Here is a 57671-nt window from a genome sequence, read left to right on the forward strand (position 1 = left end):
GGATTGGTCATGCGAAAGGTCCAGGGAACTAAACCGCCCTTAAAAGTGGAATACGCACTGACGGAATTTGGCAAGACCCTTATTCCCGTATTGGATGCCATTGCCAACTGGGGTTGGGAATTAGGGTGCGCTAAAGGTAAATTGGTTGACTTGGAATAGGCGGGAAAAGTCCGATCAAAATTTGTCCCCATATTGTTAAGCTATCATTAAATTTTCAACCTGTCAATTTTGACAGGTATTTCCCTTCAGGGATATTTTATTTAGGTTTACATCTATATAAAAGATCGTATTAAATCTAAGAAAATGAAACCAAAAATAGTTATGCAATCAGTTTATGTCATTGCAGCAATGCTATTCTTCCTTTCTCAAAAAGGCTTCTCACAATTAAAATCAGAAAATATGAACACAAATCACTCTTTAGAAGTTATTCGTTATACAATTCCAAAAAGCCAGCACAAAAATTTTGAACAAGCATATTCCGAAGCCGGGAAACACCTTCAATCGTCAGCCTATTGCCTCGGTTACAACATAGTGCACGGTGATGAAGATCCGGATAATTATATCGTGTTTATTCAGTGGACCTCTGCCGATGAGCACTTGAATGGATTTAGAAAAAGCCCTGAATTTACCCCCTTTCTTAATTTGGTAAGGCCCTTTTACAATAACATTCAAGAAATGAAGCATTACAACCCTACTACCATACAGTGGACAAAAGAATAGTACAATATGAAATGAGCCATAACAGCTAAGTTGATACCAACCAAGATGTTCAATATCACAAGCAATGGAATTATATTTGAAAATGAAGAAATTAGAGTAGATGGAATATATGGCCCTTGGGGAGCAACAACTAAGATTGACGCGACAAATTTTGAAGAGTTATTAATTAATTTAAAGTCACAAAATGTTGATTTTACCTTCAAGAATAAATTTTTAGAAATACTTACAAAAAGGCAAAAAGAACTGAATTGGGTAGATATTGAAGTTGAATATTATGAATTACTTAAAAAATCCTTTAATGACAAAGAGAAAGGAACATTAGATTATACTATTCGTAGCCTTTCCTAAATGCTCTCAACTTGGATGATTACCCTTAGGAGTTTAAAATTACGTTTTTTGCGTGTAGTCAATATTAAAATGTTAATTTGTTTTACACCTGAAATCAATCTATTTTTAATCTTTAATCGGTAGTTTAAAGACTGCCGTTATAGCCAATATAACAAAACGATAAATGAAACAAACCATTTTACTTTTATGTATTTTATTTTTCAGCTGTAAGACAGCAAATAAATCTCACGAATTAAAAAAGGAAAGCTTATCTGAACAAAAAAATAATAAAATAAAAGTTCTAAATTTTGGAACATTCCACTTTGGACATACGCCTGATGCCAACAAAACAGAATTTGATGAGCATAGCGAGGAAGCACAGAAAGAAATTAGAGAAATTTCTAAAATGCTAGCTGAATTTAAGCCAACGATAATATGTATTGAAAACTTACCGAAATTTAATGATGAGATTAATAGAGCCTATCAACAATTTTTGGATAACCCCTCTAAATTAAATACTAATTATGGCGAAAGTAGTATGATTGGGTTTGATGTAGGTAGGTTGAGCAATGTGAAAAAAATATATGGAATAGATAATCATATGGGATATAATTATAGTGTTGGGGATTATATTGAAAGAAGTCCAGAACTTGAAAACTCCATTGATCCAAAAACATATTTACAACTTACAAACGAGCCATTTAAAGATTATCCCGAAATTGCTAAACGTGAAGCGAACTATGAAAAATTGTCATTACTTGAAAAATTAAAATTAAGTAATGAACCCGTGCATCTTGATTATTCAATAAACACCAATGCAGATAAATTACTTTATGTAGGTATAGGTGACGGGTTTGAAGGAGCTGATAATGCAGCTATCTTTTACCATAGAAATATGAAAATATATTCTAATCTAAACAGAATTCCAATGACAAAAAACGACAGGGTATTTATAATTATGGGAACAGCCCATACTGCTTTTTTTGAGGGAGTTCATGAAAAGAAGTCCAAAGTTTGAAATGGTAAATACATTAGGTTACTTAAAATAAATATTGTCTACAATGGGTAGACAGCTCCGCTCCTGATTAAGAATGGAGTGCACCTCTGATACTTTTAGCTTTGGTTTTAGTATAATCTATATCCTCAATGGCCAAATAAAGTTGGAACTTGTGCTGTTCTTTTGACCCACTGTATTTAGTTTCTGTATAGCCTTACCCAATTCTCTTGACAAATGAATATAAAAAAATTAAAAATACAGCCGAATAATGGTCTTGACAGTTTTAAGATTGATATTTTAAAATCCCTTAACTTATATGATCGCAAAAAAAACTGTTTGCTAGATTTTGATTTAAGGCTTGAAAATTATTTTAATAGACATCAAAATTTAAAAGTGGTAATTGATATTGATGAAAAAAAATTATCCAAGAATATTTTTAAAAAGAAGTTTTGGAATCTAAGTGAATACAAACGGGAAATCCCAAAGGGGTACCCCTTTGGATCTTCGAATATGGAAACACAAGCACACTATGATCCAATTGTTTGTAATGAGAAATATTATAAAGATGTCGAAAGAATTAAATCCGAAACTAAAGAAGAATTAAACTTTCTGATTATAAATTTTGAAAAATTAAATATGACAGATCATTTGGAAATTAAAATACATGAATAACTATCACCAATAATGTTGTAGCCTAACCCTTTTTGATAAACTGAATTTGAATACCTTGTATACCCAATATAAAACAGATCAATGATATGAGCTTTTGGAAGAACATATTTGGATATAAAACCGGGAAAAATAACACGAAAACGGGTTCCCATTTTGATACCTACAGAAATGAACTCCATAAACTCAACTTAAAATCAATTTCAGATTTAGAAGCATTAGTAAAGCCCTTAATCCGGGAAACCACAAAAATTGAAGTTTTACCGGCTTCAAGGCCTCCTGAGAACTCTCAATTGAATTCTCATTTTGGAGGGCAGCCGTATTTTGAAAAAGGTGAACACTGGCCAACTACCAAAGACGGAAAAGCACTAGATTTCATATTTCAAGTATTCAATGCTCCAGATCTAGATTTACCAAAGCATATCGCGCTGATCCAATTCTATTACGACTGGGAGGTATCTCCCTGGGATTCTATAGATGATGGGTGGAAAGTAAAAATATACCCTAAAGTGAATCCGGAACATCTAAAATTCATTGAAAAACCTGAAACGTCATATACATCGAGCTATTGCGGGATTGCTTTTAAACCAACAAGGACGTTACCCGATTGGGAAGGGATTGATCTGCACTGTCCTGATGCCTCAAAATTATCTTGTGTGCTAAACGAAAATGAGCCCTGGGAACCTTATGACCAGGTAGTTACCAAACTCATTGGGGAACAGGATTATCAGAGCCAACTCGGGGGCTATCCCAAATGGGTTCAAGGAGAGGCTACCCCAAAAGATAACGAAGGTAAATCCATGAAACTTTTATTTCAAATAGATTCAGAGGACCATGCCGGATTGATGTGGGGAGATACCGGATTGATTTATGTTTTTTATGATCCAAAATCGGAACGCATCGAATTTACCCTGCAATGTTATTAATCAAAAAAACGCTACACAACGCCGGACCCTGGTGTGTAAAATTGTAATACAAATGAAATTCAGAACTGTCCTATTAGCACTAATTTCCGGTTTGATTTTTTCCTGCAAAAATGCAAACAACCCAACAAATCCTGTTCCTACCGATCAAGTTAATGATTCAACCCAGATCAAACTGTTCTTGAATGAAAAACCCAAAAGTTTCAAAGCAAAAACCATAAAGGGAAACGAGTTCAATTCTAAAAATAACGCCGGTAACTATTGGGTGATCTTTATTTATGACAAGGGATATTTAAAACCTAGCGAAAGTTATGATATGGCTTCGGAACTGAACTATACCTATAAAAAATTCAAGGGTAAAATTTCCTTTATCGGGATTATTGAAGGGTTGATTGAAAGTGAAAACGAACTGGATGCTTTACTCCATCAAAGTGACATTCAATTCAATCAAATTGACAACACAAGGTCCTGGTCTTTTGAAAAGGAAGAACAATTGAATTATAACATGTACTGTAGCCCGGCAAAAATAATCATAGATCCGGAAGGAAAAGTTATTTTCAGTATGTGCGGTGGACATACTGAAACCATAAATTACAAATTGGACAGTATCGTTCAAAAACTATGAATCTACGCCCCTGAATTTATTATATCCTGAATTCGGTCCACAGGGGATAGCGGTCTGAAATCATGCAGGACAAACTCCATTTTTACGGGAAACCATACTAAAACAAAAAAACAGGAGTTACATTAATATGATGATCACCAGGGTACAGAAATTAATTGTAAGGCAGATGGCCAAGGGGTATACCCAGCCGGAAGTATCGGCCTATTTAAAACGGCGGGGGATCACCCCCAATAGCCTAAGCACCATTGAAAAGGAACTTTTAAAGTTAAAAAAGGAGTTCAAGGCACAATCCATGGTGCACTTGTTTGTTATTTTGATCCGTAAGGGGCATTTAAAGGTATAACATGGGTTAAGCATCGGGAATTTCGGGCTCGACCAGTTTCTTTAGTTTTTCCAGTGATTCCTGCCAGCCCAGGTAGCACATCTCTAGGGGAATAGCATCAGGGATGCCCTCCTGTACGATATGTAGATCCGTTCCGCAGGAAATTTTTGCAAACCGGATCGTGGTTGTCATTTCCCCCGGCAGGTTCGCATCATCAAACCGATCGGTATGCCTGATCATTTCATTGGGTTTTATGTCGAGGAACTTACCTCCGAAGGAATGGCCGTTACCGGTGGAGAAATTGGTAAAGGACATTTTATAGGCACCTCCTGTTTTAAAATCCAGTTGGTGCACTTTTGCGGTAAAGCCATAGGGCGGCAGCCAGGCGGCATAGGCCTCTGCGGTTGAAAAGGCTTTAAATACTTTCTCAGGGGTAGCAGTCAGTACCCGGTGTAAGGTTACGGTGTTGTTTGCCATGATCTTTATTTTTTAGTTCAACTTGTTTTATACTTCAAAGTTAGGCCAGGTAAATGGGAATTAAAAGTCGTGATTACGACGGATCAAAGGGGTGATCACGCCATAGCGGACTTTGCGGCATTCTTTTTGGCCTGCAACAGCAAAAGAAACCAAATCTCTTTAAAAACCTGTCTATCTTTATAAAGGTATACATTTATCCTTAAGGCAATCCACGTACTAGGTTAATTTATATTACCCCCTCCTGACAATAAAAAAAGTTCATAAAAAAAAGGAAGAGGCCGGTTTCCCGGCCTCTTCCATAACTCCAATTACCCTAAGCTATCCTTTTAGGGCTTTAGCCTGTTTTTGGAGTACCTCGATGCGCTCCTTCACCCTTTTTTCCCGTTTGTCCCCGGCTTCGGCATACCGGGCTTCAATGGCTTCAATTTCCTTCTTATAGTATGCCTTCATGGCCGCATAGAAACTGATGTTGGTCCAGTCATTGGTATGGTTGCTTTCCCCGAAGTGCACCTGCCTGGTGAGCAGGTACCGGATGAGCTTGTTGAGGGTGGCCTCCTTAAAATCCTCTTTAAACCGGGCTACAATCTCTTCCCGGGTTCCTTCGATGACATTTCCGTAAAAATCCCTGAACTGGTCGGTCTGCCCATAATACCCGATATTGTTTTCGTACAGGGAGATCGCAAAGGCGGCCATTTCTCCCGTGGACAAGGGTTTATCCATATTGATGTATTCCGTATCACGGATCATGTATGCCACTTCCTCGAATAACCTGTTATTTTCAATCTGTTTTTTCCGGAATTCGCGTCCTTCGATCTTAACGATCTGTTCTTCGGGGGTACATTCCGCCATCTTGCGCTTATCCAGCGGAAGTGCCTGTGCTGTTTCTACCCGTTCGGGTATTTCCCTTAACTTTACCAGGATCGCTTCGGACTTATAGGAATCCGTATGGAGCAGGATACCTTTTGAGAAGCCATCACCGGTAGCGTTATCGTATTCCTTCCGCGCTTCGGCATAGGTTTCCAGGGCATGGTCCAGCCCCTCCTGTAGTTCCTCATCGCTGTAGTCGATATGCTGGTTTCGTTCCCTGATAATTTCCAGGGTGGGTTTCACCGGTTCTTTGAGGATGTCAAGCTCATCGGTAAGGTGCACGGCCAGTCCGTGTTCTTCCATCCGGGCCATGATGTATTGATTGCCTTCTTCTTCCGCCCAATAGCTGCTGATCTTGGGCACCAGCATCAATTTATCCTTTTTGGCCTTCCTGATCAGGTTCAGCAAGGTCTGCACCTTTTTGTTCTCAAAACAGGCAGTCCGGGTACAGATCATTTTACCTTCACCGAACAGGTTGCCCTGGTTGGCGGCGTTAAAGGGACACAGGGTACAGGCACCGGCTTTCGGAAGTAGTTTTTTATCCGAGAGATCAAAAGGGGCATTTTCGAGGTTAAAGGTTTCGTTCTCTATCAGCCTTTTGAGCTTGTTGGCATGAAATTCCCCGTTCAGGCTTTCCAGCATCATCTGTTGTTCTTCGGGGTCGAAGAGCGCCACAGCTATCCCGAGGGAAAGGGTCATCTCCCCGCTTCGTACATAGTGTTTGAACCCTTCGATCAGCCCAGCCAGTTTGAGGCGTTGCCTGACGAAGTTTTCAGTGCGGCCCAAACGTTTTGCTATCTCTGCCGGGCTATACCTGTAGACCAGGTAGGCCATGGCTTCAGCTTCTTCGGTGGGTTCCACATCCCGGCGTTGCAGGTTTTCGATGATCTGTACTTCCAGGACTTGATCATCGTCATAGTCCCTGACGATGGCGGGAATGGTTTTTTGCCCGGCCAGTTTACCAGCCCGGTACCGGCGTTCTCCCATCACAATGATGTAACCGGTCTTAGCTTTCCGGACCGTGATGGGTTGCAGGACCCCATGCTCGGCAATGCTTTGGGCCAGTAATTGGAGGCTCTCCTGGTCGAAGGTCTTTCGGGGTTGTTTCGGATCAGGCTTTATAACGGCCAGATCCAGCTCCCGGACCTGAAGGCTGGTTCCGTTCTTGTCGGCAACGGTCTTAACATTCTCTCTGGCGGGTTTCTTCCTGCCGGTTGTTTTCTGTGCTCTTTTTTGTTTTGTTTGTGTTTCCATGATTCCTGGATTTTAGTTAAACAATATTTGAGCACTTACCAAGCGGAAGACAAACTTTTGGAGTGGCCAGGAAACGGAATAAAAAGTGAGCCCTGAACGGCTTTATGCCGTCCCTGGTCCGACAAATAGTTTGCGAGCTTACCTTTCGGAAATATTGTAGGAACGTATACTTAAATTAATACAAGGGCTTTCGGAGCTACTACAAAAGTGGGCAGCCTTGATCTATTTCATTACAAAACAAAAAAGCCATCCCGGGGCGGGATGGCTTGCGTATGGGGTTATTTTTTAGAGGCTTCCACGGACGCCTTACGAAACTCTTTAAGGAGTTTTTCCAGGTTCAAGGATGCTTTCCTGGCCCGGGTCCCGGCAGCTTTGTTACCGCTTTCTACTTGTGCTGTTGCATCTGTGTTAAAGGTTTCGATTTCCGTTCGGATCTTGTTTAATAGGTCTTTCATTATTTTCTATTTTGAGATAATAACGTTTACTAACCAAATCTTATTGCCGACCGGTGTTTATTTAAACCACCTCTTTTTTTTTGCTTTCAATGTTGTATCAAAATATGATGGGTCACATCCATCTGGTCATATTGTACATTCATTAAGTACCTGCCACTGGGTAAATCCGAAACATTAAATCTAAACACCCTTTTTTCAGGACTATAATTTAATGTCCGTAATGGGTTTCCGGTATGGTCATATGAGGTAATGTTACCTTGGGCATTGGAGGTGTTGTAATTTTCAATAATGATTGGTTTTGGATTTAGGTGTTTGTTAGAATCTGATAGTACACTTTTCCGCACACACAGATATCACGCTTCCTATGAAAGGATCGTGGAGAGCACAATAAATATTTAACTGTTTTATTTTCGGGCTATGTCCGAAATTATTATTCTATCCGAAGCGGAACAATCCGAATCAGCCTGTTTTAATTCCCAATTGAGTTCTACTTCCATCGGCATATTATCTGCGGAAAGGTCTAAATTATTATCAGGAAGTTCATCTGGGTCAAATCGATAGGTTTCTTCTCCTATCTCAATAAAATAGCCTCCGCACTGGCAGACACAGTCCCTGAGATCCGCCCCGGTTATTTTACCCTCGGACTCAAATGTAGTGTTCCCGTCATCATCATCATCCGAACATGAAATTTGAAACCCAACCAATAGGGCAAGTATAATATATGGCAACCATCTATGCCTAATTAATTCTTTAACCATAACCACTAATTTGCAATAAAGAAATCATTATCATGAAAGCAACCAGCTATTTTTAATCAGCACATCAAAACACTAATTATAAGCGGATTACCTTTTAAAGGTACACAAAAAAATGAAATCCATAATGACTTATATCCCCTAAGATGAATAACTATAAGAAACTCTTTAACGTCCTTTCCGGATTACCAGGTGCGCCGTAGCCGGATTATGCAGTAAACGGTCGATTTCCGTTTCGATAATATCCTGGATATCCTCTTTAATCTCCCGGTAATTGCGTTGTATCATTTCAGAATCCAGTTGCCGTACCGGGGCTATAGGCTTATAGCCCTCCTCTTCCCTTTTGAGGGCTTCATGGTCGTTGATGATCTCTCCGTGGAAGGCTTTCAGGTCAATTTTATCGACAGGGTTATCGGCCACCATCCCCACAAACTTCCCGGAACTCAGGGAAGCGATAGTGGATGCCGGAACGGCCAGTTCCAGTTGTTTGTTCTTGCTTACCGAGGTATCCCCCGAATTGATCGAAATGCTCTGCCGGTCCTGCATGATCTTCCCAAAACGTTCACTTATGCTTCTGGCAGTATCTCCGGTAACCTGGCCACTGATCATATTCCCGATAATATTGATCAGTACATCGGCCTGTTCCCTGCCGTAATCTTTACGGAGCTGGCTGAAATCCTGTACTCCCAGGCAGGTCGCTACCTTATTGCTTCTCGCTGTTGCGATCAGGCTATCCATATTGTTCAGGTAAATGGTCGGGAACTCATCAAAAATAAGGGAGGATTTAAGTTTTCCTTTCTGGTTGACCTGTTTGACCAAACGGGTAATGTACAGGGACAGTACGGCTCCATAGGTCTGTATCTTTTGCGGGTTGTTCCCCATACAGACAATTTTGGGATCGTCCGGGTTATTGACATCCAGGGTAAAGTCGTTCCCGGACATCACATAGTACAGTGAGGGTGACGACAAGCGGGCCATGGCGATCTTAGCCGCGGCGATCTGTCCTTCGAGCTGTTCCATCACATCATTGATATAGGCATTGACAAAAGGGTTTATCAGTACTTCTATCTCCGGTTCCATCCGGAGCAGGGTAAAGAGGTCTTCATAGTCTACCTGCATCAGTTCGATCACATGGGGCAGGGTACAGAACTCGCCGTCCTGGTATTTGCGCAGATACCAGATAATGGCCGTAAGAAAATTGATGGGCGATTCCACAAAAAAGTCCCCTTGTTTTTTGATCCATTCCCGGTTGAGCCCCATCAGGATAGTGCGTGCCGATTCCGCCGCATCGGTAATGTCGATCATCGTAGAGGGTTCCAGCGGGTTGCAGCGGTGCATGATCTTATCAAAATCGATCACATAGAATTTGGGCACTTTTGTGTAACGGTGCTTATATTTTAAAAAGGCATTATACGCTATTATGGAAAGGTCATCGAACTTAAAATCATAGACGAACATGGAAAATCCTTTTTGGATATGCTGGGTAATCACATGCCGAATAACAAAATAGGATTTCCCGGAACCGGGTGTTCCCAGTACCATAAGCCCGCGAAAAGGGTTAATGATGTTGATCCAGCTATCCCGCATCTTATCCTTCAAGCGGTAGCGTGCCGGAAGGTTTACCGAATACTCGTTTTCGAGCAGGCGTTCTTCCTGTGGGAAGGTTTCATTTTCGCGGTTAAAGATATCCTGGTTGGATAATTTGGTTTTTATGATCCGCGAGAGCAGGGTCCCCCCGGAGAGTACCAGCAAAAACCCTGTACAGGTCAGGGCCATATACACCAGGGCCACTGTGGTCGCCTCCAGCGCTAAATACAGGGAAAAAGCACTTAAAAAGTAAATACCCAAGCCGGGAAGGATATAGGTAAAGGCTGTTTTATACCGTAGTTTGTCGTCTTTCCGTCCCTTGGCTCCCAGCAGGGAAATGGCCAGCACCCCTAATGCAAAGAGTTTGGAGGTACTGAAACCGGCAAAGAAACCGGTAGCTGCAATATTTGACAACAACCGGTCGCTAAAACTACTGACCAGCCCCCATTGCCGAAAGGCCGTATAACAGTAATAGTAAAAGTGCAGGCATAAAACGGTAACGGCTATCAGCCTGGTCATGTCCACAATCTTTCGTAGCGCCTGTTCATTTTCTCCTGTCTGCATAGCTACTTCTTTTAGGTTATCCTTTCTTCTTTTTCTTTCGTTTGCGGTATTTTTTAAGGTGGTATGGCAGGTAGTCGGAAACCTGTTCCGGTTGTACCAGGGTCTCTAAAAGGGATTCGGAAGATTTAGCAGTAATGGTTTGCTCGGTGTCCTGAATGACATCTTTGGTTTCGGCCACAGCAGGTGCTGACTGTGGCGGTAACCCCAATCCCGGCCTCGGAGCGGAATGACGAAGGAAATTCGGCTCCGGGGCCATCCCTTCCCCTAGCCTGTTTTGTATGGCTTTGGCTCCGTAGGCCTTGCCCAGTTCACTACCGTTAAACACGGTTTGTGTGCGATGGTCAATATAAGTCAGCCCATATAACCGTCCTTCCGCATTTTTTCGGATCACGGTATGGATGCCCTGTCCTTCCAGGTTTTTTACCAGGGCTTCCAAGGTGGTGCCCTTTTGCCGTTGCAGTACTTTGGTTATGGTGTTTTTAAGCCGGAGTTTATGCCTGTCCTTCTGTTTTTTCGCTTTGGAAAATCGTTTTTCCAGGTTTTTTAAGGTGGGCTTTTGATAAAACAGGCTGGCTTTAATAGGGGTGCCAACAGGGGTTCCATCGAGGTTCAATACCCGGAACTGCAATCCGCCATAGCGGTACATCCGGGAAGTTTCCTGTCCCCGGTCGGCACGCACGTTGTAGAGCTCCAGGATCGCATTAAGCTGAGGGAGGCTGGAATACCGGTAACGGTCCAACACATTGACCAAAACATTTTGAATGGCTTTTTTGGTCGCCAATTTCCCGTATTGCACCTTTCGGGCGTCTACGGCGTCTAAGGTATATTCCTGTTTTTTTTGCTGCCCGGCCACTACCAGCCCAAAGGCCATTTCGATAGCTTTGCGTGCGGGTTCGGACTTGCGTATGCCCAAATGGTGCAGGTCTATACGATTGCCGTCCGCTTCAATATTGGTGGTTACAATATGCAGGTGGGGGTGCCCGCTATCGTGGTGCTGGTAGACCAGATAGGGCTGTTTCCCAAAGCCAATCTTATCCATATAGGCAGTCGCAATACGCTTTAATTTTTCTTCCGACAGGCGTTCGGAAGGATCAAAATTCAGGGATATATGAACACTGTTCCGCTTCACATTAGGGTTTAACCCGGTACGTTTCAGCAGACGGTTGAGCTTCATATTAAGGCTCATCTTATCGGCATTTACGGGGTAGTTCCCCTGCCCTATGCATACGGCCACACCTTCTTTCACCTTATTCTCGTTGTAGTTAAAGCTGCGGTGTATGGAGCGCCCTGTATTGATCACTGCAACCATGATTCCGCGGCTTTTTGCAGGTGGTTCTCTATAGCTGCTATGGCTTCCAGCAGTGTTATTTTATCCGTCTGGTAGGCAGACAACCACGGTTTAAAATCCTCGATGCGTTTTAGGGCATGGAGTTTTTTCACCACCTGGTTGTAGTTGGTCCCGATACGGTTAAGTTCGCTGCGGAGCAGGCTAAACTCTTCTATAAAATCATCAAGGGAGGTATTGCGGTAGGTGGTTACCACGGGCCGCTCCAAGAGGCAATGCCTCAGGTAATGGCTTAGTTTCCGACAGGTAGTTTTCTGAAATTCCCGTTGTAATTTTTGGTATTCCCCCGGGGTTAAGCGGACATGGACCACCCGGGTACGGCTTGTTTTTTCCTTTTTCATCATCTTTTTCATTTTCGTGTATCCCAGGCTTAAAAACCTAAACAGCAACAGGGCGTCCGAGTTCCGAGGCCCAAGCCCAAAACCCGGTTGTGATACAACCGTTCATCTTGCCGTTTGCAAAAAGACCGGCAAACTCCACTAAAAATTCAAAAAGGAGATATTTAGATATGGAAGCGATCCATACCGGCGAAGGATACTACAAAGATAAAAAAGCTATCCCTCCTGTTTCTACCCTGCATACATATTGAACAGGCTCACAGTACCTATAATGCAACATTCTGTTAAAAAAAATAGCGCAAATTACATTTGTAACAGCACTTTTTCAAAAAACCCGAATTCTGGATAGTCAATCCCGGATTTTGGTTATGCTTTTTTAAATACAACCCTATAATTTAGCTCTTGTAATTACAGACAACCGACCCTCTTCAAGGAACCACCGGTTCCCGATGCCTTGTTTTATACCCGCACTTTACCATTAAAAGATACCCCATGAAATGGCTGAACAAATACCGTACCTCGGTCTTATATACGATTGCCCTATTGCTTTCCATGTTGTTTATGTACACGGGCCTTACCAAAATCTGGGAAGGTGACCTCTTTTACCATAATATCATCGATTCGCCCATATTCGGAGGGGAGACCAACGCGCTTGTGGCTTCCTGGGCATTCCCTTTCCTGGAGATCCTGACCGCAATGGCGCTGCTTTGGCCCAAAACCAGACGACTGGGCCTATTCATGGCCCTGGGCCTTTTTTTGGCCATTACCACTTATTTGACGGCCAATATATATTTCAGTGAATCCATACCCTGTACCTGTCGCACATTTTTCTCCATGTTGGATTGGCATGGACATTTATACCTGACCCTCGGGTGCCTGGTGATCACTGTTCTGGGCATAATATCGTACCCGACAAAAACCAAGAGAACTTCTACATATAAAACCCGTTTTGTTGCGCAGCAAAGCCAGGAATAAGCTGAAAACCTGTAATAGAGTAGGCACTTAATTATTAACTTAAAACAATTTGATATGAAAACTAAATTTTTATTGCCTGTACTGGCACTGATATTTGCCACAGGTATGTCGTTTGCGACCGCGAATCTGAATGCCGATCCGAATTTTGATTATATTCAAAGGAACGGTTGGGAAATGATTCCTGAAGTTACCACATGTACCCCCGATGCTCAACCTTGTTTAGGAGAATCACAATCGGATGGATTAATTTATCAGGTGTTTGATTCACCAAATGAATTAGATCCAAAAAGTGGAAATGGAGAAGTGGAGGCTGAATTACCTTGAAAATTCACTTCTTATAGGAGGTGCCCTAATCGAGGCACCTCCTTATCATCTTATCACTTACCCATTATGAATTCATAACGGTGGTTCTTGTTCAGATATTTTTTTGCCGTCTCCATTACATCTTCAATATCTAGTGATCTAAGGTAATTTTCCACTTCTGTTTTGTCTAACCACGTAGCATCATACTTATAATATTCATATAATCTCTCGTCAATTCTTGAATTATTAAAGAAGCCAGTGGAATATTTACCATCGATTTCTTTAAAGACCCGTTCAACCTCATTCTTATTAATTGTGCCATTCTTTATTTCTTCCAACAATTGGTGAATCGTCTCCTGCAACAATCGGAATTTTTTGTCTTTTTCCTTTTCAGTTCCCATGGCATTGAAATCTATCCTTAAACTAATTTCGTACCTGGCACACTCAAAATTATATCCCCCTGAAGCCGCAGGAGTGTACACTGAAAGATCATGATTTCGCAATACAGTAAGAAGACGATTTCTGATCATTGTAATTAAGGCATCCACTTTTATTCTCTCTTTCCAGCCAAAATTTGCAGTGACAATATATTTTTCTGCATATACCATACCTTCGTTCCCCTCGGCATAATCCGGTACAGGAATCCTATATAATATTGGTCCATTGTCCAGTTTTATCCTCTTTTGATAATCTGATTTACTTTCTTTTTTAGATGCTCTGTCTGGTAAATTGCCCAAATATTGCTGGACCATATTTATAACGACATCCTTATCATAGTCTCCGGTTATTGTAAAGGTAAAATCCCTGGTCCTACCGAAGAGATCTTTGTAGTGCTCGTAGCTTTTGTCTATAGTAACCTCGGGTAGTCCATCCACCATCGCTGTCGTATTGTTATAATTAATGTTATAATCCCCGGTCAATGATTTCATTGCGTTGGCCATATCATTGCGAGGCATATGCCATTTTACATAATTCTCAATGCTACTTTTCTTCCAATCAGAAAATGCATCAGGATCCTTCCGAGGTTCACGGATATATAAATATATTAGCTGAAACATTGCTTCCATATTTTCGGCCATAGCCTCACCATTTATACCCGTTTCAGCTACATCGATGTATGGACGTACTTTTACCTTGTTTTTTATTGATGATAAATACCGGTTGATCTCAAACTTGTTCTTGTCACTAATTCCTGCGTTAAGTACAATGTCTGCGGCGTGTATTGCTGAAAAATAATCTCTTCCTTCAAAACATTGGGCCCCATGTGGATTGAAACCGTGTATTTTGACTTTTCTAGAGTCTTCATTTAGTGGCAGTAGGACAACCTTAATTCCATTATCCAGAACCAATTCATGAGCACCGGTATCCTGGTTTATTCCTTTATCAGTAAAATTTCGTTTGGTCAACGACAATACTTTATTTTCCTGCATGATATTTTCAGGTATTTCCGGTGGTCGATATGCTTGTACCGGAGCATTCCAGGCATTTTTTATCCAGGAACGTATATCGTTTTCATTCAAGGATAAAACGCTGTTGCCCTCGTAGGCTGCAATACCTATGTCATCGGGCATAGCAGGGATCAAGGCTTTTATTTCCTCGTTTACCTGAGCTAAGGACAACCCTTGGAACCAGTCTTTTAAATATGTACTCTTATCTTCTGGCAGTGCTTCGCCATAAATAAAATGAGAGCTCATTTCTTTAATCCAAGAGGACCCACTTTTACTTTTGCCATTATCCATTTGCTGAAGCTCTTCTTTCTTCAGCATCTTCCATTCCTCTTCCAACAATCCGTATTGATAGAGCTGACGTAAAAGCCTGGTGGCATTTTCAGTTCCTTTTTTTGCACTATTGTTCTTGTTATCTATAAAAATAGTGAACATATTTCGTGCTTGGAATATGCCAAAAGCCTTGTTATAAGTCAGATACTTGTTGAATGTACTGAAATCCATATTATATTGTTCTTCTTCAAGGCGGGTACGAATCAGAAGGGCTTCGGATAAGATGTTCCAGAGCAATTCTCGTTTCAACCCTACTTCGGTATGGAGCTTAGCCTTGGTATAGGGATCCCTATACCCTAAATGAAGTATTACTTGTTGCTTGTCAATGTTATCCTGATTCTCCGGGGTGCAAGCTACCTTTGCAAACTGAGGTTCTTGATTAAAGTATATCGAATCCGTATTCTTCCATCTCCTTGGATTTCTTGGCGTGGGGATTTTTGAGAATCTTTTTTTCACCATAGCTTCCAAACCATCCACATCCTTTATATTACCCACTATCATTAGTGCACCCAGGTCCGGACGGTACCAGTCGTTATAGTAACGTCTTAAAATGTCTGGCTCAAAAGTTCTGTAATATTCCAAGTGATAATTCAAATCATTTTGCCAGTTTCTTGCCCCGGGATCTATTTTTGATTGCAGTTCAATTCTTGATATCTCCCTAAGGTCGGCGCCGTTGGAGTTCTTTCCAATTCGTTCCTGTATCAAGACTCCTCTTTCCGCATCAATCTCTTTGGTGGTAAGTTTAAGGCCTCCACCAACAATGTCTTTGAACCATAATATCCCTTTTTTAAGGGCATATAGATTCTTTTCAGAAATTTCAAAAACATATTGTGTATAATATTTTGAGGTAAAAGCAGTAATATCGCGAAACTCCATTTCTAGACTGTCCAATTGGTTTGGAGCCTTAATTCCCAATGGGAAATTCTCACTGGACTTGAAAGCCATATGTTCCATAAAATGGGCTATGTCAATCTGATCCATGTCCTGTATACTTGAGCCTCCTTTTAGAATCAAGCTCATGTTTATCTTATCGGACGGGGAGGAAGTAGGTTTAATATAATAGGTAAAACCATTAGGAAGTTTCCCATAACGGATGCTTTGATCTAGTGGTACGGTGTCATTATTTGGTTGTTTTTGGCATTGCATTGAAAATGCTGTACCTATCAATATTAGAATAAAATAAATATGATTGAATTTCATGAGTTGTTTGAATTTTTGAAACATTAAGTCATGGAAAAACTTCCCCAATCCAGAAAATGTTGGGGAAATTGATTGAATAATTTAATTAAAGGGCTTTCTCTTATTCCTAAGTTGTGTCAGTTAGTAGCCGTTGTTTTGCCCGAGATTGGTATTTTTCATGCGTTCCTGTTCCGGAATCGGATAGAGCACATCTGTATCTTGCCATAACGGATTGCCAGTTCCCAATATTTCAGAAGCCTTTTCAGTTCGTTTCAGGTCAAACCATCGGTGTCCCCATTCGGTAAACAATTCCTTTTTGCGTTCACCAAAGATTTCTTCAATCAAACTAGCCTGATCGATTTCCGGATTCGTCTCCGACAACAAATCCAAACCAGCTCTTTCTTTGATTTTATCTATATCTGAGATTCCACCTGATAGATTACCTTGTCGGGCACGTGCTTCTGCCCGGATCAGATACTGTTCGGCCAACCGGAGCACCATGGAGTATTCGGTGATATTGTTAAAACTTTGGCCATCTTTATATTTAAAGGGATAGTAGGCTTCTCTATCCTGGCTATATCCAATCCAGTAATTTTTCCTTTTGTCGATGTCTTCAAAAGAATTTGCATACTCATTAGTTAGAGCTAGTCTCGGAACTGGAGAAACAAATAGCCAACCATCATACGTATTAGTAAAAATATTGCCCCTTCCCGCTGGGGAAATTTGCCAGATGGACTCTCTACTATTCATCAGAAATACCTGGTCCAATTGCATTAATAGTTCATAATGTGCTGATTGATTAATCACATTTGAACTATGTATCTCCGCTAAAGACCATTCCTGCTGGAATAAATATACCCTTGCCAAAAGTGCCTCTGCCACAAATCGGTTTACATTCGTACGTTCGCTATCAAAATATTCATCGGTTAACAAACCAACAGCCTTTTCAAGATCGGATACTATCTGGGTATAAACCTCTTCAATAGCTGTCCTGCTCATCTGCGCATTGATCCTGTAATCTGTACTTAAAATTAAAGGGACTTCCCCATACAGATTGACCAATTGGAAATAGGTAAAGGCCCGAATAAACTTGGCTTCTCCTTCCAGTTGATCCCCGACCTCTTCTGATATTTGTTCCGATGCCAATACCCCTTCCAATAAAGAATTGCACATATAGATAACATTATAAGCACTGCTCCATAGAGAGAGGTTGGCCGTATTATTGGGCTGAATTTCATTTTCCTGATATTCCAGAGAAACCTGGTCTGAAGCTTCATTCAAAGTAAAAATTTCTTTGGCACTTAAGCCCGCTAAAGCGGTTACACTATTGTTTCCTCCGCAAAATGTAGCCGTTCGGAACAGTTCGTTATAGATGCCCTGCATGGCGCTTCGTGCTGTTTCATCATTGCCAAAAACACTTGTCACAGTCAGTTTATCGACTGGAGCATCCACTTCCACAAAGTCTTCACATGAGATAATTAGGAGCGTTATGAGGCTTAGTACAATTGTTGTTTTATGAATACTTTTTTTCATTATTAAATTTTTAGAAATTAAGTTGAAGCCCTGCGGTAATGGTGCGCAAGTTGCCAAAGCTCATTCCACTTAAAGCAAACTCCGGGTCTAGTCCTTCATAACCGGTAAGAGTAAATAGGTTTTGTCCATTGACAAATATTTTACATCCATTAATACCTATAGTTCGCAGGGTGCTTGGTGGCAAAGAGTAGCTTAGAGAGAGGGTTTTTAGTCGTATAAATGAGGCATCTGTATAAGCCAGGTCTGTGTTCTGAGCGTTCAAATATGCCTGAAAGGAACTTGAGGATTGAGAAATATTCTGAAAAGGACTTTCCTCTTCCAAGGCAGAAACCACAGCTGCCCTTTTAGCACCATATCGACCAGCATCAAATAAGGATAATTTACCCTCTTGCTTGACAAACTGCAAAAGAAATTGAAGAGAAAAATTTTTATAGGTTAAGGTATTGTTGATTCCTCCGAATAGTTGTCTGGTCTGGTCCTTGATAAGTACTCGATCTTGGTAATCATATCTACCATCATCATTGATGTCCGTAAAAGTATATAAACCAGATTCTGGGTCAACGCCTTCGTATTGATATAATAGGTTAATATTCAAGGGATGGCCCACCCGATATGTATTGGCATAGGATGAATCCTCCAATCCAGGGTAGCTTACCAATTTATTACTAGGAAGGCTCACATTGAAAGTGGTTTGCCAACTAAAATGTTTTCTCCGTAAATTGAATGAAGAAAACTCCACTTCCCATCCGGTATTCTGTACCGTAGCCGGAAGATTTGCTTGAACGGTATTAAATCCGGTTAACCCTGGCAAGGGATAACCTACCAATTGGTCAGATGAACGATTACGGTACCAACTTACCCCAATGTTAACCATATCTTTTAAAAAACCTAATTGAATCCCTGTTTCCAGTTTTTTATTCACTTCCCAGGAGTAATCCGGATTGGCCAAGCTAGTCGGGAATAGTCCACCAGGAGCCACTGTGGCCTCATAGGCATTCAAGTAACCATAATCCCCAATCTGGTCATTCCCAGTGGTACCATAACTACCGCGCAATTTTCCAAAACTTAAAAATTCCAGATGTTTTCGTACCCATTTTTCCTCGGAGAAAATCCAGGCTGCCCCGATGGCCCCAAAATTGGCCCATCGTTTTCCCGGGCCAAAACGGGAGGAACCATCCCTTCTTCCTGTAAGGTTCAGATAATACTTCTGGTTCCAGTTAAGCCCCAAACGCCCAAAAACAGCATGATACCGATAATCAGTAGTTTGATTGATTCCCTGGGTCAATGTCTCTGCCGCAGCCAAATTACCAATAATTGATTCCGAAACGTATCCGGATCCTGTAACCTGCATTTGGTTATTTTGGCTTTGTTGAAATGTGGTACCAACCAAAACATCGAAGTGAACACTTCCAATATTAGGGCTATATACCAATTGGGGTTCAATGATCCAAGAATCCCGCTTTCCTTCTAAATGCGTTGATCTGTGATCTCTGGTTTGCCAGGTTGCGGGATTGTAAGATCTTTTGGGAATTTTTACGATTTCTGTACTCTGGAAGCTAGTATAGCCAATGCTTGTCTTAAACGTTAGGTCGTTTATGATTCTATAATTGAAGTTTATATTAGATATGAGATTATTGGATTTTGTTTTGCTGGTATTGAAATATCCCTGAATAGGGTTATTTAAACTAGCTTCTGTCCATTCCTCCCAATGTAGGCTTCCATCTTCGTTAAATATTGGGGGTGCATTTGGGGAAAGGCCAGAAATTAGGTTGCCAGATACTCCCATCAAAAAATTAATGTCCACACCATAATTTAATCTTAACCCCAGAGAAAATTTTTGATCCTTGGAACTATGATCAAGGGAAAGACCAACCGTGGCTTTCTGATATTTGGAATCTCCGGGATAGACAGTGCCCTGTTCCTGATATCCACCGTTCATTTGGAACTGGGTATTAGCATTACCACCGGAAACTGATAGATTGGCGTTGGTCACCCAGGCATTGCCACCCCAAAATACGTCCTGCCAATCCGTTTCACGGTTTTGGTCCCATAAGAGTAAATCATATGCATTTCTTGTTGTTGGTTCTACGCCATCATTTTCAAATGCCCTATTGCGGATTTGTAAGTATTGCTTTGTATTGAGCAGATCCAGTCGGTTGGGAACCGTGGATACGCCACTGTAAATTCGTGCCTGAAATGCTGTTTTGCCCTCAAACCCTTTCTTAGTCGTAATCAAAATCACGCCATTTGCTCCCCTGGAACCATAAATAGCGGTGGCATCAGCATCCTTTAACACTTCGATGCTTTCAATATTAGAAAGGTTAAGGGTACTTAAAGGATCAATACCTTTTAATGTCAAATTACTATTGTTACTTTCTACGGGAGTGGCATTGATGGGCATGCCATCAATGATGTATAAAGGGTAGTTTCCCTCATCGCGTAAGCTGTTCTGCCCACGGATCCGGATCGTAGGTGCAGTTCCGGGCAAGTCACCGCCAGGAGTGACTTCCATTCCTGCTACACGTCCCTGAAGTGCCTGAAGTGGGCTGACCAAGGGTTGTAACTCGACCTCCTTTGATGTCACCTTGGATATATTCCCCGTGCGGACTTTTTCGGTAGTGGTGTAATACCCGGCATTCAATACCACCTCTCCCAAATCGGTCACCGCTTCTTTAAGGGTTATTGCAATCTCAGTACGTCCCCGTACGGAAACCTCTTTTGTTTCGTAACTCACATTGGTAACAACAAGCACATCGGTCGGGGTACATGCCAGTTCGAACACTCCATCCTCGTTGGTGTAGACACCGGTTTTTGAATTTTTAATGAGAACATTTACAAATGGAACGGGGACACCCTGGGTATCTATAACTTTACCCCGAACGCGATGTTGCTGTGCATTATGGTTTATCTTTTCTTTAGGTTGGGGTGAAGATGCTCTTTTGGTAAGGACAATATGTTTGTCCATGATCTTATAAGTGATGTCGGTATCCTTAAATACCATATCCAACACCTGTGAGATCTTTTCTTTTTTTACACGAACATCGAGCTTGCGGGTATTATCGAGTTCTTTATGACTGAATAGAAACTTAAAATCGGTCTTTGCCTCTATAGCCGCTATAATTTGCGGTACGGTTACCGATTTTAGTTGTAGTGTGATCTTTTCGTTTTGGGCATACCCCGGCTCTGCATTGATCTGAAATAGGGCGATAAAAAAGAGAGCCAGTGTGAGTTTCATTTTAAGATCAAAATTTAAAATAAGAGCATGCCAATGCCATACAGCATTAATGTATTTTTTCATACTTTTGAATTGATTTTAGTTAATTCGGTTTGACTTTAATCTAATCTTGGAAGGGTGTTACCGCACCCTTCTTTTTTCTTCGATCTGTTATTTCTCCATAAGCCGTTGGTGTTAAAGGTTTAAGTTAGTTATTAGGTGGTTTATTTATGGTTATGATATTGCCGTTTCTTTTATAGGTAAAAGGGGTATGTGCCTGGAACAATTTTAAAACCTTGTCTAAAGATTCATCGTTGGTAAAGGTGGCGGTAAAAGGTATTTCGTTCAATTCGTAATACCTGTTATCTATGCTTACATTATAGTGCCGTTCCAGTTCTTTCAGTACCAACTCAAAACGGTCTTTCATAAAAAACAGTTCGCCAGTGGTCCAGGCGGTGTATTTATGCACATTGACCTGTTCTACATCTATTTTCCCATTTTCAAATACGGCCCGTTGTCCGGGTTCTATTTTTACTACAAACCCTCTTTCCGTACTGTTGGGCTGGTAAACCCCTATACTACCCTCCAACAATACGGAGAAGGTATTTTTTTCGTTTTTATAGCTCGATACGTTAAAGGTTGTTCCGTATACCTCCGTATTCATATGGTCGGTTACTACCGTAAAGGTGCGGGTGGTATCTTTAGCTACCTGAAAGTAGGCTTCGCCATCGAGGAATACGTTTCTTGGACTTCCCTTTAAAAAGTTGACCGGGTACCGCAGTTTGGAACCTGAATTCAACATCACTTTGGAACCATCGGCCAACACTAACTCAAAGGTTTTTCCGTAAGGCACGGTTAGCTGATTATAAACCAATTCGCCATCTTCAGCAGTTGCGTTGTCCTGCCTATAAATTAAAGTTGTTTTTTCCTGTTTTACCACCTGCTTACCATTTACAGTGGTCACCATTCCGGACCCTTGTTCACTAAGTGTTTTAATGGTTCCATCTTGTAATTCCAAGGTTACACGCGGCTCCGTATTTAATTTCGCCTTTTTGTTAAATACCCCCGTTACGTATACCCCGTAAGACGACCCTATGATAACAACGATCATAGCTGCCGCACGCAACCATGGAAAAATTCGTTTTGGTGCTTCCTGTTTCTTATCGTCCTCTTCAAAAGGAAATAGATTTTCAGTATCCGGTTCTCTTCCTAAATCCTTTTGCCTTTCATAAGCAGCCCTGTCCTTATCTATCTTATCCCATATATCTTGTATATCTTGAATGGTAAATTTAGATTTTCGCTTATGCAGCGATTGCACCATACTAACAGCTTCCAATACTACTTCTTCCTTTTCGGGATGGCTCATTAACCACTTGGCCCAAAATGCATCGGTTTCTTTGTCTGAATGTAACACCCATTTCTGAAAGTGTTCATCGAGTACAAAGTCGTTTACATCGTATTTCTTGTATTTCATCTGTTACTATTTATCCTTTTCACCGGATTGCTCATGGGCAATTCTTAACCTATAATGAATTAACCTCCATTGAGAGCCTGTTTCACTTATATAAAGAGAAGTACTTAAAATTTACTTGGTGTAGTTTTGTTAATTTTTTGTTAAAACCTTAATTACATAAAGAATTCCAAAAGCCTGTCTTTAGATAAGAAATAGGTAAGCCAAAGTAAAGTTCCCCCGATCAGGATAAGGTCATCTACGTGTTTTCGGAGTTGGTTAATGGCCTGAAACATCAGGTTGTATACCGATTTGATATTCATGCCCATGATCTCCCCTATCTCATTATAGGACAAACCGCTGTAGTATTTAAGGTGAATGATTTCCTGTTGCTTTTCACTGAGCTTTGGCAGGGCCTTTTGTACGGCCAACTCTTTTTCGTTACGAAATTCAGCTTCTTCCTGAGTATCATCCGTTTCATGGTCTTTACCGGTTACTACCATAGTATCGGACAGGTTGATATTGCGACGTTGCTTTTTTGCCCTGGCAAACAGGTACCGCTTAAACGATTTTATAAGGTATGGATAAATTGGGCTTACTACGCTTAGCCGTTCTTTGGCTTTCCAGAGTTCCAGGTAAAAGTTATGTAGTGCATCCTCTACAAAACTTTTGTTGTGATATTGACATATTCCATACTCAAACAAAAGCTCTACATACCGAATATACAAGGTTTCGTAGGCTTGCTCATCCCCAGCTTGAAAGGCCAACCATAACTCTTTATCCGAGTTATATTTATCTGTATACTGCCTGTCCGAAGGAGAATTTTTACTCCCTTCCGAATCAGGATTATTCAGATGTAAGAACTTTTTAGTCAAACCTTTAAGTTTAGGGGATCTTTGTAAAATAGTGGTTATAAAAGTATTAAAATTATGACAAAAATCACAATTTGTGAATAAATAAACGTAACTATGACGTTTATAATTTACTGTTATACAAAGAATAAACCCTACAGCCTGCGGCACAATAATCCGCATATTCATACTATTTTCGGAGGCTCCACCGGTGCAAGGTTTGGTTTAAAAAATGTAGCTTTTTGATGAATTTTAAAAAGTCTTTTCCCTCTTATTTAAAAAAAGGGGAATTTTCCCTTTAGGCTACTTTACTTTTTTGTTCACTCGTTTCTGCAATAAGCCATAACCCCCTGTTTTACCATGTCTGTGCCGCTATAAACCAATAACCTCAATAATGACTTTACAGAGAAATTCTTCAAAACCCACCGTTCTATAGGGATTCGCTATACCATACATTATTACCTTAAACATATTTAACGTATTTTTAAATAGTATAACTACATGTTAAGTGAGAAACACTTCATGTTAAAAATATACAAGGCCCCAGCCACCCATTGAATACTAGCTTTTACTTATCCATTCCTTCTTTGAACTCATAAACTCAAAGTAAAGGGATGTTTAAGGCTATTTAAACCTGCTATAATGTGCCGTATAGAAAAAGAGCAATTCGACAATATATGTCGGGTTCTCCAGGAAATTTCCTTGGGGAACCTGGGTTATAGGTTGCGACATTCTAATGTACATGACTATTACGACATCCTGGTTACGCATATTAACCTCATTGGAGAAATACGTAAAAGTAATCACCTGGAATTTGCTCCACAGCACAAAAGAGTTAGTGCCAGGGAGGTATTGGAGTTTTATCTTACCCCAAACTATCGTATAAAAAAGGTTAATGATGCTACGGCTAAGATCCTGGAAAAAGATGCTGCTAAATTAATTGGCTTTCCATTTGACCAACTTCTTAATAAAGAAAGCCGGAAAAACTGGAAGCATTTAAAACGGGATTATCGCCATTACCAACCTTTTAGCTTTGGCACTCAGCTCTATTTTAAAATTAATAAATGGCTCCGTTTTACATGTTTTTGGTATGTAACACAATTACCGGATAAGACCATCCATATTTCTACCCTTGAAAACAAACCTGAGCCCCGTACTACCAAGGGCTATAACCTCCCTCTTTCCATAAATAGCGTTGTTTACCCTGAAGATAAACACCTAGGTACGGAAGAAAAACTCATTAACGATATTGCCACATTTATAGAAGAACACATGGATGAGCCCTTGATAAGTTCCAAGGCACTGACAAGATTTTTTGGCATTAGCGAGAAAAAGTTAATACATGGTTTTAAGCGTGTATATGGCAAAACACCTTATACCTATGCATTGGCTAAAAGATTACAAAGAGCTAGACAATTACTTCAAACCACCAATAAAAGTGTGGAAGAAGTAGCCCATAGTATCGGATATTTTGGCAAATCGGGTTTTTATACTGCTTTCAAAAAACAATTTGGAATAACTCCCGGGCAGGTAAAAAAGCAAAATTAAGAAAACCGAATTTCCCTAAAATTCCGAAAAAAAGTCGGTTTTGCGGTTATTTCGGAATAAAAGTATCCAAAATCCGATATTTCATCCAAAATTAGACCTAAAATTCGGAATAAATATTCCAGATAGAGGAACGAATCCAAAAAATAAATCCGCAACTTTATTCTATCGATTAAGCACAAAAGATTTCCCCGAACCTCAAACCTATCCACGCTTAATAATTTTAAAAACAATTTGTTATGGAAACAACATACCCTACCCCCACGAGTTTTTGGCATAAGAACAAGGATATTTTTATAGAGATTATTGCCTTCTTTTTTATTCTGCTTTTTGTGTATGCCGCATTTAACAAACTCCTGGATGGCCATAAGTTCTATGATAATATCAGGAATTCCCCAATAATGGGAGGAAGAACGGTAGCCTCACTGGCTTCCTGGTTTGTTCCCATGGCAGAGATCATTATCGCATTTTTTATAAGTTGGCGAAGAACCAGGATAAAAGGGTTTTACGCAGCCCTGGGGCTCCTGCTTTTATTTACCACTTATGTAGTTGGGATACTGTTTTTCAGTCCATACCTTCCTTGTTCTTGCGGAGGTGTAATTTCACAACTCACCTGGAACCAGCATTTGATCTTTAATATAGTATGTATTCTACTGGCCGTATGGGGCATTGTACTTTCTTACAGGCCCCGGAAACCAAATACCATACCCGAAGACACCGCTCCTTATGAGTATCAGTAAAACATAAAAATATTTTGTTGCAGCAGAAGCAGGTAAATTCAGCCGAAAACCTGAACCAAGGGAGGCACAAGTTATTAATTCTTAAAATATTAAAGTTATGAAACATTTAAAATTAGTATTACCGATGTTGGCCTTTGTATTGGCCATTGGACTGTCGTTTGCGTTTGTAAGCGAAGATGAAGCACTTGTAACAGGCTATTATGGGCCTTCAGGAAGTCGTTTGCCTATTCAGGTAGATTGTGATAGTGGAATTAATGAATGTGAGATACAGTTCGTAGATGAAAATGATCAACCAATTGGCTCACCACTATTAGTTTATCCTGATCAAACTAGTATGACTCCTTTACCATCGCCAAGTGAAGTACCATACAAAGTTCACTAAAAATCATTTTGATGACAAAGACAAAGCACCGGAAACAATATTTCACGGTGCTTTGTTTATATTTTGGAAATATATCAATATAAAAACAACTCCTCTTGAAAAAAGGATAGAACCAGACATCATTACATAAAAGATGTTACAGTTAATGTTAATGCCTATTGAGGAACCCCGTCTTTCATTACAAACTCCATCATATATTCATTTTTCAAATATTTTTTTGCGATTTCCTGAATGTCTTCCGATGTTAGGGATTTTATAAATCGTGCTTGTTCTTTTTTATCTACAAACAATTCATTATGCCTATAGTACATAAACACATCTTTAGGTTTTACTTGTTCGGAATTAGTTCTATAACGTAACATATCATTACGCCCTAGTGTAAAATCTTGAAGGTTTACACGGTTTTCCTTAATGTCTTCTATCAATCCTTTACTTTCTTTCCGTAACCATTCCAACTCCTGTTCTGTGCAATTTAAATAAATTATAAGATTATAGGTTTTTAAATATTTATTAAAATTTGAGTATCCATAAAAATTATACAATGCTGCTCCTTTTTCATAACGAAAGCTATTTAATTTACGTCCTATTAACCTCCCTAAAAATGATAGCTTGATGCGTTCTTTCCAGTCTTTAATATCCTTCGCTTTACTAACAAACCTAAGCATATAATAAACCCCACTATGCATACCGCTATAAGAAGTTTTCATTTGATTTACATGAAATTCTCTATATAATGGTGTTTTTGGTAAACTAACCTGTTCTTTATTTATAGTAATACAAGTTGTTCCTGTGGTATTTTCAGGAAGATTGCCAAGGTATTTTTGAATAAGCGGTAATACGGTTTCTTTTGAAAAATCTCCACTAATAATAAAAGTAAAGTCCGATGCATTGCCATAAAGATCACGATATATATTATAAGCTCTATCCCTATCAGCTTGCATAGCCCCTTTAAATCTTTTGGCTCCTCCAATATCTAAAACTGTTGATTTATCATTTAAAACTTCGGCTATAGCTTCATGAAAATCTATAGATCTCGGCTCTTTATACGGATGTAAATAGTATTTATGTTCTATCCCTTTCCAATCTTCAAAATCTTTCTTATCAGGATATTGTGGTTTAGTACAATGCAAATACACTAATTGCAACATACTTTCCATACGATCTAAAACACCGCGTATCTTAATACCGGTTTCAAAGGGATTTATATAAGTGTTTACATAAAAATTGTTTTTAGAAATAAAATTTTGAAGTTCCTTACCACTCATATTCCCTACTCCGGCAGTCTTTACTATTAAAGGAGCATTGATAGCAGAAAAATAATCAGTCTCAGGAAAACATAAAGCTCCTTTGGTACTAAAACCCGATATCCAAATCTTATTCTGATCAAGCCCGGAGAATTTATAATTATGTAATATTACCCGAACTCCATTATTCAATATAATTTCTTCAACCCCAATTTTATTAACCCCTTTAGATGTATATTCCACTTTTTTTAAGGCCGAAACTTCTTCGGAAGATAATAGAGGCTTATCCTCCGTTGTTGTAACATATGGAGCTACCGGAATTTCCCTTGACTCTTTTATCCATCCTCGTATTTCCGATTCAGTGTAAGACAAAGCCTTGTTCCCTGTTGGAGCTATAATACCAATATCATTGGTATCGTCTAATAAATATTGCCGAGCATACGTATTGATATCTTTTAACGAAAGATTTTTTAGCCAGTGCCTTAAATCCTTATATTTATTCTCAGGCAAGGCTTCCTGATACACAAAATGGCTTTGTATTTGCCCCTTCCAATATGCTGCGTTTATTTGTTGAGGCCGTAAAACTTCAGCCTGAGCGTGTTCCCATTCCTCCTGATTAAATCCATATTGTTTAATTTGCTGAATTAACTGTATCATTTTTTGAAGTTTCTGTTGCTCCATCTGATTATCATCAGAAACTAATATTTGATAAAATGGGAACCACGGTTTCGGAGCTACCAAAAAGGTGTCAAATAATTGCTTTTCCTGTAATCTCCTATCAATCATTGTTTTAATTACAGACCACATCAATTTTCTATAAAGTCCCTTTTTAGTGTTTCGAAAAGTCAATGTTTCTTTATCTCTATACAACAAGAATAAGTTTACTGATTGATCTTCTATACTTTTCCTTGCTTGTTTGCGTTCCAGAGCTACAAACCGGTCCGGGCTTCGCAGGTAACCCCACTGACAATCAGTATCAATGGGCGAATCCGATTTTGGTATTGGGATATCCGAAAAACGTTCTTTTATACGCTTTTCTATAGCCTCCATATTATTAATATCACCTGCTATTACCAAACCCATACGTTCCGGACGGTACCATGTTTTATAAAACTGAATAAGCGATTGAGGAGAAATATCCCTAAGGTGTTTTATATGACCGGAATAGGGATAAGGTTTACAAGGAAACAATCTGGCTAACAATTCCGTTCGCAGGGAAAACTCTTCTAAATTATCCCCATTTTTGAATAAAGCCTCTTGTTCAACAACTCCTTTCTCTATATTTACGGCATCTTTAGTTAACTCTAAATTGGCAATATCCCTAAACCACAAAAGTCCAACATCTAAGGTATCTGTATCCATAAGACTTGAAGGTATACTAAAGCTATAATAGGTACCTTTGTCGCCTGTACGCCCACCAATCCTAATCCCCAAAGGATTTAATCTTTTTCTTAAATTAACCGGAAAATGTTTGGCCGTAGTAAAAGCAAGGTGTTCAATAGTATGCGAAAATTCAAATTGATTATTCGCTTCATTATTGTATCCTACTTTTACAAGTAAATCTATAAGTACGTCTTGAGAATCAGGAATATGCTTAATGTAATAGGTAAAACCATTAGGTAAATGTCCATAGCGAATGCTTGGATCTAAAGGTACCGAATCCTGTAATGACATCATTGGATATGAAAATAGAACAGGTATGCATAACAGGTTGATGAGGGCTACCAGGATAGTCCGCTTTATAATGTAATTCATTTTACAAATTTTAAATGATTGCAATAATTTAAGAGCTATGGATTAATAGCCTTCGTTTTGAGTCAGGTTTGGGTTTTTGATACGTTCTTCTTCAGGTATGGGAAACCAGGTATCTGTACGCTGCCATAAAGGTTTTATAGAGGATAGCACTTCAGAGGCTTTTTCGGTACGCTTTAGGTCCAGCCAACGATGCCCCCATTCGGCAAACAATTCCTTTTTTCTTTCTTCCATAATCACTTTCAGCAATGCTTCCTGGCCTATCCCCGGATCTATATCAGATAATAAGGCAATCCCGGCCCTTTGGCGCAATTTATCTATATCGGCAATCGCTTCAGAAAATTTGTTCTGGCGGGCACGGGCTTCTGCCCGTATCAGGTATTGTTCAGCCAATCGTAACACCATAGAATATTCGGGAATGTCCAGGCCAGAAGGAACACGATATTTATACTTATTGGCATAATAATTAGCAACTTCTCCATTCCGATCTAATTCCTGGCCTATCCAATCCGTAAATCGTTTGTCTTCTGCATCTATCGTATTGATAAAACTATCTGCTAATTTTATGTCACCCAATATTATAATACCGGGTATAAAAGGAAACCGAATAAAAGCCATCGCTTCATTGGTTACTCGTTGCGCCTTTTCTCCTTCAGGAGATATTTGCCATATAGCTTCTTTATTATTGGCAAAAAAAACCCGGTTCAGATCTTCTAAAATCTCATAAGTACCTGTTTGCGCTATGACCCGGCTACTTAATTCTTCCGCTTTGGACCAATTGCCGCGATAAAGGTATACTCGTGCACGAAGGGCCAAAACAACATACAGGTTAATATGAGTACGTTCCCCTTCTTCATAATCTTTTACATTATCTAAAAGGACGATTGCTTCATCCAGATCAGTTGCTATTTGTTCCCATATTTCTTCTGAGGAATTTCGTGAAGCCAGGGCATTATTACTGTAATCCGTTGTTAACAATAAAGGGGCATCTTTATACAAGTTTGTTAAGTAGAAGTAACAAAATGCACGTATAAACAAAGCCTGTCCCATTAACTGATTTTTTATACTATCCGTAACACCTGTTGAACCAGACAATCCTTCTAATACACTATTTGCCAAATAAATGATATTATATGCACTACTCCATAATGACAAATTTGCACCGGCATCAGGAGAATCTATCGTGGAAATTTCATTTTGCCAAAAAGGGCCTAATGTTGTATGTGTGGAACGTATCGGTTCAATGATATCTGCGGACATCCCTCCTAACACCGTGACCGAATTTTGCCACCCATTTGAAAATTGAGCCTTCATTAGTTGATTATAAATTCCAGTTACAGCAGCGATTGCGGTTTCATCGTTCGCAAAAACATTTTCACTGACAATCTGAAAATTGGGCGTATTTATATCCACAAAATCCTCGCAGGATATCGTTGTTAAAAAAACAGTGATACTCACCATCCTTATAAAATATCTTTTCCAATACATAGTTAAAAATTTATAATTGAAGTTGTAGTCCTGCGGTTACAGTTTGTAATGCAGGTAATGACGAACCTCCGCTGATTAATTCTAAATTTAGCCCGGAGTAGGAAGTGATTGTAAAAAGATTTTGGGCAGCACAAAAGATTCTAAGTTTTTTTATACCAATTGTATTTAATACCTCCGAAGGAAGATCATATCCAAATGAAACGGTTTTTAATCGAAGGAAAGAGGCATCAACTATACCTCTTTCACTTAGTAAAGCAAGAGTATATGCCGTTTTGGTCGCAGGAGAATTTTCAATATATAAATCCCCACTTTTCCATGCTTTATAGTCCTCCAAAGGACGGTTATAGGGATTTCCAGGTGGTTGTGAAAAAATAAAAGGTTTTACGGCTGTTTGTTTGGCAAAATCCCATAGAAAACTTAATCGTACTCCTTTATAAGAAAAATTATTGGTGATCCCGCCATAATATTGCCTTCCTATATCTTTGATAACCACACGATCTTGGTAATCATAGCTGCCGTCCTCGTTAACATCCAATACCTGGTATAGTCCTGTTTCAGGGTCAATGCCATTATATTGATACCTTAACAGGATATTTAACGGATGCCCTACCCTATATCTATTAGCATAAGAAGTTTGGTCGATATTAGGGAAATTCACCAGTTTATTCTTTGGAAAACTGATGTTAAAAAATGTTTGCCATTTAAAATTTTTGGATTTGATATTCAGGGTAGACAATTCCAATTCCCAACCTGTGTTCTCCACCGTTGCAGGTAAATTAGCCTGTACCGAGGTAAACCCGGTAATAGCTGCTAGTGGATATCCCACCAGTTGATTGGAAGATCGATTTCGGTACCAGCTTACTCCAAGATTAATCCGGTCTTGTAGGAATCCAACTTCCATAGCGGCTTCCAGCTTTTTGTTTTCCTCCCAAGCAAAATCCGGGTTGAATAGCTGTGTAGGATATAAACCATTAGGACCGGGTGTTGCCTCATATGCATCTAAATACTGGTAATCCCCGATCTGGTCACTACCCGTAACACCATAACTCCCCCGGAATTTTCCAAAACTCAAAAAAGGAAGATTTTTTTTCACGAAGGGTTCCTCGCTAAATATCCATGCTGCTCCAACAGCCCAAAAATTGGCAAAACGGTTATTGGGGCCAAAACGGGAGGAACCGTCCCGCCGTCCTGTAAAGTTGATGAAGTATTTTTGCTGCCAATTATAGCCTAACCGGCCATAAAGTGCACTGTATTTGTAGTGTATATTACGACCATCTCCAAACGACCTGTATAATTCGGCCGCCGGTATATATCCTAACAATATTTCCGATACAAATCCTTCTCCCCATACTCCAAATCCATCACTTTCATTTTTCTGAAAAGTGGTTCCTACCAAAGCGTCTATGGCTCCCTTTCCAATAGTTGAATGATAGTTCAGTTGTGGTTCAATAATCCATGAGAGTCGCTTTTGATAGTTTTGCGTTGCTACATGTTCAATATCCTCCCGTTCCCAAGGTGCTGCTGTAGTATTGGGTATTTTCCCCTTACTTTCCCTGACGGTATAGGTATATCCCATATTGGTTTTAAAATTTAACCCTGAAAACAGTTCATAGGATAATCCGAGGTTTGCCACCAGGTTATTTACTTGTCCCACAGTAATACTATTTTGTTCCGCTAATGGGTTATCATCCACCCGGGAATATCCCCATTCCTCCCAATGCAAAGAACCATCTTCATTATACAAGCGAGGGGCGTTTGGAGGCAGTTGATATGCTCTACGTACTAAATCACGTACCCCTGAGGCTTCACTTTTATCCACGCCATAGTTAACGGAAAGATCAATTCTCAACTTTTTATTCTCTGAGGTATGATTAAGGTTTACCGCTGCTGTGACTTTATGGTAGTTATTGTCCAAAGGGAATATTGTCCCTTGTTTATGATAAGAACCGCCTAAACGAAAAGAAGTGGTAGCATTTCCTCCTGATGCTGCAAGATTTATGTCCGTCACAGAAGATGATCCTCCTAATAATTTTTCTGGCCAATCGGTATACCGATTGGTATCCCAAAGTAACAGATCCCATGCATCTTCCTGATTAGGTTCAAGTCCTGCATTAGCATACGCAGCTTTCCGCATACTAATATACTGTTCTGTATTGAGGATCTTCATCTTTCTACCTACCTGTGCAAAACCGTTATACCACCTGGCCTGAACTTCTGTTTTTCTATTGTACCCGGCTCCCTTTTTAGTGGTAATCAATACTACTCCGTTAGCTCCGCGTGAACCATATATGGCAGTAGCATCCGCATCTTTTAAGACCTCTATGCTTTCAATATTGGATAAATTCAACGTGCTTAGAGGGTCCCAATCATTTAAAAACAAATTTTCAGTATCAATGGGTGCGGAGTTTATAGGTACACCATCTATGATGTATAAAGGATAATTTCCTTCGTCCCTCAAACTGTTTCGACCTCTTATTCTTATAATAGGAGCATTCCCCGGTACGCCACTTTGCTGTTGGATTTCAACTCCTGCCATACGGCCTTGCAATGCTTCAATAGGGCTTACAATAGGTTGCAGTTCTATTTCTTCTGAAGTTACCTTAGCTATATTCCCTGTTCGCTCCCGCTCCTTTACGGTATAGTAACCGGCATTTACCTCTGCTCCTTTTAAGGTCATTACATCCTCTTCCATCTGCACTTCGACAGGTTCCCGGTTAAGAAGAGGTATCTCCACGGTCTTATACCCCAAATAAGAAAAGATGAGAACATCTTTGGGAGATACCTTTATACTGAAACTACCGTCTATATCGGCCAGGGTGCCACGCCGTGTGCTTTTTACAATAATATTGGCTCCGGCTAGGGGCTCACCATTGGTATCGGTTACCGTACCGGAAACCACAAAATATTGTTGACTATCCCCTGTAGATTTAGGAGCAGGTGGGGCATCCTGCTCCTTGGGGGCCTTAATTCTTGGTGTTAGAATAATGTTTTTATCTGCAATCTCATAAAACACCCCGGTGTCTTTAAACAAGGTGTCCAGGATCGTTTCTATACCCTTTCTACGTACCCTTATAGTTACTTTACGCGACAGGTCTACCGCGGTTTCCTTATAGTGAAACCGAAAATCCGTTGTCCGTTCCACCTCGTCTAAAACCTTTTGCAGAGTTGCCTCCTTCATATCGAGGGATATCTTGGTGTTTTGCGCATACCCGCTATGGGCATGGATCTGAAACAGGACGACCAGAAAAAAGAGTAATGAGAGTTTCATCTTCAGGTCTAATTTTGGGAAAAGGGCAAGCCACTTTCCCTGGTTGGAAATAATTTTCATAATTTAGTATTCGATTTAGTTACTTGACAGAATTAAATCACAGCTTTTATCGGAGGGTGCTCTAACACCCTCCGATGCTTTTTGCCCGGAGCCATTCCCACTTCAGGTACTAAATACCCGGGCAGCAATTCGTGGATTACTGCTTCATACAGCTATTTTTATGGTTAAACGCTTTTGCTCCCCCTTGACCGACAGGGTTAATTTGGGGGTGTAATGATTACGGTATTTCCGTCCATCCGGTAATTAAAGGGTTGCAACTTTTTAAGAATGTTTAATACAAGCTCCAATGGGGCTCCTTGGGTAAATGAAGAAGTTAAGTGTTCAGTATTGATCTTGGGGTAAGAGTTATCGATTGTTATATTATAGTGGCGTTCCAGTTTTTTTAGGATCAGGTCAAAGCGGTCATTTAAGAAATAGAGTTCTCCGGCAGTCCAGGCCGTATACTTACGAATATTCACTTTCTCTACATCAATCCTGCCGTTTTCAAAGGTTGCCTTTTGTCCTGGTACGATCTTCAATGGTTCATTTTGTACAATGGAATCTTCCGTTCCATACACTCCTACACTACCTTCTACCAGAACCGTATAGGTGTTCTGCTCATTTTTATAACTGGTTACATTAAACCGGGTGCCATATACCCGGGTATTCATTTTTTCTGTAACCACGGTAAAAGGCCTTTCTTTGTCCTTTTCCACCTCAAAAAAGGCCTCCCCATCCAGATAGACATCCCTGGGCTTTCCCGGAAGGAACTGCACGGGATAACGCAACTTAGAGCCGGCATTTAAAGTAATATGAGAACCATCGGCAAGTACTAATCCAAATTTTTTACCATAAGGTACAGTTAAAGTATTATAGACCGGCTCTGTTGCGTTTTGTTGTGTTTTGCTATAAACAAGTAAATCCTTATCCTGGTTTCCCAAGGCTTGGCCATTCCCTGTGGTGATCACCTTACTCGTAGTTTCATCGATGACCTGCTCAGTTCCATCTTGTAATTGCAGTGTGATTTGTGGCGGTTGGGATGCAGTCTCTTTATCCAACAGCCCCATGTTGTTTATAAAAAAGAGACTCATTCCCAAAATACAAACCGCCACTATAGTCGTTAAAACCCTTTTTCGTTCATGCCATTTTTTTAATGGTGTATTGCCGCTTCTGCCCGGACCTGACTGTATTTCATTTTGAACTTTTCCCCAGATCTCCTCAGGTAGCCTGCCAAAAGAACTTTTTTCAGACAGTTGCATCACTATACGCCTTGCAGCCTTGACATCTTCCCTTTTATGAGGAAAATTGGCCAGGAAGGTTTCCCAGAAACGGCAGTTCTCAGCATTTGGATGATATACCCATTGTATAAAGTACTCATCTGCTGCAAAATCCATCTTATTATAAGTGGTATACTTCATCATATAAAACCGTGTAATAATAAAGGCTTCTATAGTGTAGTGCAGAAAAAAGGGGTTCTTGTTTAAAAAAAATGGCTCTTTTTTTATACAACCATTCTAAAAAAAAGATTTACAGCGATATACAAGAAGAAAATACATTTCTTTTTTTCCCAAAACGGACCCCAAAACCTGCAATGCGGTACGGAGGCCATAGGTAACTTTAGTATAAGATAGTCCGGTAATTTTGGCAATTTCCTTATTGCTTAGCTGGACGTAATACCGGAGATGAATGAGTTCCTGGTGCCTTTTGGTGAGCTTTTGAATAGCTTTTTGAATTTCGTTGTTCCGGAGGAAGGTGTTTTCATTATCTATAAACTCATGCTCTGGTGAGGAAGTGGTGTCTCGCTCAAAATCGGAATCCACCAAAGTAAGCATCATCCCGCTTTCTTTAGCTTTTTTAAAAATTTTGCGGCGCATAATGGTCAGCAGGTAGGGGCCTACTTTTTCAACCTTTTTATTATAAGACTGCCTGTTTTCCCATAATTCAATAAAAAGATCCTGAATGATATCCTTTACCAGGTCTACATCACCCACCAACCGAATACCATAAGAAAGTAAATCATTAATATATTGCGAATAAAGCGTATGGAAAGCAGTAGTGTTTCCTTCTATAAACCGGTTCCATAATATGCTTTCCGGATCTTGGCTTTTATGGTCCAAATCTCCGAATACCTGATGGCCTAATGTGAATTCTGCTTTCATTGTAATTCTCCCTTGGTTGATATAGCACCATGAGTAGCAAAGAAATCCATGCTACGATATTAATTCAGATCTAAAATCTATTTTATTGGTGAAAGGTTATGTTCTCCAACTATAATCCTAATTCGGATCGTTGTTAACTTGGGGATAATATATTATTGTGGGACTGTCTAAACTGTGGAAAAAAAATGCTTTTTTAAGCTAAACCAAAGTTAATAATAAATTTAAATAAGTGACATTATTATATAGTTTTTAATCGGCACGCAAGAGAGGTAATCGCATATAAACCCACATAAAATCAACATAATAAATTCATTATCAACAAAATAAAACCAATACGATTTTCATCACAAAAAGGTATTTAAATTCAACATCTTTCGCGATTAGTGAATTAAAATGTTAAAATTCTTACGCAACATTATACCTTCTCAACTCTCAAAAGGGGGATTTCCGTACTACTGAAATTTATTCTTTTTTACTGAGATCATCAATAAAATATGATGGCGCTACTCCTGTGCGATGCTTAAATGCATTTACGAAACGTTGAGTTGTGGTAAAACCAGCATCTTTTGCCAAAGCTTTGACACTATATGCCCTATATATTTTTTCATTCTTCAATAAATACAACATGTACTCTATTCTCATAGTATTGATATATTCTCCAAAACGCTTATTCTTATAATGCCATATTACCTTTGAAAGATACCTGTCATTAGCATCAAAAGCCGCTGCCAATTTGACTAAGGTAATTTCTTGCTGGAGGAACCCTTTTTCTTTTTCAAACTTTTCAAGTTGCTTTACTATAGTCTTTACCACTTCAGGCTTAATACCAGCTAAACGAGAATTTGATCTTGGTTTCTTCTTCTTTATTTTTCCCGTCTGAAGTTCCTCTATTAATACTTTATACTTTTTTTTATTTCTGACATATCTATACATAACATATATACCTATGAGCAGCAATATTCCCGATAGAATGCCCCAACGCATTTCACTGTACTGCTTTTGAAGCGTGAGGTTTTCTATCTTTTTTTCTTGTTGTTTGAGTTTGCGAGTGTCGTATTCCTTATATATTTGTCCGGACAAATATCGGTATGTCTTATTTAAGACATCATCAACCTTTCTAAGTTGCTTGATATAGTATAATTGCGTTTTTAAATTTTCAGAAGATTCATAATACTTTATCAATAATTCATAACCTTCACGCAGATCAGGACGAATATATTCTTCCTGGTTAAAGATTTCATCCACTTTTTTAAAATACGTCAGTGCCTTCTCTGTTTTTCCCAAAGCCCAGTAGCTCCTGCCCAGGTAAAAATACCCTACTGACACGTTAGCAAAATCACCTTGGTCCATTATTTTTGGGATGGCCTTAGTTAATTTATTTATGGCAAGGTCATAGTCTTCGGTCTTATAGTCATTGATCCCTTCGGAATGATTAAAATACATATCCATCCGGTGATCATTAAAACGTTGGGCTTCGAGAAGCCCTAAGTTATTAGTCTCGGAGCACAACCCATAATTTCCCATTTGATTATGGCACAATCCCAAAGAGTGTAATGTATTTAAATAAGCTTTATGATTTTTTGTTTTAAAATAAGCCAGGCATTGATTAAACAGTTCAACAGCATCACTGTAATACCCTAAATAATACTTTACATGGCCTATCATATAAGTTACTTTATGCTTTTGATACTCATCATTACTGTCTTTGATATAATCATAGGCAATAATATACTGGTCCATAGCATCCTTTACCTCTTTTAGTCCATAATAAGTAATGCCCTTGGTTAAGTAGGCAGACCCTATAAGTGCAGAATTGCCAGATTTTCTGGCTGCGTATATCATACTATCTGCATAGGTGAGTTTTAAAGAAGCATCTGCACGATGTAAGTAGTTTTTATATCCCTGAACTATCTTTTCCCGGTTCATTTCTTTCCTGGCCTTGGTCAAATAAGCCGCCAGGTATACCTGTTGTTGATCGGGTCTTTTTTCGGCTTTTAACGTATTAAAAAGTTCAAGATAACTTTTAAGTAGAAGGCTATCGGGGAATTTATCCGTTGATTGCTGGGGATGCAACGGCGCTATAAAAAGCGTACATAATACCAAATAAATTCTTAAACACATAAATAAACATATAGGTTGACGGCATGTTTAGGGAAGGGGGAAGTCCTATATTTTGTTGTCCTGCAAATTGCTTTGAGAATAACACATTCAAGCAACATTAATCATCTTGAGCTATTATCAAATTTAAGACAATCCTAATGAAATCAACAGTTTTTAACATAAAAAAACAGTGCATGTGTTTTCCGAAAAACACATATTGATTTTACGAAAACACACGTAGTACCACTTGTTCGGGCTCAAACATGACCATAGCTTTGCTTGTGGATTCCACTAAGTATAGTTCTACTTAACCCGGGTGAAAATGAACTGATGAAAACAAAGTAATCAGAACATTAACACATCCTACATCATGAATCGTTCAACAATCTTATGTGCCGTATTGGCATGGATAGCCCTGTCTTGCAGTACGGATAATGACCCGTATATTGACTCAAGCGAAAGCGTTAGAGTACAACCAGAAAACAGTGCTAACGCGTATGACTATGCAGGCCGTATATACCAGGAATTTCTGGAATCTTATCCAGAGCATGACCTTACCTCCTGGGACATTGAGGATATTGACAAACAAGTCCGTTCCTTATGGAACAATTACGGCTATAAAACATCACAGTATGAACGGTTCTCCGAAATACCTACCGATACTCTCCCTGAAAAAAACCTTGAAAAAATTCTCTCCGAGGCAAATCTATCAGCTTCAGCAAAGGATAGTTTTCTTGATTTTCTTAATGAGATTCTGGCCCAATCCGGTAATGATTATAATACCTGGTACAATACCATATGTGCCTATGAAACTGAAGTAGCAGAGGCAGAATGGATCGATCGGGACAAGCAGGTGATTCTGACCACCACTTCCCTACTTCGTTATAGCGGATTTACCCTGTATAGTGCAGGAGAAGGAGAGGAAGAAGATGAGGATTGGGATGTAGCTGTGGGAAACGTGGTTTCCATGATTATCACAGCTATTGAGGATACACCAACTGCAATTTCCAATGCCTTATTGTATACGCTGCATCATTAAGAATTTTATATGAGCAAGAGCTGGTTCCTGGGACGATTGGTCATCATTATTTTAATAGTGATCCTATGTTTTGATCTTGTTAGCCTCTATTATGTATTGGATTTATATACCTATGATGAGCTTATAGATTATTTGCCTGATAATTCCTTAAAGAGCGCTTCTCCCAGGAACATCTCCATTATACTGTTTTTCAACATCTTAATAAACATATTACAATTATCCGTCTGTATGATTTACAGATATTTTGCACTCCATTGACCTTCCTATTACCAAAACCTAACTTAAGTATACCCCTATGAATTCTGAACTCCACAGACCGTTTACTGTTGAATACATTGGTAATAATAAACAAAAAGGAAAACTAGATCTGTTATTAAAAGAAAATGGCTTCAACATCCTCTTAGTTAATACGGGGTATTTGGGCATGGCCAGGAAAGGGACTGAAATTGAATTAGCCTCCCGGGACCTATGTCTTTTAACCAAATCTTACTACAATAAGGCCCATATTATAAATGATAGCTCTGAACTTTGGGTGTTATCGCTTAACCTCAACTACCTTTACCAAAGGAACTTGGTAAAAAATGCACCATCTTTTCTAATCTTTTTAATTTCTCTGGGATATTCCAAAATAACTTTAAGGTCCACTGATTTTATTATTCTCCTTCAATGGTTTAAATTATTGATCCTTAAATACGGGAAACATTATAGAAATCCGTTAGGAAAAAGATTTTTAGACCGAAAGGTTCTATTTCTTTTACGGGAGCTCCGGGAAATCTATTTTAGTTATGTCCCTGAAATGAAAACAGAATATCAATACAAGTATTTTCTTGTTTTTCGTTTTTTACAACTTGTAGAAACACATTTTAAGTCGGAACATATGGTAAAATTTTATGCCAATGCACTACATGTAAGTGCAGATCATCTCTCTAAAGTAGTTAAAGAAGTAACTCATAAACCGGCAAAAGAATGTATTGAAGAAAAACTAATCACAGTAGCCATGGAGTTGTTAGGTAAAAAAGAGCCCATTAACAGCATCAGTAATATCCTGGGGTTTAAAACTTCTTCACATTTTGCCTATGTTTTTAAAAAGCATACTTCTTTTTCTCCTTCAGATTTTAGAAGACAGGGATTTGTGATCCCCTGATTCCTGTATATGCTATGCGGGTATTTTCTTGATGGAAATACCATCCTATATTGTAAAAATCCCTTTTTAAAAGGGTTAAATAATATAAGCATGGCACAGGAATATCTATTAGCATGGCTGGATACATTAGTAAGTATAAAGTTGAACCCCGAGAAATCTCATATTTATGCTATATCAACAACGCAATTGGACGATCTTTTCCGGAGAATTCCTGAAGAAACCATAGCTGTACAATCCAAATTAAAGCATCAGGTTTTTTCTTTGACCCGGGAAAAACACATCCGTTTGATCATTGTTAATTACCATACTTCTTTACACATACTACTGGATAGTATTGTTCAATATGAATTCACTCAACCTTTTCAACAAAAAGAATTAAGGAAAATCCTCAATGCACTTAAACAGTGTTTCAAGGAACTTATAAATTTTATGGAAATAAGATTTGTTTACTACTTAAACCCTGGAAGGTTCTCTATAAAGAATAGGGAAACCATACCCGCCAAGCTAAAGGTCAAGGACAAAATATTGTGCGACCTATCTACAGACCAAATTGCATTGTTCCTCCGGGCTGCTGACGAACTCCGAATAATTAGGGCCAGATCGTTGCGCACTGTTTTCAAGCATATTGCTCCATATCTTTCTACACCTCATAAAAAAGAAATTTCTTTTGAAGCCATGCGGGTAAGTGCATATAAAGCAGAAGAATCCGATAAGGAGGTCGTTATTTCAGAATTGATCCGGCTTATTGAAAAAATTAAAGAGTACTAAGTGACTTGTTCCTGTCATCCCACTCAACAAAATACACTTTATTCAAAAAAAGTACATCTCTCTAAACCCCTTATTTTATTGAGGGCTACAAGGCTACAACTTGGGCTACAACAAAAAGTTGTAGTTGTCGTGCCTTCCTATTCGCAGTTCCTTTGTCCTGAAAATTAATGCACTACGAGTGCAACCATAGATGGATAAAATTGAACAGTTATGGAATGGCAACATTATTTTCTTGGTGTTTTTTTAATACTACTTCTCTATTATAGTGCCCTGGGCCTATGGTACTCTTTTCAGAAGTTCAAAACGCTTCCCAACACCTTTTCAAATACAAAAAATGAAACTACGGAAAGCCCTGTACTACCTTTTGAAGAAACATCCGATGAGATATTTGAGCAGATTGAACATTTGAGCAATACACTGAAACAAACTATTGCCGATGCATTTCAAAAACGATATAACCGAAGTGAGCTTTTGAATAGCCTGGCATCTGTACTTCGCCGCTATCCCACCCTGCAACACTTTCCTTATCAGGCAGCTATTCACGAGCTCATCGCTTCGGAATGTGAAAAATACGGTCCGGTCGGTCTTCGGAAAGATGAATTAAGAGATCTATGGCGCAGGGAGCCCGATCAGGCCTAAAGGAAAGGCCGTTACTGTCCGTTTCAAGGCGTAGGTAAAAAGAAAGGAGCATGAAGAGAAACGAGATGGTAACAGGCCTTTTCACTTTTTTAAAAACAATTTAACCCTTAATACAAAATGAAAAATGATAATGTGTAGAAGGAAATGGATGGGGCAAAAGCAGTTAGCCATATCGGCACTTTTATGGCTGACTCATGTTGCCGCCCGGGCCCAGGATGGGATTGCCGGGATCAACGAAGCTAATCAGAAAGTACGAAGTTACTTCGATGCAGGGACTAACCTGATGTACGCGGTCGGAGCCATCTTAGGGCTTATAGGCGCTGTTAAGGTCTATCAAAAATGGAATGCCGGTGATCCCGATACGGGTAAAGTAGCCGCTGCCTGGTTTGGAAGCTGTGTCTTTCTCGTGGTGGTCACTACGGTGATCAAATCTTTTTTCGGTGTATAAAAACAAAAGTCATGAAGGAAAAGCTCATTGAAAAACTCTGGGATTATATCATCGAGAACAATCCTGAACTGATGTTTTCCCTACAGGAAGACTACTCTGTAAGGAAATATCTGGATCATAAGATAGGTACTTTGAATGACCAGCTTGAACAATGGCAGGAACAAGGCCTGCCAAACGAAACCTTAGAAGAACTCGCACTACAAGAGTTGACCAAAGACCTGAAACCTTCCAGGTTTCACTATGTCCGAAGCATCCTGGAAGAAGAATTCAAACCCGGTTTTTTACGATTTAAAGAAGCAGGTACATTGACTTACCAGGTGGTTACCATTATCGATTCCTGTAAGGAGGCTTTTGAAGCTATAGGATTTTCTGAACAAAACAAAAACAGTAAAAGGCTACGGGATATCATTACAGGTATAATTACAAAACACCTGGAAAGCAAGTAAGTGAAATACAAAATGGTATGAACAAGGGAACCCTTTCCGGGACAGCATATAACAGGAAATGAGCAATAGTGTATATCAAAACCACAAGGGAATCAATCAGAGTATAGAGTTCCGTGGCCTCAAAGCGCAGTACATATGGTATTTGGGCGGTGTAGTTGTACTGCTCCTTATCCTATTTGCAACAATGTATATTATTGGTATACCGGCCCTGGTCTGTGTGGTTATCATACTTGGATTTGGGGCTTTCCTGATCCTGAAAATCTACAGGATGAGCAAGGTATATGGAGAACACGGGTTAATGAAAAAACTTGCGCAACGCCAGGTCCCTCATGTCATAAAATGCCATACACGAAAGACCTTTTACAAACCAGACAGGTAAAAGGTAAAAGTTCAAATACAAAACAGGGAAACCATTCCTAAACTTATAAAAGACAGGAAAATGAAGAACGAAAAGATGATGAAAGACCTGTTTCCGATAATGGATATACAACATGATGGCATCCTTTCCAAAAAAGGGGACATCACGGTAGCCTTTAAGGCAGAACTACCAGAGATCTTTACCCTGAGCAACCAGGAATACGAGGCATTTCATCAAGCCTGGATCAAGGCGCTCAAAATACTACCGCACCATACGGTCTTTCATAAACAAGACTGGTTTTTGGATGCCCGTCACAACCCGGATTTCACCAAAGAGGATATTACTTTCCTATCCCATAGCAGTGAACGTTTTTTTAACGAACGTCCTTACCTGGACCATTGCTGTTATATTTTTCTTACCAAAAAACCTAAAGGCAGGAAACTCACCACCTCACTTTTCTCCAACCTGATTCGCCCCACCTTGGTTCCGAAAGACACCCTGGATGAGCAAAAGTTTCAGGATTTTATGGATTCCGTCGGTCAGTTTACCCGAATATTGGAAGACAGTGGAATGGTTAATCTCACCCGGATCGCCGAAAAAGATATTTGGAGCAGCGATAAAACTTCAGGATTACTGGAACAATACTGCTTTTTGGAGCCAAAGACATCCGGGAACTTCATTAAAGACCTGGAGCTGACCGGGGACTACCTAAAAGTAGGAGATCAATATGCCCAGATATACAGCCTGGGTGATGCCACAAATCTTCCTGCATTGTGCGGAAGCCGTATCGATTACGATAAATACAGCACGGATAAAACACGGTTTTCGGTGAGTTTTGCCTCCCCCTTGGGACAGCTACTCCCCTGCAATCATATCTTCAACCAATACATTTTTATAGAAGATGCACAAAAGACGGTCAAGACTTTAGAAAGTAAGCGGCTCCGGTTGCAATCACTAGCGGCATACAGCCGTGAAAATACTATTGCAAGGGATGCGGTTAACCAATTTCTCAATGAGGCCATTAGTGAACAACGGCTACCGGTAAAGGCGCATTTTAATATAATGGTATGGACAGACCGAAAAGAAGAACTTCCGGAATTAAAAAATAAGGTTTCTTCCGCCCTGGCCCAAATGGATGCCGTTGCCAAGATAGAAACGGCCGGAGCTGCCCAGATCTATTGGGGAGGGATTCCGGGGAACCAGGCAGATTTTCCTATGAATGACAGCTTTGACACTTTTGTGGAACAAGCCAGTTGTTTTCTTAACCTGGAAACCGGGTATCGCACTTCCATAAGCCCCGTCGGGTTGCGTTTGGGTGACCGGTTAACCGGAAAGCCTGTTCATGTGGATATTTCTGATGAGCCTATGAAACAGGGGATTTGTACCAATCGCAATAAGTTTATCCTGGGGCCTTCCGGATCAGGAAAATCTTTCTTCACCAATCACATGGTACGCAGCTACTATGAGCAAGGTACCCATATTGTTTTGGTTGATGTAGGACACAGCTATAAAGGGCTTTGCGATATGGTTGATGGCTATTACTTTACGTATTCCGAAGCAAACCCTATTCGTTTTAACCCCTTTTATATCGGTGAAGGGGACAGCCTGGATACAGAGAAAAAAGAGAGTATCAAAACGCTACTGCTTGCCTTATGGAAAAAGGATAATGAAACTTTTAAACGGAGCGAATATGTAGCATTATCCAATGCGTTAACCGGGTATTACGAACATCTTGGACAGTCACCCAACGACTTTGCCTGTTTTGACAGCTTTTATGAATACCTGAAATACACCTTTATCCGGGATTTGGAAAAGGATAATGTCAAGGACAGGGATTTTGATGTCAATAATTTCCTGTACGTACTTCGTCCTTATTACAAGGGCGGGGAGTTTGACTACCTGCTCAATGCCCGGGAAAACCTGAACCTCTTACAACAACGGTTTATTGTTTTCGAACTGGACAATATCAAGGACCATCCTATTCTCTTCCCCGTGGTGACCATAATCATTATGGAAGTGTTCATTAACAAGATGCGCAAACTTCACGGGCTACGCAAAATGATCCTGATCGAAGAGGCCTGGAAAGCTATAGCCCGGGAAGGGATGGCCGAATATATAAAGTATTTATTCAAAACGGTACGGAAGTATTTCGGAGAGGCCATCGTGGTTACCCAGGAGGTGGAAGATATTATTTCCTCGCCCATTGTCAAACAGGCCATTATCAATAATTCCGATTGTAAGATCCTGCTGGACCAGCGCAAATACCAGAACAAGTTTGACCAGATCCAGGAACTCCTGGGGCTTACCGAAAAGGAAAAGGCCCTGGTACTTTCGGTCAATAAAGCCAACGATCCTACCAAAAAATACAAAGAAGTATTTATCAGTCTGGGTGGGATGGTTTCCAAAGTTTATCGTACCGAAGTCTCTGTGGAGGAATACCTGGCCTATACTACCGAACAAAGCGAAAAAGTAAAAGTCATGGAATATGCGGAGAAATTCGGAGGAAACATCCAAAAGGGCATTGCTGCCCTGGCGGCTGATATGAGAAGTCAAAATTAATCACGTTGCGGATTCACTCCTATTTGAGTAGACAACAATAGAAGTGTTTTCGGAACTATAAAACAAGCATGGAAATGAAACATTTATTAAAAAAGATTATGCTAGGCATGTTATGCATAACCCTTTGGAGTGCCTCCCCTGCTCCATCCGAGGCTCCCCCGGCTCCGATTGCTATCCTGGAAGTCATCAAGGCCGGGATCAAGAAGGTAATCAAAGCAGTTGATTTAAAAATCCAGCGGTTACAAAACAAAACGGTATGGCTCCAAAATGCACAAAAGACCCTGGAGAATACCCTTTCCAAACTCAAACTCACCGAGATCGCTGATTGGACAGAACGACAAAAAGAACTTTATCAGGGGTATTACCAGGAACTGGTTAAGGTCAAAGCGGTAATCACTTATTATCAACGCATCCGCGACATTACCGAAATGCAATCGGCCATGATTGCAGAATACCAACGGATATGGCACTTGCTTCGGAAAGATACCCGGTTTACTCCGGATGAAGTTGACTATATGGAAAAAGTTTATTCCACAATGCTGGATAACAGCCTGGAAAACCTGGATCAGATCTTTTTGATCATCGAGGCTTTTGCCACCCAGATGAGTGATGCAAAACGCCTTGAAATTATCAATAATGCTGCTGACCGGGTAGAACAGACCTATCTCGATCTGAAACGTTTCAATCGTCAAAATATCCTGCTCAGCTTACAAAGGGCTAAGGAACAGGGACAATTGGAAACGGTAAAGCAACTCTATGGAATCCCTCAATAAATCAAATATGAAAATAACAAGGACATGCTGGGTTTTACTGCTGGTAGGGTTATTATCTATAAACGCTGCCCAGGGCCAAACCTTTTCTGAGTGGTGGCGCCAAAAGAAAACCCAAAAGAAGTATTTGATTCAGCAAATCGTAGCGCTACAAATGTATATCGGTTATGCAAGGAAGGGGTACTCCATTGCCAAAGATGGCTTAAACTTTATTGGTGACCTTAAAAACGGAGAGGTCAATTTCCATTCGGATTACTTTCAATCCCTCGAAAAAGTCAATCCGAATATTAAGCAGTACGCCCAGGTCACCGAGATCATGGTCTTACAATACCAAATGACCAGGGAATATAGTCAATCCCTTAAACAACTCAATCAAAGTAAGGCTTTTAATGAAAAGGAATTAGAGTATCTCTGTGGAGTTTTCGAAAGAACCCTGGATTTTTCTTTGGACACCCTGAACGAGCTTATTGAAATCTGTACCAACGGTGATCTGGAAATGACCGATGATGCCCGGCTAGAACGTATCGATCTCCTCTATAACCAGATGTTGGAACACTATGGTTTTTACCAGGAATTCAGCAAGGAAAGTAAACAACTTGCCTTAGCACGATTACAGGAAAAAGGCGATACCCAAAAGATACGCCTGATGTACAATCTAAAATAAAACAACGATGACACGAAAAATGATATGTTCGGGAATTCTTCTATTGGGATTTCTGGCACCCTTGAAAACCACAGCGCAATCTCACGAGGTAGCCCAACTACTGCTTAATGTGGAAAAACTCACTCAGTTTAAGCAAATCCTGAGTGATATGAAAAAAGGGTATCAGATCTTGACCAAAGGATATAATACCATAAAAGATCTGTCCGAAGGGAATTTCACACTGCACCAGGTATTTCTCGATGGATTGATGCAAGTAAGCCCAACGGTTAGGAATTACAAACGGGTAGCCGATATTATCCGTTACCAGGGCTATTTGTTTAAGGAATACAAAGCAGCATATTCCAGGTTTCAAAAGGATGGCAATATCAATCCGGATGAACTGCTCTATTTAAAACAAGTCTATGACCGCCTTTTCAAAGAAAGCCTGCAAAACCTGGATGACCTGGCCACGGTATTGACCGCTAATAAACTCCGTATGTCGGATGATGAAAGGCTTCAGGCCATTGACCGCATCTTTATTGAAATGGAAGACAAACTGGAATTCCTGCGCTATTTCAATGATAGGACCACGGTTCTTGCTATTCAAAGAGCCCGTGAGAAACAGGATGTAAACACCCTGGAACTGATTTATGGAATTTCTCAAACCCCATAGTCCTATGAGAGCATCGCTTAAAACCATAAAGATATGGCTATTCTTAGCGCTTACACCTGTTACGGGTTTGGCCCAGGGAAGTGGAGAAATTAGTAGCCTGCATGGGGTATTACAACAGCTTTATGCAGAAATGTTACCGCTTTGTAGCCAGCTTATAGGAGTAGCTCAGGGAATTGCCGGTTTTGCCGCCCTTTGGTATATCGCATCAAGGGTATGGCGACACCTGGCCAATGCCGAGTCCATTGACTTTTATCCACTATTCAGACCTTTTGCCATTGGGATCTGCATTGCCGTTTTCCCCTCGGTCATAGGACTGATCAACGGCGTAATGCAGCCCACGGTAAGTGCTACTTCGGCCATGGTCCAAAATTCAGATAAGGCCATAGCCGTATTGCTGGAACGTAAAGAAGACGCCTTGAAAAAAACGGAGGCCTGGAAAATGTATGTAGGTGCTGATGGCATGGGAGATCCGGATCGTTGGTATCGTTATACCCATGATAATGCCGAACCATCAGATGCGGGCCTTTGGGAAAGTCTCGGAAACGAGTTTAAGTTTGGTATGGACATGGCTTCTTATAGGTTCCGGCATTCCGTCAAGGAATGGCTTAGCGAAGTTTTACGGGTGATTTTTGAATCGGCGACCCTTTGTATTGACACCCTGCGCACCTTCCAGCTTATTGTTCTGGCGATTCTCGGTCCCCTGGTTTTCGGAATTGCGGTCTTTGATGGCTTCCAGCATACCCTGGCAGTGTGGATTGCCCGTTACCTCAATGTCTTTCTCTGGCTCCCCATTGCCAATATCTTTGGCAGTTTGCTCGGGAAAATACAACAAAAAATGCTGGAACTGGACATCTCCCAGGTCGAAGGTTACGGGGATACCTTCTTCAGTAGTACGGACATTGCCTATATGATCTTTTTAATCATTGGCATCGTTGGATATTTTACCGTTCCTTCCATGGCCAATTATATCATCCATGCCGGAGGTGGCAGTGCCCTGACCCAAAAAGTAACCAATCTTTTAAAAAGCTCCTCCCGAAAGGTGGTTTCTTCTACGACAACCGGGGCCGGAATGGCTGTTGATGCTATGGGAGATGTTTTCAGTAGAATGTCGCAGAGTATGGCCGGGCACGGGGTCTCTTCCGATTACTTTGGCAGTAATTCAAATACTTCCAACAAATACATGAAAGATAAATTAAAAGGGAACACCTAAGCTCCATGAGTTGGTTTGAGCCTTCATGAAGACAGATAAATGATAAGAGAAGATGTTTCAGAAAGCAAAAAATATCGATACCGCCTTTAAACAGGTCAGGCTTACAGCCCTGGTGGTTATAATTGGAAGTATCCTGATCTGTGCTTATACCATATATCAGGGACATGCCCTTGTCGCCACCACACAACAACGGGTTTACGTGTTATCGGATGGGAAGGTGTTACAAGCCCGGGCATCCAGCAGAAGGGAAAATATCCCCGTGGAGGCCCGGGACCATGTCAAAACCTTTCACCATTGGTTCTTTACCCTGGCACCTGATGATAAGGTCATTCGCGAGCACATCTCCAAAGCCTTGTACCTGGCTGATGGCTCTGCTAAAAGACAATACGACAACCTGGAAGAAAAAGGGTACTATGCCCAAATGATATCCGGCAATGTCAGCCAGACCATTAAAGTTGATAGTGTTCAGGTAAACATAGAAAACCATCCTTATGCTTTTCGCTGTTATGCCACCCAAAAATTAGTGCGTACCACCAGTATAGTAACACGGAGACTGATCACAAACGGGGTACTCCGAAATGTTTCCCGGAGTGATAACAATCCCCATGGTTTTCTGATCGAGCGTTGGCAAATTCTTGAAAACCGGGATATCCAGGTAAAAAACCGCAGGTAACAGATAAGCCACATATCATGAAACAAAAACAAACAAAATCATCCCGGGATAAACTTGTGTTATGGGTCATTGACAGGATTCTGAACATACAATCCCGATGGGCTGCATGGATAGACCGCAAAACATCCCATATTTCCCCTAAAGCCTGGGTACTTCTGCTGGCCTGTTTTGTATTGGTATCAGTGGCATATAACACCTGGCTCATTTGGCATAGTCTGACCTTTAAAGAAAAACAGATCATACAAATACCCCCTGCCTCAAAGGAGTCCCGGGATCACGATGATAGCCTAAAGGCATTTGATAGCATTCTAAAAAATAAGCCAAAGGACAGCAGTCATATACCACATTAAAATGAGTAATTAAAAATCACGAAACTATGAAAAAGAAAAATCGAAAAATCCTATGGGTCCTTCCCCTATTGATCCTTCCGGTGGTTACCCTGTTATTCTGGATATTTAGTGATGGACCGGGGGAAAATTTCACCCAAAAGTCCACCTGGAAGTCGATAAATCCGGAACTGCCGGAAGTAAACACGGAAAAAGAATTTCCATCGGATAAAATGAGTTATTACCAGAAGGCCAAATCGGATTCGGTTAAATGGCAGGAACAAGCCAAAAATGACCCGTACTATCAGCATGTTCCTGATCAGGATGCGGACCACGGACAAGGGGACCTCTCCAAAAACCGAAAACTAGAAACTTCCATAGCATCTCCTTGGGACATGGGGTATCAAGACCCAAACGAGGAAAAAGTGTATCAGAAACTGGCGAAACTGGAAAAAATACTGGATCATCCCGATACCGCTCCCTCACCCCTTAGCTCCCATCCACAGACCATTCCTGACGGCAGGGTATCTCCGGACAACGAAGACATCGACCGATTGGAACTGATGATGCAGCAGATGACTTCTCCGGAACCCGAAGATCCTGAAATCCGGCAACTCAACCACATGCTGGAAACCATACTGGACATCCAACACCCACAGCGGATACAGGAAAAACTGGCACAGGCTTCCAGGGAAAACAAAGGAAAGGTATTCCCTGTTTCACAAATGCCTGAAGAAAATCCGGTTTCCCTGTTAGATGGCAGTGACAGCATATTACAGGGTCTGGATTCCGGTTTTTATGGCCTGGAATCCTTTGCATGGGAAGATACCTTACAAAACGCTATCGCAGCAGTGATCCACGAGACCCGGACCCTGGTTTCGGGGGCTATCGTAAAACTCCGCCTGACGCAGGATATCTATATTCAGGGCGTACGGATTCCTAAAGGTCATTTTGTATTCGGCACGGCCAATATCTCGGGGGAACGATTGCATATCACTATCGATGGTATCCGTTATCGGAACTCTTTATTCCCTGTGGAGCTGACCGTATACGGAATGGATGGCATCCAGGGTATGCACATCAAGGGAACCCTCTCCGGCAAGATTGCCAAGGAATCTGCCGGCCAAACGGTACAAGGCATAGGGCTCACCTCCTTTGACACTTCCCTGGAAGCCCAGATGGCCAGTGCAGGAATAGAAGCTACCCGTAGTTTTTTTAGCAAAAAGGCTAAACTTATTAAGGTCACTGTTAAAGCCGGTGATCCAGTTTTATTACAGGATAAAAAACAGAAAAACTAAAAATTCAATATATCATGAAAACATATTATCGCAATACTTTTACAGCATTAGTACTAATCTTTACTGCATTTTTAAGCTATGCGGAGTCCATAGGCATCATACACACTATAGAATCTTTTCCTATTGCCATCACTGATAACAAAACTACAAATCTCATCTTCCCATATGATATACGGAGTGTAGACCGGGGTAGTAAAGAGGTGTTGGTGCAAAAGGCCAAAGGAACAGAAAATATCTTACAGCTTAAAGCCGCACAGGAACATATGAAAGAAACTAATCTTACTGTCATCACATCCGACGGTAAATTATATTCTTTCCTGTTGCGATATACGGCTAATCCAAAAACCCTGAATTACTCTTTCGGTATACGGGATATATCGGAAGTAGCCTTTTCTCCGGGGACATCCAATGAAAGCATCCTGAAAAAATACGCGGAGATCACTGCCGGAAAAAAGAAAAAAATCAGGGGAGTTAAAGATAAAAATAATGGGGTGACATTTCGGCTAACCGGGCTTTTTGTTAAAGACAATGTTATGTATTATCGGTTTCATATTGAAAACGCTTCTAACCTAAAGTATACTATAGACCAGCTCCGTTTTTTTGTCCGGGATCGGAAAAAGGCCAAACGCACCACATATCAGGAGATGGAGATCCCCCCTTTATATATGTATAAAGACACTGATAAAGTTGAAGGGCAATCCGGACAAACCCTGGTAGTTGCTTTACAGAAACGTACCCTACCCAATAAAAAACAGCTATCCGTGCAGCTTATGGAAAACTACGGAGGCAGGCACCTGGAACTGAGTATAAAAAACCGAAAGCTCATGCGTGCCACGGTATTATAAACTATTGTTTAACTGAAAAATGAAATGTGATGAATCAAGAAAATTTAAGTTTCCTACAGGAACAGGTCATGTATGCCGGATTCGGAGATACGCTGGATAATACTTTAAAGGAAAAAATGGCACAAAAGCCCGCTACCTTTACCCTGGATTACAAAACGGCCTACGGAGATGACAAAGTAGATGCTAAACTCCACTTTAGCCAATCCAAAAGGGAGGACAGTGATATGTATTTCTTCAATTCCTATAAAGTGAACCTCAAAAGGGAGGGCAAGCCCGATATGGAGCAACAATTCTATATCAATCTAGGGAACAATATTACCCTTAAGGAAGCCTATAACCTCATGCAGGGAAGAGCCGTTAATAAAAACCTCAGAAATAAAGAAGGAGAAGCCTATAACACTTGGGTACAGCTGGATTTTAAGGAAACCAACGACAAGGGGAACTATCAGATGAAATACTATAACGAGAATTATGGGTATGACCTGGATACCGCTTTGCAAAAATATCCACTCCGCGAACTTGAAAAGGACAGTTACAAAAGTAACCTTATGGAATCCCTTAAAAAAGGAAATCCTGCCTCCGCAACCTTGATTCGTGAAGGTAAAGAAGACCAGAAAGTTTATATAGTGGCCAATCCGAAATTTAAGTCTGTTACCTTACTTGATAGTAATATGCAGCGCTTGGGCCGCAGGCAACGTGAAAAACAGGATTCGTCAAAAACCAAAAAACAAACGCAGACACCTGAAGGGGAAGACAACTCCCCTTCTGCCAAAAAGAAAAGGAGACGGAAAGCCAAAACGGTTTGACCCTAATCACGTTTTATCATGAAAAATACCACAATGGATAACAGGGTGGAAATCGAACTTTCCAGGTGGTTGTCCAGAGAGCAACGTTTTCAGAAACTTTTTTCCTTTTCATTGAATGCCAACCGGGATTTTATCAAGGAAAAATTGCGGTTTTATCGTAGGGTATCGTCCAAATATAAAGGGCAGTTGACACCCCAGGAAAGTTTAACCCTAAGGATGATGCGACAGGAAAGGCGGCACCTGGAAAAACAACTCTACCCCAATGTATGGGTTCGGCTGGCTTATAAAGCCATCTCCCGAATGGTCCGCGGTGCCCAAATTGCACGAGATCAACAAAGGCAAACCACTAATATCGAACAGTTAAAGGATTCCATTCGGAAAATGGGATTTCCGGAAGTTGCTCTACAGCGTGAACAATTGGCTAACAAGGAAAAAATTTCTATTCCGCTATCGTACCAGGTTGGAAAAAAAGAACAAATGCAATTTGACCTGGTCCTAAAACAAGGTAGTAAGGGATACGAGTTAGCCGGTTATACGGCCAGCTTACATCGCCAAGAAGGAAACCCATCCAGGATAAAACACTATTTCAAGGCAGCAGGAGAAAATACCGTAACTGCGGAACAGGCTCATAATCTACTCTCTGGCCGTTCTGTAATGAAAGGAAATGGGGACAACAGGCATTGGATGCAGCTCGATTTTAATGACAGGAATGCCCAGGGTAATTACAATATAAAACGGTTTTATCCCGGGTATGGTTTTGACCTGGAAAAAACACTCAGGAAATTACCACTAAAGGAGCTTGGAAATAAAGCGGAGACCAAAGAACTCGTGCGTGATTTAAAAAACGGAAAACGCAGGACCGTTACCTTAGTTCAAGGGAACAAACAGCACCACATAACCATTGAGGCAAACCCGAGGTTTAAATCGTTGAACCTGTACAATACCAAGGGACAGAAAATTGCTTTGGATAAGAATGGGAACAGGTTACTTGGACAGAAAAAAGGGCTTCAACGTAAGGTAAGATTACGAAAAGGCCTCGTCGGAAAGGATCGTATGCGAATCAAGCGAAACTAATAGGATCAAGTTGAATACCCTGATGTATTTTATGGAAGTAGCTGGCAAGGATTGCCGTATTCATGCCACGCACATTAGCCTGTTCCTGGTATTATGGTTAAAATTTCAAGAACAAGGTTATATCAACCCTGTCCGGGTGTTTAGTCATGAAGTGATGGAAGCAGCCAAAATTTCATCCAGGGCTACCTATTGCAAACGAATTCGGGAATTAGACTATTATGGTTATTTAAACTACGAGCATTCATTTGGAAATAACCGCAGGAGTGCTGTGTATCTTAAACAAATAAAGCGATAAAATGATCTATAAAAGCCTGATTAATCAGGCTTTTTGCTTATATATTAACGGAGGGAGAAAGCTTTTGTTTTGAACAAAAATGCAGCCGATAAGTGGCATCTAAGAGGCATTTTTCATATCTTTACTTATCGCTTTCTCTTTCTTCAAAAAGAGGATTGAACATGAAGAATGACAAGAAAAAGGCGAACACCTCTGAAATATCCCCTTCAAAAGAATTAGAAATCATTGATCAACAAAAAGAAGAAAAATTAATCTCCTTTTTTACCAATATTATTGTGGAATTAACCCTCGAACAACATGAAAAAAGCAATTCGATATCTTAGATTCAGCCGGATAAATCAAAGCCACAGTTCTATCGAACGACAGGAATTATATACGGATAACTGGATAGAATATCACAACGTAAAATTGATAGATACATTTAAGGACGAAGGAAAAAGCGCCCGGTCATTTGATCGTCCGGATTTTAAAAAATTGAAACTGTTTATTGAAAAGCATCACAGGCATGTCGATTATCTCATAGTTGATCAATTCGACAGGTTCAGTAGAGATGCCGGTGAGGCACTGGTCATGGTTAAAATGCTGCAAAGCAAATATAAAATTCAAATCGTATCTGTAACTGAAGGCATTACCTTTGATTACAATACTCCGGGAAGTTTTTTCAGGGCAGGATTACAGCTTTTACTGGCAGAGGAAGATAATATTAATCGAAGTATTAAAATAAACGGAGGTATTTATACTGCGAAAGCTAAAGAAGGCAGGTATATTTATGGTCACCCGCCTTTTGGGTACAAAAAAATAGGGGAAGGAAAGGACAGACACCTTATTATTCATGAAGAGGAAGCTAGTATCATATCCTATATCTATAATGCCTATTTAGCAGATATCCCACTATACATCATAAAACAAAAGGCAAAAAAAATGGGATTCACCCGGACCGGAAATACAGCAGTGGAATTGGTTCTTAAAAATCCCATATATGCCGGACTACAAAAAGTCAAGGCCTTTAAGGAATATCCCGGGGGATTGTTTCCTGCCCGCCACAAAGCTATTATTTCCAAAGCAATGTGGAATGACGTTCAGAATAAGCTAAAAAAGCCAATGACGAAAAGAACGATTATCGATGAGAATATTCCATTAAGGGGAATTCTAAAATGCCATTGTGAAAATCTATTATCCGGTGCAGCATCTACAGGCTCAGCAGGCAGACAGTATTATTATTATAAATGCAAACATTCCGGACATAATAATATTAGCGCCATAAAAGCACATAAACAATTACATGAGATCCTTGACCTGATGAGTCTTCCCGATAACTATATGAAGAAAATCAAACAGGAAAGTACCAAGACCATAGAGAAAATGATAATAGCGAACCAAAACAAAATAAAATCGCAAAAAATCAAACTGGATAAGTCAAAAGAAAAGTTACATTCTCTTCAGGATAAGTTTATCGACAATCAAATAGATCAGGAAACTTATGACAAGTTTTATGATACCTATACGACTGAAATATATACTTTGGAGGAAACCATTAAAGAATTAGGAAAAGATCGCACTACCGTCTATAAAAAGCTCTATAAGAACCTGGACTACCTCAAGGACCTAAGTAAGCTCTATGACTCCATTGATGTTTTAAAGAAAAGACAATTCATTTCCATCCTGTTCGATGACCAATTGTACTATGAAAATGGTAGCTATCGAACTAACCACATCCCACTAAACCTTGAAGATAACTTACTGAAAACCAAAAAGAAAGGATTAATAAAAATCCAAAAAAAAACGGGATTTCACGAAGAAATCCCGTCAAGTCGGGGTGGCAGGATTCGAACCTGCGACCTCCTGCTCCCAAAGCAGGCGCGATGACCGGGCTACGCTACACCCCGAAAAAATTCAGCAATCTAAAATTTAATGTTCCGGTTCCAAAACGTCTTGTTTCTATGAACCAAACTTGTTCTCAACGAAGCCAAAAGGCTATATCCTGAAATAAAAAAGCGGAGAGACTGGGATTCGAACCCAGGCAACACTTTCGCGTTGACAGCTTAGCAGGCTGCTGCATTACCACTCTGCCACCTCTCCGTTAATTTCTATATGAACGTCTCGCTCTTAAATTGCGGATGCAAATGTAGTGGTTCGCCTTATAGAACGCAACTATTTTGGATACTTTTTTGTTTCTTTTTCATAAAAATTCGTTACCCGTTTAAAAATCAAGTGTATACTATTCCGGGTACTCTACCCTTAGGTGATAGATGTTGGTCAGCTTCTGTTTCAGCACTTTTTTTACACTCTCTATTTCCTTAAAGGTGATATTGGCATTCAAAAACTGCCCCTCCTCTATCTGCTTGTTTACAATTTTTTCAACAAAGTCATTTATGATGCCGTAATTCGGGTTCTTCAGGCTTTTTGAAGCTGCCTCCACGGCATCGGACATCATCACTATCGCGGTTTCTTTGGAAAAAGGGATCGGGCCGGGGTATTTGTAATCTTCTACCGGGGTGTTTTCATCGTTTTCCAGTTGTTTTTTATAGAAATAATATACTGTCGACGTACCGTGATGGGTCCGTATAAAATCGATAACCCGGTCGGGCAGGTTGTTTTTACGGGCCAGTTCTATCCCGTCCAGGACATGCCGGATAATGATCTGCGCGCTTTCCGCAGGGTTTATTTCATCGTGAGGGTTGACACTGGTGGTCTGGTTTTCCGTAAAATATGTCGCATTGTTCATCTTCCCTATATCGTGATACAGGGCCCCTACCCTCACCAGCATGGCATTGGCCCCTACTTCATTCGCTGCCGCTTCTGCCAGGTTAGCTACCTGCAACGAGTGATGGAAGGTTCCCGGTGCCTTGTCCGACAGTTCCTTTAACAATCTGGAGTTGGTATCGGAGAGTTCCAGCAAAGATACGTCAGAGACCAGCCCGAAGAGTTTTTCGTAAATATAGATCAGCGGCTGGGCAAACAAGGTTGCCAGTCCGTTGAGGATGAACAGGCCGAAATTGAGCCAGATGATATTCTGCAGGTTGCCTTCGTGGATCACGGTAAAGGCAAAATACGTGATCATATACACCAGGGTGATCTGCCCTACGGACACAAACAGGTTGGCCCTGCGATACAGCTCCGAAACCGTAAGGATGGTAACAATACCTGCAATGACCTGCAGGAATACATACTCGAAACTGTTCGGTACAATAAAGCCGAGCAGCAGCACGGTCAGTACGTGAACGAACAGTCCCAGCCTGGCATCGAAGAAAGCCTTAAGGATGATGGGCAGGATACACAAAGGCACAACATATACGTAAGCCCCGTCATATTTTACCGCGATCGTGGTAATAAACACCATGGCAATGATGTTGACGAAAATAAAGGTTACCTTGGTATTGTCCTGCAGAATATGCGGCCTGTATTTCCGGAGAAAAAGGAGTAACATCACAA

The 57671-nt window shown here is 40.3% G+C and carries 52 protein-coding genes, 2 tRNA genes and 1 pseudogene (1 of these 55 running past the window's edge); 33 read left to right on the top strand and 22 right to left on the bottom strand.

Annotated elements, in window-relative coordinates:
• Positions 1 to 9 precede the first annotated feature (9 nt).
• From KN811_RS05665 to KN811_RS05700, 8 genes are all read left to right on the top strand, one after another.
• Positions 10 to 159 (top strand): winged helix-turn-helix transcriptional regulator, encoded by a 150-nt coding sequence (locus KN811_RS05665; protein ID WP_425596706.1) that lies wholly within the window; start codon positions 10 to 12, stop codon positions 157 to 159.
• Positions 160 to 303: 144 nt separating this feature from the next.
• Positions 304 to 720 (top strand): antibiotic biosynthesis monooxygenase family protein, encoded by a 417-nt coding sequence (locus KN811_RS05670; RefSeq protein WP_187964545.1) that lies wholly within the window; start codon positions 304 to 306, stop codon positions 718 to 720.
• A gap of 45 nt (positions 721 to 765) precedes the next feature.
• Positions 766 to 1068 carry a hypothetical protein gene (locus KN811_RS05675; RefSeq protein ID WP_187964544.1) on the top strand — a complete coding sequence of 101 codons (303 nt, stop codon included), beginning with the start codon at positions 766 to 768 and terminating at the stop codon, positions 1066 to 1068.
• Between the two features lie 163 nt (positions 1069 to 1231).
• Positions 1232 to 2065 carry a DUF5694 domain-containing protein gene (locus KN811_RS05680; protein WP_247716409.1) on the top strand — a complete coding sequence of 278 codons (834 nt, stop codon included), beginning with the start codon at positions 1232 to 1234 and terminating at the stop codon, positions 2063 to 2065.
• Between the two features lie 213 nt (positions 2066 to 2278).
• Positions 2279 to 2716 carry a hypothetical protein gene (locus KN811_RS05685; protein WP_187964543.1) on the top strand — a complete coding sequence of 146 codons (438 nt, stop codon included), beginning with the start codon at positions 2279 to 2281 and terminating at the stop codon, positions 2714 to 2716.
• 86 nt (positions 2717 to 2802) lie between these two features.
• The gene (locus KN811_RS05690; RefSeq protein WP_187964542.1) at positions 2803 to 3639 is read left to right on the top strand and encodes a DUF1963 domain-containing protein; all 837 of its coding nucleotides are present in this window, start codon (positions 2803 to 2805) and stop codon (positions 3637 to 3639) included.
• A 52-nt stretch (positions 3640 to 3691) separates the two neighbouring features.
• On the top strand, positions 3692 to 4261 hold the full coding sequence (locus KN811_RS05695) for a redoxin domain-containing protein (protein WP_187964541.1): 570 nt from the start codon (positions 3692 to 3694) through the stop codon (positions 4259 to 4261).
• Positions 4262 to 4388: 127 nt separating this feature from the next.
• Entirely contained in the window at positions 4389 to 4604 is a 216-nt protein-coding gene (locus KN811_RS05700; protein WP_187964540.1) for a hypothetical protein, read from the top strand.
• A gap of 6 nt (positions 4605 to 4610) precedes the next feature.
• Here the strand turns inward: KN811_RS05700 and KN811_RS05705 are convergent, their stop codons facing one another.
• The 8 genes from KN811_RS05705 to KN811_RS05735 all read right to left on the bottom strand — a co-directional run bounded on the left by KN811_RS05705 (position 4611) and on the right by KN811_RS05735 (position 12231).
• Positions 4611 to 5060 carry an SRPBCC family protein gene (locus tag KN811_RS05705; RefSeq protein WP_187964539.1) on the bottom strand — a complete coding sequence of 150 codons (450 nt, stop codon included), beginning with the start codon at positions 5058 to 5060 and terminating at the stop codon, positions 4611 to 4613.
• A 318-nt stretch (positions 5061 to 5378) separates the two neighbouring features.
• Complete coding sequence (locus KN811_RS05710) at positions 5379 to 7181, bottom strand: ParB/RepB/Spo0J family partition protein (RefSeq protein ID WP_187964538.1); 1803 nt, start codon at positions 7179 to 7181, stop codon at positions 5379 to 5381.
• A 278-nt stretch (positions 7182 to 7459) separates the two neighbouring features.
• The gene (locus KN811_RS05715) at positions 7460 to 7636 is read right to left on the bottom strand and encodes a histone H1 (RefSeq protein WP_187964537.1); all 177 of its coding nucleotides are present in this window, start codon (positions 7634 to 7636) and stop codon (positions 7460 to 7462) included.
• A gap of 86 nt (positions 7637 to 7722) precedes the next feature.
• Entirely contained in the window at positions 7723 to 7980 is a 258-nt protein-coding gene (locus tag KN811_RS22170) for a T9SS type A sorting domain-containing protein (RefSeq protein WP_486669412.1), read from the bottom strand.
• A gap of 60 nt (positions 7981 to 8040) precedes the next feature.
• Positions 8041 to 8394 (bottom strand): hypothetical protein, encoded by a 354-nt coding sequence (locus KN811_RS05720; protein ID WP_187964536.1) that lies wholly within the window; start codon positions 8392 to 8394, stop codon positions 8041 to 8043.
• Between the two features lie 165 nt (positions 8395 to 8559).
• Entirely contained in the window at positions 8560 to 10542 is a 1983-nt protein-coding gene (mobC, locus tag KN811_RS05725; protein ID WP_187964535.1) for a conjugal transfer protein MobC, read from the bottom strand.
• Between the two features lie 16 nt (positions 10543 to 10558).
• Positions 10559 to 11851 (bottom strand): relaxase/mobilization nuclease domain-containing protein, encoded by a 1293-nt coding sequence (locus KN811_RS05730; protein ID WP_187964534.1) that lies wholly within the window; start codon positions 11849 to 11851, stop codon positions 10559 to 10561.
• A complete protein-coding gene (locus KN811_RS05735; RefSeq protein ID WP_247716410.1) occupies positions 11839 to 12231 on the bottom strand; it encodes a plasmid mobilization protein in 393 nt (130 codons plus the stop codon). Before KN811_RS05735 ends, KN811_RS05730 begins: the two co-directional genes overlap by 13 nt.
• Positions 12232 to 12717: 486 nt before the next feature.
• Here KN811_RS05735 and KN811_RS05740 point away from each other — a divergent pair, with 486 nt between their 5' ends.
• Complete coding sequence (locus KN811_RS05740; protein ID WP_187964533.1) at positions 12718 to 13200, top strand: MauE/DoxX family redox-associated membrane protein; 483 nt, start codon at positions 12718 to 12720, stop codon at positions 13198 to 13200.
• 54 nt (positions 13201 to 13254) lie between these two features.
• Positions 13255 to 13524 (top strand): DUF6520 family protein, encoded by a 270-nt coding sequence (locus tag KN811_RS05745; RefSeq protein ID WP_187964532.1) that lies wholly within the window; start codon positions 13255 to 13257, stop codon positions 13522 to 13524.
• Between the two features lie 53 nt (positions 13525 to 13577).
• Here the strand turns inward: KN811_RS05745 and KN811_RS05750 are convergent, their stop codons facing one another.
• The 5 genes from KN811_RS05750 to KN811_RS05770 all read right to left on the bottom strand — a co-directional run bounded on the left by KN811_RS05750 (position 13578) and on the right by KN811_RS05770 (position 23424).
• A complete protein-coding gene (locus tag KN811_RS05750) occupies positions 13578 to 16481 on the bottom strand; it encodes a M16 family metallopeptidase (protein ID WP_187964531.1) in 2904 nt (967 codons plus the stop codon).
• Between the two features lie 120 nt (positions 16482 to 16601).
• On the bottom strand, positions 16602 to 17993 hold the full coding sequence (locus KN811_RS05755) for a RagB/SusD family nutrient uptake outer membrane protein (protein ID WP_187964530.1): 1392 nt from the start codon (positions 17991 to 17993) through the stop codon (positions 16602 to 16604).
• Between the two features lie 10 nt (positions 17994 to 18003).
• Positions 18004 to 21291, bottom strand: coding sequence for a SusC/RagA family TonB-linked outer membrane protein (locus KN811_RS05760; RefSeq protein WP_247716411.1), 3288 nt, complete (start codon positions 21289 to 21291; stop codon positions 18004 to 18006).
• 124 nt (positions 21292 to 21415) lie between these two features.
• A complete protein-coding gene (locus KN811_RS05765) occupies positions 21416 to 22681 on the bottom strand; it encodes a FecR family protein (RefSeq protein ID WP_187964529.1) in 1266 nt (421 codons plus the stop codon).
• A gap of 152 nt (positions 22682 to 22833) precedes the next feature.
• Positions 22834 to 23424, bottom strand: a complete 591-nt coding sequence (locus KN811_RS05770) for an RNA polymerase sigma factor (RefSeq protein ID WP_216334715.1) — start codon at positions 23422 to 23424, stop codon at positions 22834 to 22836.
• Positions 23425 to 24360: 936 nt separating this feature from the next.
• Between KN811_RS05770 and KN811_RS05775 the strand changes: the two genes are divergently transcribed.
• The 3 genes from KN811_RS05775 to KN811_RS05785 all read left to right on the top strand — a co-directional run bounded on the left by KN811_RS05775 (position 24361) and on the right by KN811_RS05785 (position 26175).
• Positions 24361 to 25056 carry a helix-turn-helix domain-containing protein gene (locus tag KN811_RS05775; RefSeq protein WP_216334717.1) on the top strand — a complete coding sequence of 232 codons (696 nt, stop codon included), beginning with the start codon at positions 24361 to 24363 and terminating at the stop codon, positions 25054 to 25056.
• 236 nt (positions 25057 to 25292) lie between these two features.
• The gene (locus KN811_RS05780; protein WP_187964526.1) at positions 25293 to 25793 is read left to right on the top strand and encodes a MauE/DoxX family redox-associated membrane protein; all 501 of its coding nucleotides are present in this window, start codon (positions 25293 to 25295) and stop codon (positions 25791 to 25793) included.
• Positions 25794 to 25890: 97 nt separating this feature from the next.
• Positions 25891 to 26175: a DUF6520 family protein gene (locus KN811_RS05785; protein WP_187964525.1), complete on the top strand. Its 285-nt coding sequence runs from the start codon at positions 25891 to 25893 to the stop codon at positions 26173 to 26175.
• A gap of 155 nt (positions 26176 to 26330) precedes the next feature.
• On the opposite strand, the gene KN811_RS05790 is transcribed toward KN811_RS05785, so the two are convergent.
• The 6 genes from KN811_RS05790 to KN811_RS05815 all read right to left on the bottom strand — a co-directional run bounded on the left by KN811_RS05790 (position 26331) and on the right by KN811_RS05815 (position 38246).
• Entirely contained in the window at positions 26331 to 29174 is a 2844-nt protein-coding gene (locus KN811_RS05790; RefSeq protein ID WP_187964524.1) for a M16 family metallopeptidase, read from the bottom strand.
• Positions 29175 to 29216: 42 nt separating this feature from the next.
• Entirely contained in the window at positions 29217 to 30659 is a 1443-nt protein-coding gene (locus KN811_RS05795; protein WP_247716412.1) for a RagB/SusD family nutrient uptake outer membrane protein, read from the bottom strand.
• A gap of 10 nt (positions 30660 to 30669) precedes the next feature.
• Positions 30670 to 33987 carry a SusC/RagA family TonB-linked outer membrane protein gene (locus KN811_RS05800; RefSeq protein ID WP_247716413.1) on the bottom strand — a complete coding sequence of 1106 codons (3318 nt, stop codon included), beginning with the start codon at positions 33985 to 33987 and terminating at the stop codon, positions 30670 to 30672.
• Between the two features lie 197 nt (positions 33988 to 34184).
• Positions 34185 to 35387, bottom strand: coding sequence for a FecR family protein (locus tag KN811_RS05805; RefSeq protein WP_187964523.1), 1203 nt, complete (start codon positions 35385 to 35387; stop codon positions 34185 to 34187).
• A gap of 93 nt (positions 35388 to 35480) precedes the next feature.
• The gene (locus KN811_RS05810; RefSeq protein ID WP_187964522.1) at positions 35481 to 36125 is read right to left on the bottom strand and encodes an RNA polymerase sigma factor; all 645 of its coding nucleotides are present in this window, start codon (positions 36123 to 36125) and stop codon (positions 35481 to 35483) included.
• Positions 36126 to 36587: 462 nt separating this feature from the next.
• Positions 36588 to 38246: an AraC family transcriptional regulator gene (locus KN811_RS05815; protein WP_187964521.1), complete on the bottom strand. Its 1659-nt coding sequence runs from the start codon at positions 38244 to 38246 to the stop codon at positions 36588 to 36590.
• Positions 38247 to 38595: 349 nt separating this feature from the next.
• Here KN811_RS05815 and KN811_RS05820 point away from each other — a divergent pair, with 349 nt between their 5' ends.
• From KN811_RS05820 to KN811_RS22095, 20 genes and pseudogenes are all read left to right on the top strand, one after another.
• Positions 38596 to 39264: a hypothetical protein gene (locus KN811_RS05820; RefSeq protein WP_187964520.1), complete on the top strand. Its 669-nt coding sequence runs from the start codon at positions 38596 to 38598 to the stop codon at positions 39262 to 39264.
• A gap of 295 nt (positions 39265 to 39559) precedes the next feature.
• A complete protein-coding gene (locus tag KN811_RS05825; protein WP_187964519.1) occupies positions 39560 to 40408 on the top strand; it encodes an AraC family transcriptional regulator in 849 nt (282 codons plus the stop codon).
• A 90-nt stretch (positions 40409 to 40498) separates the two neighbouring features.
• On the top strand, positions 40499 to 41176 hold the full coding sequence (locus KN811_RS05830; RefSeq protein ID WP_187964518.1) for a hypothetical protein: 678 nt from the start codon (positions 40499 to 40501) through the stop codon (positions 41174 to 41176).
• A 210-nt stretch (positions 41177 to 41386) separates the two neighbouring features.
• Positions 41387 to 41815: a hypothetical protein gene (locus KN811_RS05835; RefSeq protein ID WP_187964517.1), complete on the top strand. Its 429-nt coding sequence runs from the start codon at positions 41387 to 41389 to the stop codon at positions 41813 to 41815.
• 148 nt (positions 41816 to 41963) lie between these two features.
• Positions 41964 to 42263 (top strand): DUF4134 domain-containing protein, encoded by a 300-nt coding sequence (locus tag KN811_RS05840; protein WP_187964550.1) that lies wholly within the window; start codon positions 41964 to 41966, stop codon positions 42261 to 42263.
• Between the two features lie 11 nt (positions 42264 to 42274).
• Positions 42275 to 42709 (top strand): DUF1896 family protein, encoded by a 435-nt coding sequence (locus KN811_RS05845; protein WP_187964516.1) that lies wholly within the window; start codon positions 42275 to 42277, stop codon positions 42707 to 42709.
• A 58-nt stretch (positions 42710 to 42767) separates the two neighbouring features.
• On the top strand, positions 42768 to 43088 hold the full coding sequence (locus KN811_RS05850) for a DUF4133 domain-containing protein (RefSeq protein ID WP_187964515.1): 321 nt from the start codon (positions 42768 to 42770) through the stop codon (positions 43086 to 43088).
• 60 nt (positions 43089 to 43148) lie between these two features.
• Entirely contained in the window at positions 43149 to 45626 is a 2478-nt protein-coding gene (locus KN811_RS05855) for a TraG family conjugative transposon ATPase (protein ID WP_187964514.1), read from the top strand.
• 74 nt (positions 45627 to 45700) lie between these two features.
• On the top strand, positions 45701 to 46399 hold the full coding sequence (locus KN811_RS05860) for a conjugal transfer protein TraI (RefSeq protein ID WP_216334719.1): 699 nt from the start codon (positions 45701 to 45703) through the stop codon (positions 46397 to 46399).
• A 7-nt stretch (positions 46400 to 46406) separates the two neighbouring features.
• Positions 46407 to 47060, top strand: a complete 654-nt coding sequence (locus KN811_RS05865; RefSeq protein WP_247716414.1) for a hypothetical protein — start codon at positions 46407 to 46409, stop codon at positions 47058 to 47060.
• Positions 47061 to 47067: 7 nt separating this feature from the next.
• Positions 47068 to 47712, top strand: coding sequence for a TerB family tellurite resistance protein (locus tag KN811_RS05870; RefSeq protein ID WP_216334721.1), 645 nt, complete (start codon positions 47068 to 47070; stop codon positions 47710 to 47712).
• A 4-nt stretch (positions 47713 to 47716) separates the two neighbouring features.
• Complete coding sequence (traJ, locus tag KN811_RS05875) at positions 47717 to 48922, top strand: conjugative transposon protein TraJ (RefSeq protein ID WP_187964512.1); 1206 nt, start codon at positions 47717 to 47719, stop codon at positions 48920 to 48922.
• Between the two features lie 52 nt (positions 48923 to 48974).
• A complete protein-coding gene (gene traK, locus KN811_RS05880; protein WP_187964511.1) occupies positions 48975 to 49595 on the top strand; it encodes a conjugative transposon protein TraK in 621 nt (206 codons plus the stop codon).
• 17 nt (positions 49596 to 49612) lie between these two features.
• Positions 49613 to 49945, top strand: a complete 333-nt coding sequence (locus KN811_RS05885; RefSeq protein ID WP_187964510.1) for a hypothetical protein — start codon at positions 49613 to 49615, stop codon at positions 49943 to 49945.
• 26 nt (positions 49946 to 49971) lie between these two features.
• Complete coding sequence (gene traM / locus KN811_RS05890; RefSeq protein WP_187964509.1) at positions 49972 to 51219, top strand: conjugative transposon protein TraM; 1248 nt, start codon at positions 49972 to 49974, stop codon at positions 51217 to 51219.
• Between the two features lie 14 nt (positions 51220 to 51233).
• Positions 51234 to 52064, top strand: coding sequence for a conjugative transposon protein TraN (gene traN, locus KN811_RS05895; RefSeq protein ID WP_187964508.1), 831 nt, complete (start codon positions 51234 to 51236; stop codon positions 52062 to 52064).
• Positions 52065 to 52093: 29 nt separating this feature from the next.
• Positions 52094 to 52870 (top strand): hypothetical protein, encoded by a 777-nt coding sequence (locus KN811_RS05900; protein ID WP_187964507.1) that lies wholly within the window; start codon positions 52094 to 52096, stop codon positions 52868 to 52870.
• 18 nt (positions 52871 to 52888) lie between these two features.
• On the top strand, positions 52889 to 53944 hold the full coding sequence (locus tag KN811_RS05905; RefSeq protein ID WP_187964506.1) for a hypothetical protein: 1056 nt from the start codon (positions 52889 to 52891) through the stop codon (positions 53942 to 53944).
• 456 nt (positions 53945 to 54400) lie between these two features.
• Positions 54401 to 54562, top strand: coding sequence for a hypothetical protein (locus KN811_RS05910; protein ID WP_187964505.1), 162 nt, complete (start codon positions 54401 to 54403; stop codon positions 54560 to 54562).
• A pseudogene (locus KN811_RS22095) lies at positions 54537 to 55325 on the top strand (recombinase family protein); the annotation flags it as partial. The gene KN811_RS05910 and the pseudogene KN811_RS22095, both read left to right, overlap by 26 nt.
• A 725-nt stretch (positions 55326 to 56050) precedes the next feature.
• On the opposite strand, the gene KN811_RS05920 reads toward KN811_RS22095, so the two are convergent.
• The 3 genes from KN811_RS05920 to KN811_RS05930 form a co-directional block, all read right to left on the bottom strand.
• Positions 56051 to 56125 (bottom strand) — tRNA-Pro (locus KN811_RS05920).
• Between the two features lie 109 nt (positions 56126 to 56234).
• Positions 56235 to 56318, bottom strand: a tRNA-Ser gene (locus KN811_RS05925).
• A gap of 139 nt (positions 56319 to 56457) precedes the next feature.
• Positions 56458 to 57671, bottom strand: partial view of an HD family phosphohydrolase gene (locus KN811_RS05930; RefSeq protein WP_187964504.1) — the 3' portion only. It continues 811 nt past the right edge of the window; 1214 of the gene's 2025 nt are visible here — the last part of the coding sequence; its start codon lies beyond the right edge, outside the window; it ends in the stop codon at positions 56458 to 56460.

It is taken from the genome of Sinomicrobium weinanense (assembly GCF_018863395.1).
GTDB lineage: Bacteria > Bacteroidota > Bacteroidia > Flavobacteriales > Flavobacteriaceae > Sinomicrobium > Sinomicrobium weinanense.

Excerpts from the sequence above, each read along its gene's own strand:
- KN811_RS05765 (WP_187964529.1), bottom strand. The coding sequence starts at position 22,681 with ATGAAATACAAGAAATACGATGTAAACGACTTTGTACTCGATGAACAC.
- KN811_RS05815 (WP_187964521.1), bottom strand. The coding sequence starts at position 38,246 with ATGTGTTTAAGAATTTATTTGGTATTATGTACGCTTTTTATAGCGCCG.
- KN811_RS05910 (WP_187964505.1), top strand. The coding sequence starts at position 54,401 with ATGAAGAATGACAAGAAAAAGGCGAACACCTCTGAAATATCCCCTTCA.
- KN811_RS05810 (WP_187964522.1), bottom strand. The coding sequence starts at position 36,125 with ATGAAAGCAGAATTCACATTAGGCCATCAGGTATTCGGAGATTTGGAC.
- KN811_RS05820 (WP_187964520.1), top strand. The coding sequence starts at position 38,596 with ATGAATCGTTCAACAATCTTATGTGCCGTATTGGCATGGATAGCCCTG.
- KN811_RS05685 (WP_187964543.1), top strand. The coding sequence starts at position 2,279 with ATGAATATAAAAAAATTAAAAATACAGCCGAATAATGGTCTTGACAGT.
- KN811_RS05850 (WP_187964515.1), top strand. The coding sequence starts at position 42,768 with ATGAGCAATAGTGTATATCAAAACCACAAGGGAATCAATCAGAGTATA.
- KN811_RS05705 (WP_187964539.1), bottom strand. The coding sequence starts at position 5,060 with ATGGCAAACAACACCGTAACCTTACACCGGGTACTGACTGCTACCCCT.
- KN811_RS05780 (WP_187964526.1), top strand. The coding sequence starts at position 25,293 with ATGGAAACAACATACCCTACCCCCACGAGTTTTTGGCATAAGAACAAG.
- KN811_RS05695 (WP_187964541.1), top strand. The coding sequence starts at position 3,692 with ATGAAATTCAGAACTGTCCTATTAGCACTAATTTCCGGTTTGATTTTT.
- KN811_RS05805 (WP_187964523.1), bottom strand. The coding sequence starts at position 35,387 with ATGATGAAGTATACCACTTATAATAAGATGGATTTTGCAGCAGATGAG.
- KN811_RS05760 (WP_247716411.1), bottom strand. The coding sequence starts at position 21,291 with ATGAAAAAATACATTAATGCTGTATGGCATTGGCATGCTCTTATTTTA.
- KN811_RS05830 (WP_187964518.1), top strand. The coding sequence starts at position 40,499 with ATGGCACAGGAATATCTATTAGCATGGCTGGATACATTAGTAAGTATA.
- KN811_RS05730 (WP_187964534.1), bottom strand. The coding sequence starts at position 11,851 with ATGGTTGCAGTGATCAATACAGGGCGCTCCATACACCGCAGCTTTAAC.
- KN811_RS05735 (WP_247716410.1), bottom strand. The coding sequence starts at position 12,231 with ATGATGAAAAAGGAAAAAACAAGCCGTACCCGGGTGGTCCATGTCCGC.
- KN811_RS05800 (WP_247716413.1), bottom strand. The coding sequence starts at position 33,987 with ATGAAAATTATTTCCAACCAGGGAAAGTGGCTTGCCCTTTTCCCAAAA.
- KN811_RS05665 (WP_425596706.1), top strand. The coding sequence starts at position 10 with ATGCGAAAGGTCCAGGGAACTAAACCGCCCTTAAAAGTGGAATACGCA.
- KN811_RS05855 (WP_187964514.1), top strand. The coding sequence starts at position 43,149 with ATGAAGAACGAAAAGATGATGAAAGACCTGTTTCCGATAATGGATATA.
- KN811_RS05740 (WP_187964533.1), top strand. The coding sequence starts at position 12,718 with ATGAAATGGCTGAACAAATACCGTACCTCGGTCTTATATACGATTGCC.
- KN811_RS05680 (WP_247716409.1), top strand. The coding sequence starts at position 1,232 with ATGAAACAAACCATTTTACTTTTATGTATTTTATTTTTCAGCTGTAAG.
- KN811_RS05840 (WP_187964550.1), top strand. The coding sequence starts at position 41,964 with ATGGGGCAAAAGCAGTTAGCCATATCGGCACTTTTATGGCTGACTCAT.
- KN811_RS05790 (WP_187964524.1), bottom strand. The coding sequence starts at position 29,174 with ATGAATTACATTATAAAGCGGACTATCCTGGTAGCCCTCATCAACCTG.
- traK (WP_187964511.1), top strand. The coding sequence starts at position 48,975 with ATGTTTCAGAAAGCAAAAAATATCGATACCGCCTTTAAACAGGTCAGG.
- KN811_RS05720 (WP_187964536.1), bottom strand. The coding sequence starts at position 8,394 with ATGGTTAAAGAATTAATTAGGCATAGATGGTTGCCATATATTATACTT.
- KN811_RS05860 (WP_216334719.1), top strand. The coding sequence starts at position 45,701 with ATGAAACATTTATTAAAAAAGATTATGCTAGGCATGTTATGCATAACC.
- KN811_RS05900 (WP_187964507.1), top strand. The coding sequence starts at position 52,094 with ATGAATCAAGAAAATTTAAGTTTCCTACAGGAACAGGTCATGTATGCC.
- KN811_RS05835 (WP_187964517.1), top strand. The coding sequence starts at position 41,387 with ATGGAATGGCAACATTATTTTCTTGGTGTTTTTTTAATACTACTTCTC.
- KN811_RS05885 (WP_187964510.1), top strand. The coding sequence starts at position 49,613 with ATGAAACAAAAACAAACAAAATCATCCCGGGATAAACTTGTGTTATGG.
- KN811_RS05870 (WP_216334721.1), top strand. The coding sequence starts at position 47,068 with ATGACACGAAAAATGATATGTTCGGGAATTCTTCTATTGGGATTTCTG.
- mobC (WP_187964535.1), bottom strand. The coding sequence starts at position 10,542 with ATGCAGACAGGAGAAAATGAACAGGCGCTACGAAAGATTGTGGACATG.
- KN811_RS05715 (WP_187964537.1), bottom strand. The coding sequence starts at position 7,636 with ATGAAAGACCTATTAAACAAGATCCGAACGGAAATCGAAACCTTTAAC.
- KN811_RS05825 (WP_187964519.1), top strand. The coding sequence starts at position 39,560 with ATGAATTCTGAACTCCACAGACCGTTTACTGTTGAATACATTGGTAAT.
- KN811_RS05865 (WP_247716414.1), top strand. The coding sequence starts at position 46,407 with ATGAAAATAACAAGGACATGCTGGGTTTTACTGCTGGTAGGGTTATTA.
- KN811_RS05670 (WP_187964545.1), top strand. The coding sequence starts at position 304 with ATGAAACCAAAAATAGTTATGCAATCAGTTTATGTCATTGCAGCAATG.
- KN811_RS05750 (WP_187964531.1), bottom strand. The coding sequence starts at position 16,481 with ATGAAATTCAATCATATTTATTTTATTCTAATATTGATAGGTACAGCA.
- traN (WP_187964508.1), top strand. The coding sequence starts at position 51,234 with ATGAAAACATATTATCGCAATACTTTTACAGCATTAGTACTAATCTTT.
- KN811_RS05690 (WP_187964542.1), top strand. The coding sequence starts at position 2,803 with ATGAGCTTTTGGAAGAACATATTTGGATATAAAACCGGGAAAAATAAC.
- KN811_RS05845 (WP_187964516.1), top strand. The coding sequence starts at position 42,275 with ATGAAGGAAAAGCTCATTGAAAAACTCTGGGATTATATCATCGAGAAC.
- traJ (WP_187964512.1), top strand. The coding sequence starts at position 47,717 with ATGAGAGCATCGCTTAAAACCATAAAGATATGGCTATTCTTAGCGCTT.
- KN811_RS05905 (WP_187964506.1), top strand. The coding sequence starts at position 52,889 with ATGAAAAATACCACAATGGATAACAGGGTGGAAATCGAACTTTCCAGG.
- KN811_RS05745 (WP_187964532.1), top strand. The coding sequence starts at position 13,255 with ATGAAAACTAAATTTTTATTGCCTGTACTGGCACTGATATTTGCCACA.
- traM (WP_187964509.1), top strand. The coding sequence starts at position 49,972 with ATGAAAAAGAAAAATCGAAAAATCCTATGGGTCCTTCCCCTATTGATC.
- KN811_RS05755 (WP_187964530.1), bottom strand. The coding sequence starts at position 17,993 with ATGAAAAAAAGTATTCATAAAACAACAATTGTACTAAGCCTCATAACG.
- KN811_RS05795 (WP_247716412.1), bottom strand. The coding sequence starts at position 30,659 with ATGTATTGGAAAAGATATTTTATAAGGATGGTGAGTATCACTGTTTTT.
- KN811_RS05710 (WP_187964538.1), bottom strand. The coding sequence starts at position 7,181 with ATGGAAACACAAACAAAACAAAAAAGAGCACAGAAAACAACCGGCAGG.
- KN811_RS05785 (WP_187964525.1), top strand. The coding sequence starts at position 25,891 with ATGAAACATTTAAAATTAGTATTACCGATGTTGGCCTTTGTATTGGCC.
- KN811_RS05700 (WP_187964540.1), top strand. The coding sequence starts at position 4,389 with ATGATGATCACCAGGGTACAGAAATTAATTGTAAGGCAGATGGCCAAG.
- KN811_RS05675 (WP_187964544.1), top strand. The coding sequence starts at position 766 with ATGTTCAATATCACAAGCAATGGAATTATATTTGAAAATGAAGAAATT.